The organism is Shewanella sp. c952 (genome assembly GCF_019654975.1).
GTDB lineage: Bacteria > Pseudomonadota > Gammaproteobacteria > Enterobacterales > Shewanellaceae > Shewanella.
Map to the genome: position 1 here is coordinate 1 of NZ_BPEW01000027.1, position 57671 is coordinate 57671.

Annotated in this window: 50 protein-coding genes and 1 other RNA gene (1 of these 51 running past the window's edge); 21 read left to right on the forward strand and 30 right to left on the reverse strand. The window is 42.0% G+C overall.

What is annotated here, in order from left to right; genetic code table 11:
• The 5 genes from K5R16_RS16180 to K5R16_RS16200 all read right to left on the reverse strand — a co-directional run.
• A partial coding sequence (locus K5R16_RS16180) for a hypothetical protein (RefSeq protein WP_220738574.1) occupies nt 1-590 on the reverse strand: 590 nt, incomplete at its 3' end.
• A gap of 12 nt (nt 591-602) precedes the next feature.
• Entirely contained in the window at nt 603-1955 is a 1353-nt protein-coding gene (locus K5R16_RS16185; RefSeq protein WP_220738575.1) for an MvaI/BcnI family restriction endonuclease, read from the reverse strand.
• Between the two features lie 551 nt (nt 1956-2506).
• Nucleotides 2507-3148, reverse strand: a complete 642-nt coding sequence (locus K5R16_RS16190; protein WP_220738576.1) for a hypothetical protein — start codon at nt 3146-3148, stop codon at nt 2507-2509.
• Nucleotide 3149: 1 nt separating this feature from the next.
• Nucleotides 3150-3842 (reverse strand): hypothetical protein, encoded by a 693-nt coding sequence (locus K5R16_RS16195; protein WP_220738577.1) that lies wholly within the window; start codon nt 3840-3842, stop codon nt 3150-3152.
• Complete coding sequence (locus K5R16_RS16200; RefSeq protein ID WP_220738578.1) at nt 3842-6250, reverse strand: ATP-binding protein; 2409 nt, start codon at nt 6248-6250, stop codon at nt 3842-3844. The genes K5R16_RS16195 and K5R16_RS16200 overlap by 1 nt, the downstream gene beginning before the upstream one ends.
• A 420-nt stretch (nt 6251-6670) precedes the next feature.
• Here K5R16_RS16200 and K5R16_RS16205 point away from each other — a divergent pair, with 420 nt between their 5' ends.
• Both K5R16_RS16205 and K5R16_RS16210 read left to right on the forward strand, forming a co-directional pair.
• Nucleotides 6671-7084, forward strand: coding sequence for a DUF6884 domain-containing protein (locus K5R16_RS16205; protein WP_259649908.1), 414 nt, complete (start codon nt 6671-6673; stop codon nt 7082-7084).
• Nucleotides 7081-7734, forward strand: a complete 654-nt coding sequence (locus K5R16_RS16210) for a hypothetical protein (protein ID WP_220738579.1) — start codon at nt 7081-7083, stop codon at nt 7732-7734. Before K5R16_RS16205 ends, K5R16_RS16210 begins: the two co-directional genes overlap by 4 nt.
• 59 nt (nt 7735-7793) lie before the next feature.
• Here the strand turns inward: K5R16_RS16210 and K5R16_RS16215 are convergent, their stop codons facing one another.
• On the reverse strand, nt 7794-8390 hold the full coding sequence (locus tag K5R16_RS16215) for a hypothetical protein (RefSeq protein ID WP_220738580.1): 597 nt from the start codon (nt 8388-8390) through the stop codon (nt 7794-7796).
• 261 nt (nt 8391-8651) lie between these two features.
• On the opposite strand from K5R16_RS16215, the gene K5R16_RS16220 reads away from it, so the two are divergent.
• Nucleotides 8652-10736, forward strand: coding sequence for a DUF3987 domain-containing protein (locus K5R16_RS16220; protein WP_220738581.1), 2085 nt, complete (start codon nt 8652-8654; stop codon nt 10734-10736).
• A 238-nt stretch (nt 10737-10974) separates the two neighbouring features.
• Nucleotides 10975-12414: a hypothetical protein gene (locus tag K5R16_RS16225; protein WP_220738582.1), complete on the forward strand. Its 1440-nt coding sequence runs from the start codon at nt 10975-10977 to the stop codon at nt 12412-12414.
• 202 nt (nt 12415-12616) lie between these two features.
• Here K5R16_RS16225 and K5R16_RS16230 read toward each other — a convergent pair whose 3' ends face one another.
• Nucleotides 12617-13909 (reverse strand): competence protein CoiA family protein, encoded by a 1293-nt coding sequence (locus K5R16_RS16230; protein ID WP_220738583.1) that lies wholly within the window; start codon nt 13907-13909, stop codon nt 12617-12619.
• Nucleotides 13910-14143: 234 nt separating this feature from the next.
• Here K5R16_RS16230 and K5R16_RS16235 point away from each other — a divergent pair, with 234 nt between their 5' ends.
• The 6 genes from K5R16_RS16235 (at nt 14144) to K5R16_RS16260 (ending at nt 20490) form a co-directional block, all read left to right on the forward strand.
• Nucleotides 14144-15073, forward strand: coding sequence for a site-specific integrase (locus K5R16_RS16235; RefSeq protein WP_220738585.1), 930 nt, complete (start codon nt 14144-14146; stop codon nt 15071-15073).
• The gene (locus K5R16_RS16240; RefSeq protein ID WP_220738587.1) at nt 15066-17123 is read left to right on the forward strand and encodes an AAA family ATPase; all 2058 of its coding nucleotides are present in this window, start codon (nt 15066-15068) and stop codon (nt 17121-17123) included. The genes K5R16_RS16235 and K5R16_RS16240 overlap by 8 nt, the downstream gene beginning before the upstream one ends.
• Nucleotides 17124-17219: 96 nt before the next feature.
• The gene (locus K5R16_RS16245) at nt 17220-17678 is read left to right on the forward strand and encodes a DUF6641 family protein (protein WP_220738589.1); all 459 of its coding nucleotides are present in this window, start codon (nt 17220-17222) and stop codon (nt 17676-17678) included.
• 94 nt (nt 17679-17772) lie between these two features.
• Nucleotides 17773-18201: a DUF2787 family protein gene (locus tag K5R16_RS16250; RefSeq protein WP_220738591.1), complete on the forward strand. Its 429-nt coding sequence runs from the start codon at nt 17773-17775 to the stop codon at nt 18199-18201.
• 83 nt (nt 18202-18284) lie between these two features.
• On the forward strand, nt 18285-18641 hold the full coding sequence (locus K5R16_RS16255) for a hypothetical protein (protein WP_220738593.1): 357 nt from the start codon (nt 18285-18287) through the stop codon (nt 18639-18641).
• Between the two features lie 256 nt (nt 18642-18897).
• The gene (locus K5R16_RS16260; RefSeq protein ID WP_220738595.1) at nt 18898-20490 is read left to right on the forward strand and encodes a DNA cytosine methyltransferase; all 1593 of its coding nucleotides are present in this window, start codon (nt 18898-18900) and stop codon (nt 20488-20490) included.
• Between the two features lie 233 nt (nt 20491-20723).
• Here the strand turns inward: K5R16_RS16260 and K5R16_RS16265 are convergent, their stop codons facing one another.
• From K5R16_RS16265 to rsmI, 4 genes are all read right to left on the reverse strand, one after another.
• Nucleotides 20724-21968, reverse strand: coding sequence for an MvaI/BcnI family restriction endonuclease (locus K5R16_RS16265; RefSeq protein WP_220738597.1), 1245 nt, complete (start codon nt 21966-21968; stop codon nt 20724-20726).
• Between the two features lie 339 nt (nt 21969-22307).
• A complete protein-coding gene (locus K5R16_RS16270; protein ID WP_220738599.1) occupies nt 22308-24071 on the reverse strand; it encodes a DUF3258 domain-containing protein in 1764 nt (587 codons plus the stop codon).
• A 191-nt stretch (nt 24072-24262) separates the two neighbouring features.
• Nucleotides 24263-24606: RNase P RNA component class A (gene rnpB, locus K5R16_RS16275), an RNA gene on the reverse strand.
• 73 nt (nt 24607-24679) lie between these two features.
• Nucleotides 24680-25522 (reverse strand): 16S rRNA (cytidine(1402)-2'-O)-methyltransferase, encoded by an 843-nt coding sequence (gene rsmI / locus K5R16_RS16280; RefSeq protein WP_220738601.1) that lies wholly within the window; start codon nt 25520-25522, stop codon nt 24680-24682.
• Nucleotides 25523-25624: 102 nt separating this feature from the next.
• Here rsmI and K5R16_RS16285 point away from each other — a divergent pair, with 102 nt between their 5' ends.
• The 4 genes from K5R16_RS16285 to K5R16_RS16300 all read left to right on the forward strand — a co-directional run bounded on the left by K5R16_RS16285 (nt 25625) and on the right by K5R16_RS16300 (nt 29186).
• Complete coding sequence (locus tag K5R16_RS16285; RefSeq protein WP_220738603.1) at nt 25625-27529, forward strand: penicillin-binding protein activator; 1905 nt, start codon at nt 25625-25627, stop codon at nt 27527-27529.
• 94 nt (nt 27530-27623) lie between these two features.
• Nucleotides 27624-27965 carry a YraN family protein gene (locus K5R16_RS16290; protein WP_220738605.1) on the forward strand — a complete coding sequence of 114 codons (342 nt, stop codon included), beginning with the start codon at nt 27624-27626 and terminating at the stop codon, nt 27963-27965.
• A 61-nt stretch (nt 27966-28026) separates the two neighbouring features.
• The gene (locus K5R16_RS16295; protein ID WP_020912196.1) at nt 28027-28620 is read left to right on the forward strand and encodes a phosphoheptose isomerase; all 594 of its coding nucleotides are present in this window, start codon (nt 28027-28029) and stop codon (nt 28618-28620) included.
• Nucleotides 28617-29186 (forward strand): BON domain-containing protein, encoded by a 570-nt coding sequence (locus K5R16_RS16300; protein WP_220738607.1) that lies wholly within the window; start codon nt 28617-28619, stop codon nt 29184-29186. Before K5R16_RS16295 ends, K5R16_RS16300 begins: the two co-directional genes overlap by 4 nt.
• A 36-nt stretch (nt 29187-29222) precedes the next feature.
• Here the strand turns inward: K5R16_RS16300 and K5R16_RS16305 are convergent, their stop codons facing one another.
• On the reverse strand, nt 29223-30107 hold the full coding sequence (locus K5R16_RS16305; RefSeq protein WP_220738609.1) for a DMT family transporter: 885 nt from the start codon (nt 30105-30107) through the stop codon (nt 29223-29225).
• Nucleotides 30108-30273: 166 nt separating this feature from the next.
• On the opposite strand from K5R16_RS16305, the gene K5R16_RS16310 reads away from it, so the two are divergent.
• Nucleotides 30274-31143, forward strand: a complete 870-nt coding sequence (locus K5R16_RS16310) for a LysR substrate-binding domain-containing protein (protein ID WP_220738611.1) — start codon at nt 30274-30276, stop codon at nt 31141-31143.
• A 55-nt stretch (nt 31144-31198) separates the two neighbouring features.
• Here K5R16_RS16310 and trpS read toward each other — a convergent pair whose 3' ends face one another.
• Genes trpS through rpe form a run of 3 tightly spaced genes read right to left on the reverse strand, consistent with a single transcriptional unit; the run spans nt 31199 to nt 33591 of the window.
• Nucleotides 31199-32209: a tryptophan--tRNA ligase gene (gene trpS / locus K5R16_RS16315; protein WP_220738613.1), complete on the reverse strand. Its 1011-nt coding sequence runs from the start codon at nt 32207-32209 to the stop codon at nt 31199-31201.
• Nucleotides 32210-32238: 29 nt separating this feature from the next.
• Complete coding sequence (locus K5R16_RS16320) at nt 32239-32913, reverse strand: phosphoglycolate phosphatase (RefSeq protein ID WP_220738615.1); 675 nt, start codon at nt 32911-32913, stop codon at nt 32239-32241.
• 3 nt (nt 32914-32916) lie between these two features.
• A complete protein-coding gene (gene rpe, locus K5R16_RS16325; RefSeq protein WP_220738617.1) occupies nt 32917-33591 on the reverse strand; it encodes a ribulose-phosphate 3-epimerase in 675 nt (224 codons plus the stop codon).
• A gap of 202 nt (nt 33592-33793) precedes the next feature.
• Here rpe and K5R16_RS16330 point away from each other — a divergent pair, with 202 nt between their 5' ends.
• The gene (locus K5R16_RS16330) at nt 33794-34135 is read left to right on the forward strand and encodes a hypothetical protein (RefSeq protein ID WP_220738619.1); all 342 of its coding nucleotides are present in this window, start codon (nt 33794-33796) and stop codon (nt 34133-34135) included.
• An 8-nt stretch (nt 34136-34143) separates the two neighbouring features.
• Nucleotides 34144-34329, forward strand: coding sequence for a DUF2970 domain-containing protein (locus K5R16_RS16335; RefSeq protein ID WP_220738621.1), 186 nt, complete (start codon nt 34144-34146; stop codon nt 34327-34329).
• A 31-nt stretch (nt 34330-34360) separates the two neighbouring features.
• Here K5R16_RS16335 and K5R16_RS16340 read toward each other — a convergent pair whose 3' ends face one another.
• From K5R16_RS16340 to K5R16_RS16380, 9 genes are all read right to left on the reverse strand, one after another.
• Entirely contained in the window at nt 34361-35200 is an 840-nt protein-coding gene (locus K5R16_RS16340) for a Dam family site-specific DNA-(adenine-N6)-methyltransferase (RefSeq protein WP_220738623.1), read from the reverse strand.
• Between the two features lie 52 nt (nt 35201-35252).
• Entirely contained in the window at nt 35253-36674 is a 1422-nt protein-coding gene (locus tag K5R16_RS16345) for an AAA family ATPase (RefSeq protein WP_220738625.1), read from the reverse strand.
• A 148-nt stretch (nt 36675-36822) separates the two neighbouring features.
• Nucleotides 36823-37902 carry a 3-dehydroquinate synthase gene (gene aroB, locus K5R16_RS16350; RefSeq protein WP_220738627.1) on the reverse strand — a complete coding sequence of 360 codons (1080 nt, stop codon included), beginning with the start codon at nt 37900-37902 and terminating at the stop codon, nt 36823-36825.
• 3 nt (nt 37903-37905) lie between these two features.
• On the reverse strand, nt 37906-38421 hold the full coding sequence (gene aroK / locus K5R16_RS16355) for a shikimate kinase AroK (protein ID WP_044555803.1): 516 nt from the start codon (nt 38419-38421) through the stop codon (nt 37906-37908).
• Nucleotides 38422-38636: 215 nt separating this feature from the next.
• Entirely contained in the window at nt 38637-40640 is a 2004-nt protein-coding gene (locus tag K5R16_RS16360) for a type IV pilus secretin PilQ (RefSeq protein WP_374758401.1), read from the reverse strand.
• A 68-nt stretch (nt 40641-40708) separates the two neighbouring features.
• Nucleotides 40709-41224 carry a pilus assembly protein PilP gene (locus K5R16_RS16365; RefSeq protein ID WP_220738659.1) on the reverse strand — a complete coding sequence of 172 codons (516 nt, stop codon included), beginning with the start codon at nt 41222-41224 and terminating at the stop codon, nt 40709-40711.
• A complete protein-coding gene (locus K5R16_RS16370; protein ID WP_220738631.1) occupies nt 41224-41838 on the reverse strand; it encodes a type 4a pilus biogenesis protein PilO in 615 nt (204 codons plus the stop codon). Before K5R16_RS16370 ends, K5R16_RS16365 begins: the two co-directional genes overlap by 1 nt.
• Nucleotides 41835-42416 (reverse strand): PilN domain-containing protein, encoded by a 582-nt coding sequence (locus tag K5R16_RS16375; protein ID WP_220738633.1) that lies wholly within the window; start codon nt 42414-42416, stop codon nt 41835-41837. Before K5R16_RS16375 ends, K5R16_RS16370 begins: the two co-directional genes overlap by 4 nt.
• Nucleotides 42404-43483, reverse strand: a complete 1080-nt coding sequence (locus K5R16_RS16380; RefSeq protein ID WP_220738635.1) for a pilus assembly protein PilM — start codon at nt 43481-43483, stop codon at nt 42404-42406. Before K5R16_RS16380 ends, K5R16_RS16375 begins: the two co-directional genes overlap by 13 nt.
• A 560-nt stretch (nt 43484-44043) precedes the next feature.
• Between K5R16_RS16380 and K5R16_RS16385 the strand changes: the two genes are divergently transcribed.
• Nucleotides 44044-46593 (forward strand): penicillin-binding protein 1A, encoded by a 2550-nt coding sequence (locus K5R16_RS16385; protein WP_220738637.1) that lies wholly within the window; start codon nt 44044-44046, stop codon nt 46591-46593.
• 66 nt (nt 46594-46659) lie between these two features.
• Here the strand turns inward: K5R16_RS16385 and argH are convergent, their stop codons facing one another.
• From argH to argC, 5 genes are all read right to left on the reverse strand, one after another.
• A complete protein-coding gene (argH, locus tag K5R16_RS16390) occupies nt 46660-48030 on the reverse strand; it encodes an argininosuccinate lyase (protein ID WP_220738639.1) in 1371 nt (456 codons plus the stop codon).
• A gap of 78 nt (nt 48031-48108) precedes the next feature.
• Complete coding sequence (locus K5R16_RS16395) at nt 48109-49338, reverse strand: argininosuccinate synthase (protein ID WP_220738641.1); 1230 nt, start codon at nt 49336-49338, stop codon at nt 48109-48111.
• Between the two features lie 56 nt (nt 49339-49394).
• Nucleotides 49395-50303 (reverse strand): ornithine carbamoyltransferase, encoded by a 909-nt coding sequence (locus K5R16_RS16400; protein WP_220738643.1) that lies wholly within the window; start codon nt 50301-50303, stop codon nt 49395-49397.
• Between the two features lie 11 nt (nt 50304-50314).
• Entirely contained in the window at nt 50315-51127 is an 813-nt protein-coding gene (gene argB, locus K5R16_RS16405) for an acetylglutamate kinase (protein WP_220738645.1), read from the reverse strand.
• A gap of 17 nt (nt 51128-51144) precedes the next feature.
• Nucleotides 51145-52134: an N-acetyl-gamma-glutamyl-phosphate reductase gene (argC, locus tag K5R16_RS16410; RefSeq protein WP_220738647.1), complete on the reverse strand. Its 990-nt coding sequence runs from the start codon at nt 52132-52134 to the stop codon at nt 51145-51147.
• Nucleotides 52135-52409: 275 nt separating this feature from the next.
• Between argC and argE the strand changes: the two genes are divergently transcribed.
• The 3 genes from argE to K5R16_RS16425 all read left to right on the forward strand — a co-directional run bounded on the left by argE (nt 52410) and on the right by K5R16_RS16425 (nt 56907).
• Nucleotides 52410-53561, forward strand: a complete 1152-nt coding sequence (argE, locus tag K5R16_RS16415) for an acetylornithine deacetylase (RefSeq protein WP_220738649.1) — start codon at nt 52410-52412, stop codon at nt 53559-53561.
• Between the two features lie 167 nt (nt 53562-53728).
• Nucleotides 53729-56365 carry a phosphoenolpyruvate carboxylase gene (gene ppc / locus K5R16_RS16420; protein WP_220738651.1) on the forward strand — a complete coding sequence of 879 codons (2637 nt, stop codon included), beginning with the start codon at nt 53729-53731 and terminating at the stop codon, nt 56363-56365.
• On the forward strand, nt 56365-56907 hold the full coding sequence (locus K5R16_RS16425; protein WP_220738653.1) for a DUF1439 domain-containing protein: 543 nt from the start codon (nt 56365-56367) through the stop codon (nt 56905-56907). Before ppc ends, K5R16_RS16425 begins: the two co-directional genes overlap by 1 nt.
• Before the next feature lie 69 nt (nt 56908-56976).
• Here K5R16_RS16425 and K5R16_RS16430 read toward each other — a convergent pair whose 3' ends face one another.
• Nucleotides 56977-57671: the 3' portion of a CinA family nicotinamide mononucleotide deamidase-related protein gene (locus K5R16_RS16430; RefSeq protein ID WP_220738655.1), read on the reverse strand. Its footprint extends 580 nt past the window's final position; the window shows 695 of its 1275 coding nt (coding positions 581-1275); the start codon falls outside the window, past its right edge — the gene reads right to left on this strand; its stop codon occupies nt 56977-56979.

Here is a 57671-nt window from a genome sequence, read left to right on the forward strand (position 1 = left end):
ATAGTGTCTGTAACAGATATCAACTGATACATCAGTATATTTAAAGCTGATGTCCACATCACTGTTCCGTTCGACCAATCTTGTTCATCTCGAAGATAAGCAATACCTACTTTCTCTAAATCGCCATAAGTCGCAGATCCAACTATAAATGCAAATTCAAATTTTTCTAGACCTCTCAGATCATTACTATTATCAAACGTCAATAAGCTTACAAATAGAAAGAAATCTGGTTTTTGGTATCTGTGATTATAAAAAGGTACTGTACAGTCATATCCTCTCTGAGGTTTAAAGTTTCGATCTTTTGTTTTAACATCAACTGTACAGCCCGAGTTATTCAGTACATAATCATACTCCCTACTATGTAACTTTTCTGTATAGGAAATGTTATTATTGTCCATCCAGTATTCGGTCACCACTTCGCCTAGACAACCTTTTAAATCGGCTTCGTCACCCAACCCTGAATTTTCCTTTTCACTTTGCAGTCTTGCCCGTGCTATGGCTTTTTCACGTAATTTAGGAGAAATCCTAACTCTTGTAATTGTACGATCCTTAGGATGTTGCAAATTCCGATTATAACTTTTAGTATCCATAAAATTCTCCTTCTAGTTACTTTCTAAACAATGCTTCACCGGCTTAGGAAATAAGAGAGAAAGGTCTTTCTTGTTCATTTTAAACAAAGGTCCCTTCTCACTAATTTTTGGCTTATTACCACCTTTACGTTTGATAAGATGATCCATAGTTATCGTACCCTCAGCTATTAATGGCATAAGCTGATTAACCATTGGATTTTTAGTGTGAGTAACGGATTTAAGTTTAAAGTACTCATGCCCATCTATTTCAATGCTTTCAGCATCAATCCAAAATGTTTCTTTGTGCTTTTCTAGTAGCCGACTACGCAATATGTCTGCAGGCCAATAAGCCACGTCACCAAACTCATTCTGAAATTCTATTAAGCAATCATTCTTCTCATCATAAATAAATTGTAATCCTTGGCTGTTAGGCTTTTTTGCTGAAATTGTACAATAGAGTTTAAAATCTTCTCCCCTTTGATAACCAAAGGTATCTAAAATTTCGGCACTACTTTTTAAGCGGCTAATTTTCCAATCCGCGACCTGAGCAAATAAGGTAGTTCTACTTCCTCCCCCCCTCCCGGATTTAAGTTCAATACCTTTATAGTCAGGCAATTTGCTACTATTGGGAGGGATACCTAGAGCATCCTCAATTGCCATCCCGATTGCTGTTGATCCTTTAAGTGTGGCTTTTATTAATCCACTTTTAGCAATATCTCTAAGCTTATTAAAAAGTTCGTTTGACACACTTTCATCTTGAGGTAAAAGTTCTTGTAAGTTAGTTAACTCATTACCATTCTCAGCCAATAAAAGAGTACTTAAATTTACCAGTACTAACTGTTCACCAGCAAATATCAATGCAACTTGATCGCCTGCTTTTGCAAACTTTCCAAGACCGCGAAACCACATTCTTGGATCTCCTTGCTTTGTAACTGGTCGATACAAACTAATTAAGGTGTCTTGGCAGCCCTCACTTCCAATAAATAAAGCTGTTTTCATTACTTTATGCTCTTGTCCTTGAGCTTGAGAGTCATAATCATGAAACCCTTCAATTCGAAAGAAATTCCTAACCGGATGAGTTGCATCTAAAATCGACTTATTTAAACCTGTTACAGTAGGTTCAAAAGTAACAAAATCAATCGAATTTGAAACTAATAACGTCTTGTTTTTTTGTATTTTTAGCTCATTAGCCATCAAATTGAAATCTTCATTTTGTGTAATAGGGACTTTATTTATTAACATCCTTGCTAAATCAGCAAAAGTTAGAGCACCATAGAATTTTGCAACAACTAGCTCAGCATCATAACTATGTAGTCCACAATTCACCTGTAGTAGGTCAGACTTGTCCTTAAAAGGTTTCAGCGGTAGGTATGACGACAACTGCATATTAATATTAACCCCTCATATCCGTTAAGATTAAACCAATAAAAACAAGCTTATATCACAAGGTTACTGTAAGCATGCTAAGACAGTCCAGAAGTAAAACTGATTTAATTGAAGCAATGAAGATCTAGTAACTTGGAATGTCCAACCCAACTTCACGATAATAGTTATTATCACTAAGTTGGCAAGCCATTGGTAAACCGTACATTTTATGACTTAAACTGGCTCAGCTTCAATGATAACCATAAGTTACAACCACTTCACGGCAGGCACAAAACTGGCTCAATAGGGTACTTAGGCTAACGCCACTAAATCGCGGTCAACTAAGAGCATTATGATAAGTGACAGATAAGCGAACGAGTATTAGTCATGATACAATTATAATTATTTAGATACACAAAATATACTAAGAAATCAGAATCAATTTAAAGATGAAAAAGTTCCCTAACTGAACCAAACAATTTATCAAATAGTGATAAATTCTAATCAAACGAATATTAAACCTTTTCATTTAGAATAAACATGAGTGAAAACCTATAAAATCTACCGTAACATCAATTTGAAAAGTAACTCATTTGATAGCACACTTGATATATCAAATTAGCTACAGAGCTATTTTTATTTTTAAGTACAGATTCGTTCATTTCTTTATAAAGCATCAACCTTATTTGTGATGACAAATAATAGAACCCTCTGCCTTTCTTATATGTAAATATCACACTATCACTGACACACTTTACAATAACACGCTTAAACTCCTCAAGATCAGCGTCGCTAACGGGCTTGTTTTTCATATTCCGTATAGCTTTAACTTCTTCATCACTAGTAGGGAGATAGCCAAAACCTATAGAATGTTTAATTCTAGAATATTGAAAAGAAGAACTTAATAACTTCGTAGAATTACATGCAAGGGTAAATAGATTTTTGTCATTAAATATTCGCATCCCCTCAGGAGAAACAAATGGCTCATTCGATTCAGACATTATTCCATATAACCTGTCAGCCCTACCATGCCCTAAGAAATATATATTTGCCCCAGATGGTAGTGAACTTATAATCTTAAGAACATCTTCAGGGCTTTCATTCTCAAACGTATAGACAGTAACCAAATCACAACCTATAGCCTCAATTGTGCGGTTATAAATATCACCTAAAAATTTTGTACTGTCATCTAAAGGATGAATGAAATATAGCATCCTACACATCCTGCAAATCAATCATATGTGCCACAGTTTGCTCGACAAGAGAGCTAACAAATTTCTTACCTGTATCAGTTTCTTTATCTACTTCATTACGAATATAATCTATAGTCTTACCATGAAACTGAGGGTATGTGTTATAAAACAACTTATCGCTATGACGGTCTAATTGGTCTAAAAACATTCTTTCAAAATCAAATTCATTTCCAATAGAGTTGCTCATCCTAACTATTGTTTCTATAAGTTTAGGTCGGTCAACTATCGCATCAACTTTTAATGATAAAAGCCTTTGAATATCAGACACCGCAACCTTAGTCAGTGAAGAGACCTCACCAGTATAGAATAGAATTCTTGCCTTTCTAATATTATTCTTATCCTGTTTGGCATGATTGATTAACTTCACTAGCAATTGATACCCATTCAAGTAATCATCAGAAAAATTAAAATCACAGGCAACAATATCAAACTCATAGTCCATATAACCTTGATTTTTTATGTATTCAATTATTACAGGCTCACTCAAATATTGCTTTCCATCTTTAACATTTTCTTTAAAAAAGTCATCTGAACTTACATCTACGACTACGGGATCAATACGTTTACCGTGTCGTTTTAAAGTTCTGTTAATAGAACTAATTTCATCAGAAACATCATTGTCGTCAATAAATAAAACTTTAAATGTATTCTTCATTATTTAAATTCCAACTGAAATGATGCACCTTTAAGCACTTTATTATTACCTACAAATGAGATATTAGCCTTCATTTGCTCCAAGCTTTGTCTTACATGATAAAGTCCGATTCCTGAGCCACCTGAACCAATATTTATTGGTGTATCTCTAGTTCCCAGCTCAAATAATGAATCAGGATTATTAACAAAGCGTTCTGACACACCAACACCATCATCTGAAAATATAACCCTCAACCTATTATTTAGTGTAGATTCGAAGCTTACATTTATCTTTGAAGCTCCCCATTTATCAGAGTTAGACATTAGGTTATCTAATACGACAGTAAGACCAAGCAAATCAATTCTTTTTATAACTGTGTCATGAAAGGCGCCATACTCTACTAGCATCCTACATGTGTAATCATCTGTTTGATCGTTTAAGTACTCCTCGATAAAGCGTGGAATATTAATATCTTGAACATCAGAATTACTATCAAACTCAGCCTTTGTAGCTAGCTGCGTCATCTTTAATGCTTTTTCTGAATTTGCTAATATTTTTGATAACTCAATAATTAGTTGATCTTTCTCTATATTGTCTTCCATGACATCTTCTATTAAGTTTGAAGATATTGTTTTAATTTTTGAATTTGTAAACTTTATAGTGTGTATCAACCCCTCTGCATCTGGACTAAGGTGCTTACGACTTTCAAGTAGATATTGGTTTTTCTCTCTTTCTATAAATAAATCTTCTCGTGCAAGCTCTACTTTTCGCTCAGCGAAATCTCTTTCTTCAATTGCAGCCTCTTTAGCCGCGGACTCACTATCTAAAATTTTCTTTACTATGCCTTTCTCGCTCGGCGATAAATCAGATAGTGTCTTATTCTCAGTTTTCTTAATAAAGTCTTTCTTATAATTATCAAGCTTTCCCTGATTTGTCCTTTTTATATTCTCAATAGCGGTCTGATTAAATTCATGCTCAACTACTTTGAAATTTGATTTCAATAGTTTTTCAAGTACATCTTTAACATTCTGGCTATCTAAAGAACTAGATTTGTATCTATCAGGGTCTCTTTTAACATCATCTAAAGTTACTACCTTTTTAAGCCCTAAGGAATCTATCAACCTATTCCAATTCAACCCGCCTACAACAAAGTTTTCCAACTGTCTCAAAATAAGTATTACAAAGCCATAGGCTTCTTTACCACTAGTTAAAGTGGTCTTTTCGTACTCATCAGATGTAACTAAATCAAGGTAAGCTTCATTGTGAGAAAGCCCCTCTCTACTTGTGATTACTGAAAATAGTTCTTCTTTATCTGAAATATCAATTCTACCGAAAATCTCTCTAGTACCTAAGTTACGGCTGCTACCTTGAGACTTTCTTTGATCCAGAGCCAACCAATCATTTTTTGGATTACCATATGGAGATATTCTAAAACCATTGTAGAACAAAAAAACAGAACCATAATCCACCGAACTTACACCTGTTTTTCTTTTAAAGTAAGCCTTAGAAACAGTATCAAGGTAATGAACGTCCGCCCTAACTCCTTTAAGGTTTTTATACAAATTTTCGGCTTTGTATGAATAAATGACTTCATCTTGGAAAAATAATTTTGTCGATATATACTTCCCTTCATCGTCAATAACAGAAAGTATACGTGTCGTTTTTAAGTTAAGCTTATCAAGAATACTGTTATTTACTTTGCCGCCATTAGCTTTAGGGAGAGCATCAGCTTCATCGTAAACTTTGTTAGATTTAATATATACTTCGAAATCACTATCTAATGAAGGGGAAAATTTTTCCAACTCACTCAATAATTTTTTTAATTTTTTACTTGACCAATTATTTCTTAAGTTTTGAATTTTAAGTACGGTTCCAGTATCAAAATCTTCTACTCCTAACTCTTCTATAAAAGTAGACTTGTCTAGTCTTTCTCCCTTAAGTCTAATTGTTGAAATCTCATCATCTATACTCTTACCTTCAAATAATGACCAATCGATAGGAAGTTTAATAAAGTTACCATCTTTCGATTTCGTATAAAGCAATAGATATTTACCTAACCTGTCACAGCTAAACCTACCTACCCCTTTATTGCCAGCATAACCTTTATTGGTGCCTTTTTTTTCTGAATACGCGATATTAAGCCACTTAGTATTAATATCACTCTCAGACATTCCTTTTCCGTAATCACTAATAATTAATTCAGAAATAATTTCTTTAGTAACTTTTCTTTCAGAACCTAGACTCTCGTCAGAGCCACTTGTAACTTCTTGAACTTTAGTTTGAAAAGAAATATTTACAGATGGAGAACCTGCATCTTTTGCATTTTTAACAAGTTCAATAATTGCAATACTGTCATCATTGATAAGCCCGCGACCCAATATATCTTTCATACCAGCGTTAGTTATAAATTGAGTATCAAATTTATCCATAATAAATCCATCAGCTAAAAAAATTCGGTTATTTCCCCTAGCTTTCCTAGGGATGTTTTTCAACTCTATCATACATTTACATTTGAAAAATAGGGGGGAAGCGGGTTTTGCAATTACGCCCCCCTTACTGCCTTTAAGCAATCTTTGTTGGAGCAGCTGGGATTGCTACCGTCTAACGCTTCTAACTACAAAAAATGTTTAGATCTTTTTCAGACTAAATATATTGGTCACCAGATTAAAGGCCTTAATACACAGCTCCAAAACCATGATAATTGTCATTACCATTAAGTTGGCGCCAATACATGACTAATCCTGTACCTCAGTGCTTGTGATAAGACCACTTTCAACTAAAATTGATGGTTCACCATCTTTTCCAGCCAAAGGTCTTGCTTAACGCACTACAGATTAGAGGTCATCCCAATGAAAAAAATAGTCTTGATTTCATGTGTGAGCAAAAAGGTCGAATATAGAACTACAGCAAGAGATCTCTACATTAGCACTCTTTTCAAACTAAACCTCCGATATGCTGAACAGCTAAGACCTGATAATATTTTTATTCTGTCAGCTAAGTATGGCCTCCTACCGTTAAGCAAAGAAGTTGAACCTTATGAGTTAACACTTAATACAATGAGTTCAAATGACATAAAAACATGGGCAGGTGGAGTATTACAGCAACTCTCAAACAGGTATAAAATGGATGCATGCCATTTCACTTTTTTAGCTGGAGAGAAATACAGGAAGCATTTGATTCCACACACACCACATGCCGATATTCCCCTTCAAGGGCTTCGTATCGGTGAGCAGCTTCAAAAACTAAAAGGCCTAATAGCATGAGTTGTGAATGTGAAGTGCTTCACCGTATAGCAAACAACCTAGAAAGATATTGCTTCCCATGTGATAGTGACAACATTCCCCGTAATGGAGTTTACTTTTTATTTCAAAGAGGCGAGAAATCTCACCAAGCCGATAGAGTTGTGCGGGTTGGTACTCATACTGGCGATAACCAACTGCAATCTAGACTGAAACAGCACTTCAATCAAGAAAATAAAGATAGAAGCATATTTAGAAAAAATATCGGTAGAGCTCTCCTCAGCAAAAGCAATGATACCTTCCTAAAGCATTGGGAACTTGATCTTACTACAAGGAAGGCAAAAGACGAGTACGGCCCTTTGATTGACTTCAACTACCAAAAAGCCATTGAACACCAAGTGAGTCTCTATATAAGAGAGAATTTTACTTTTTCAACATTTCCAATAGCAAGTAAAGAGGAGAGGCTAAATATAGAGTCAAAACTCATTTCAACACTATCGTGGTGCGAGGAGTGTAAACCCTCCTCCGATTGGCTAGGAAACTGCTCACCTAAAAGTAAGATTGTTCAGAGTGGGCTATGGTTGGTAAACGAACTATACAAAACCCCAATGACACCTAGTGAAATCGATAGCCTGTCTGAAAAAATTAAAGGCTGCTCTGCTCACAAAGGTTAGGACACAGCCTCATGATGCCACGGTAATAACGATTACAGTGAAGTTTGTAGTCCAGCACTTTACCAATCCAACTCATTTAAAGATTTAATATCGGATTTGCTTTTCCAATGCGTCTGCATCTTTCTATTCACAAATAAATTGTTGATATCTATATGTCGAAACTCACTTCTTGATTTACTGTCATCTCCACTAACACCCTTGCCATGCTTCGTTGTTACCGTGATGTAACCACAACTATGGAGCTTTCTCAGAGATTTTATCATCGACTCGTTTGTCATGATTATATGATGCTTCTTCAATTCCTCTCGCAGATTTTTAAAAGGCGCTTTACAATCATAAGAAGCACCATGCTTAATATATTCAAAATCAACTTTAGCTTTAGGCTGCTCTGACTTTGCAGTCCAAAAAAAAGCCCCTCCCAGCAGTTTTGTTGTCTCCCAAAGTATCAAGTGAAGATAACAAGCGATTCCGATATCAACTAGCGTCAAGAACGGATTTGAAACTAGATTTATATGGAAATAATCATTATCTGTTCGACTAACCATTTTAGGACTAAAGTCCTCAAATGGGTTTCCATAATTATCACGACTAATCAATTGAAATAATTTTCTTTTATCAGTAGTTGGATTCAACTCTATTACCATATCACGCTCCATCCCTTCTCCAGCTAATCGACTGCAGTCGATTAATCATTGAAAATAACCTTTAAAATACAACGTGTTATAGATACTTTACCACGAGAAAACACAAAATTAAAAATCACCCTTCAAAAAAAACCACTAACACCTTGATTTAATTATCAATATCCGACTTATAAAAAACAAAAACAGATCGTTTTTATCTCCTATTTGAAATATACAGAACTGACATAATTAGCACAACAAACAAGAAGAGATAACAATGAAATGGAGAGAGTTATGAGTTTAGAAACAATATCATACGAACACCGCGGAGTTAAATCCTACCATCATATACCAGTGGATACAAAAGAGATTCACTGCTTTAACATAGCAACTAAAAAAGCGATCGTTGAGTCTTCTCACATGAAGCGTAGAATTATGAAACGCAACAATGAAAACCAAAACCTACACCACTATCTAGACGTGGATAATTTAGAGGACTGTCAGCGATGGCCCGTGACTATAAGCTATGATGGAACCAAAGCGGAACTTGATGACTTCCTAATAACAGCTCCAGTAAAAGCGACCTTAGTTTTGCAAATGAATGAAGAATTATTCTTGATTTATCACCTACTGAATAATTGTTCTAAAGCGGATGCCCAGCTTCTTGCTGAAGCTCTCTCAAAAACTAACGATAAAGTATCTTCAATCTGTGGTTTCACTATCCCAGTTATTGGTAGCAAGCGTTACATTGGAGATAAAGTATTTGAGGTCACAATTATTCAATCTTCCTCTGAAATTATGAGTGCTTCAAAATTTGCAGATTCACTTTGTTTAGATGTGAACCTAAATCCCGCCGAAATCAAAAATAGCTCTACAAATAGACTACCTCTACCTATCGACTCTCTCCCTGAAATGCTAAAAGAGTTTTCAACCAATGCTTCAAATTCTATTGGTTGCGCTATCGACAATATCGTCATTCCAATTCTAGTAATGGTTGCCTCACTGATACATCATAAGCTGCATATCGCTCCAACGAAAAATAGCAATTTCCTCTTGGCAATCAACCTATGGGGTTTAGTTGTAATGGACTCTGGAGGTAAGAAATCACCGCCAATGCGATATATTTTAGACTTTTTAAGCCCACTTACAGCGATGGCCAATGTAGCCCATGAGAAAGAGATAGTTATAAATAAGTCTGCTCAAATAAAAACAAAATTGATGAATAGCGCAATAAATAAAGAAGCTAATAAGCTTTTATCCGAGATGACTTCATTACCCGCTGATTCAGATGAATACAATCAGCTGGATTTTAAAGTTAATCACATATTAAGCAAGATGAAGGACGAGCCAGAAGCTCCTACACTAAGGCGCTTGTCCGCCTCAACATTCACGCATGCAGCCTTTATACAAATGGTTCAACAGCACCCAAATGGTTTCCTGCTCTATCTAGACGAAATTTACTCTTTGGTTAAGAAAGTAAACCAAACTGGTAATGAAGAATTAAAAGGGCTCTTACTACAATTGTTCGATTCTTTTGGGATTTTCGATAGAGATACTAAAACGGGTAAATACAGCAAAACACATGATCGAACTATTTCAATTTTGGGAACATCCCAACCAGATAAACTAAATCCAATCTTGAAGCCGTTAGTAAGCAAAGGGGTGGACAATGATGGGTGGTTTAACCGTTTTCAACTTTTTGTATATGTACCTAACGAACATTGTAGTACAGCGATGCCATGCAAAATGGATGAATCGTTAGAAAAAATATTTCAAGAATTCATAACTAAACTCGATGACTTTAACTTTGGCTTCAAACCAGAACTACCTATGCGCGACAAGGTAGTTTCATTCAGCAAAAAGGCACAAAAAACATACGACAAATGGCTTTCTGAACATAATGAAAATATCGCAGAATTAGAAACATTATCAGGCAATGCTGTGCTAGTTAGTCAACTAAAAAAATATGATGCATTACTACCAAAGCTGGCTGTTTTATTTGAAATTTTTTCCAACTATGAAGATGATCATCAACATGAACCTTTTGACGCCGTCTATACCCCCTCGCTAGAAGCTGCCATAAAATTTATCGCTTATTTACGATCACATGCTCAATTCATTTTCGGAAAGGAAACACGTAGCACTCAAGTCAATGCTGCCACAATTAGCGAAAAGCTACATTTTTTTCGTGCAAAACGCTTTACGACAAATGACATAACCAACAGAGAGTGGGCAGGAATCGGTCGCGACAAGGTTATAGCTTCTGAGGCGCTGCATTATTTGTGGGAAAAAAAGTGGATCAAAAAACTAACATCTAAAACTAATTCAGAAGCTTGGCTGATAAACCCGAAAGTTTTTCAGGAACACACTGAAAAGTAATCATCAATATTTTGAGAAACAACACGCACTACACGCACTTCTGTTGTGCGTGGTTCTTTACACATGTACACCACCAAGTGAAGTGCGTGGTGATATTAAACACAGAGACACCTTTGTGTTACAGCTGAGCAAACAAGTATTTTTGTACTCATTAGCCATAACGTAGCCTGAACATGTATGGAAGTACCTGCTCTAGCTTCGCATTTGAGTACTTTAGCCACTATTAAGGTAATTACAGATGAAAACTCGAACCTGTTCTTCTAATAGCACTGTCACTAAGCCTATTACCTCTGCTACTAAGCTTAGCAAGGCTATGTATCAATTAAGATCTACTAGTAATAAGTATCCCTATTTTTTGATGCCACTTTCCGAACTACCTGATTTAGGGGACAAAGAACTACTTCTAGAATTATCTAGCAAGTACACCAATTTTTATCACTCATCAGGAAAGTTCACAGAACTAAGTGATGAAAGCATATCTAGTTTTGTACAGAATGATGAATACATTAGACACTCTCACAAGTTACTCAGCACCTTACTTGGAGATCCTTCTCAGCACCTAGAAGTTAGTATTGATGATTGCGCCTTTACCTTAGAGTTAAGTCAAAAGGTATGGGATCAAATGGGCGAGCAGAGCTCCAAGAAGCTTAATGGAAAACATACTGAATTAAAGAGTCTGGTAATGGAGGGGGCAAATGGGGAAGCATTTCTAAAGATCTTCCATAAATCGGGAGGAGAACTTGGCCACCTTTATCAATACCATTGGATATATCGTTTTAGTACTGGAGGAGAAATACGCTTCCATTATATGCCTGTGGATGACAGTTCAAGTAGCTGCAATGGAAAGCACAAAAGTAGCGAAACCATTCGCTCATCTAGAATATCATTCCGTCTATCATCACTCGGCATTAACAACCTTAAAATATTCCTTAGCTGGCTTAGAAGCTTATCCAAAGCAGCGTACGATAAAGCGGTTTTTCATGATGACTCAAAAACAAAAGGAACTACTAACGGGGCATACATAACCAGAATAGATTTTGAAGCGAAGTTTTATGGCCTTCCATTTCCTTTTTTAATGCTGAAAGACACTCATCACTCGGTCGAACACTTTGCCATATGTCCAAAAGATTCGAGTAAATCAATGGCTAGCTCAGGCTACTCTGGAGACCACGCTAACAACTCACACTTTATTTCTTATGATCCAGTACTTAAGTTGATCTATGAAGGAATTATTACGCTTGAAGAGGCTGCGTGCTTTGTCGCACTATGCAAGATTGAGCGGCGCTTGCTCCCTAGTAAAAATGGGAATGGTGGCTTACTCGTTACTGCTCTGGATAAAGTTAGCGCTAACTTTGAACGCCTATACATATACTCCCCAAAGGTGTTCAAGCACTTACCAGAGAAGTTAGCAGCTAAGCTTGCACGCTTTAAGTCTGATGCAGTCTGGGACCATTTAGGGAAACGAGAAACTAAGCAGTTAGAAAAAATGCTCAATGATCCTCAATTCAAAATTCCAATCAATGCCGATGAAATGAATTTGAAATGTTACCTGCTGGCTCAACAACTTCAACAAGTCATAATGAAGCCAACCCTGAATACGCACCAAATAGCTAAGGGGAATTTGAAGCCATCTAGAAAGGAGATTATACAGTCGATTAAATCTTGCCAAGATAGTTAATTTCAGCGTTAACTACTTGTGTGCTCAATCAATGACTTGCAATAAATCCCTCTAACTAACAGCTTAATTCATACTCTAGGGTGTGTTTTAAGCAGCCTTTGGAGGCCTGTTTTCTCGTCGTGTGTAGTGATACTGAAGAGCTCAAATATAACAGTTTTCACCGTAGCGAGGACAAATACAGCCCATTTCCGGTTAGTGTACGTTACCGTGAAGTTGGGGTATCAAGTATTTGGCTTAGTTCATCTAAGAGGCAATCTTTGAATGGCCAAGGTATACCTCCTTTCTTACATATCAATCTAAGATCAGGTTCAATTCTACTAAAGTGTCTTCTTATTGAAGCATTGGCGCTAGAGGCTAACAACCATGCTTGGTCTCTTTCTTTTAAAGATACAGCTTTGCTATGAAGCTTAGATTCTAACTGCAGCAACTCTGCAGATTTTTCATCGAGATCCCCTAATTGCTCCTCAACCGAAGCCAACGTTTCTAACTTACTATCTAGCTTATATTCTGCTTCATGTATCTTACTCAACAGAGATTTATGCTTCTCGTATAAGTCTTGAATAAAATCCTGTTCAAGTCGATCAAATTTCGCTTCATTTTGTTCATCAAGTTGCCTTAAGTGCTGATCTTCAAGTTGGTCCATAGTACTTGAGAAGGAAGAGCGGGCAGCTTCTATATTAGCTTGCTGTTCCGATCTGAATTTATCTACTTGAGTTGACACTTCAACCAGTTCATCCGTTACAGCCTTAACCCTCTTCTTGTAATCTGAATACAGATGCTCAAAAGAATCTACATACTCAGTTCTATGTTTAATCTCCCTATCAAGCTGGTCTTGCTCTCGTTGAAGCTGTTTATTTTTATCTATTAATTTCTTAGTGATTGCTCGCTCATGTCCTTGAAATAACTGAGCTATAGCACCAGCAGGTGCCACAGAGATCCAAAGCAGACAAGTTCTTTTGAGGTGACTCTCAATATGCTTATCAGAAATGACGTCTTCAAATAAAGTAAAATCACTAAAATCTATCTCGATGACCGAAGCATTCGCAGCCTTATATTCTGAGGCTTTCAGCCTATCCACCTCATGGGTGACTTTTACTTCAATTAGAATTCGTTCTCCATCACAATACCCCGTTACATCTGGTATGCGCTTTGTTGGCCTTAAACTTTTTTCGAGCTTAACATCATCAAAATTAATAGTGAGAGAGGTAGGGTTGGAGAAGCCTATTGGGACCGTGAGTTTTCTATGTCGGTCCAAGTACTTCTTAACTCTGAGGTGTATCTCACTTTCGCCACTCCATTGGCAATTCTTCTTATCTGATTCTTGGTGGTGTGCAAAATGCCATTGTTTGACCTTGCCCTGCTTTGCGGATAGTCGACCGTGGCAATCTATACAAACACATTCACAACCTAAACCATTTTCAACATCTTCAACTGAAACAAAGTTTCCTTCGTTGTTCAGTGCATATGTCATTTTTACAGCCTGAAACTGACTCATCTCCACATTTTCCCTAATGCTTTGAACATGAATAAATCAGCCCTAAAATTGAGCTTGTAGAGACTTTACCATTTTCCACTCGCTGAACAATCATTTACACACTAGAACAACTGGTTTAACAATTTTACTTCACGAAAACTAACCGTCCAAAAGCACCACTAAAACCGCTCTCAACAACTTGATATAATAGTGTTATCAGCACGAAGCTCTTCGTGTTCTATCTAGGCTCCCCTTATGAATAATCAAACTCCAACGGCGTTGTTTTTGTCACGCCTTGCGCCCAGTGGGCGTAGACCATTGCGCTGTCAATTAAACACCGTACGCAAGCTGCTTAAGTGGAAAGGTGAAGTAGATTCACAGCCGTTTCACACGTTGAATTACGCTCAAATTGAATACGTGAAACGCCATAAGTTGGATGATGGGAAATCACCTCGGACGATTAACTTAGTACTGTTCGCACTTAAGGCTATCGTCAAGACAGGCTTCCTGATGGGAGTGGTCGAAGATATGCAATGGCGTCAAGTGCAGGCGATTAAGCACCTCCCCATCAACCCAAGCAGCCGAGGTAAGGCGTTATCATCCGACAGTGTTAGCCAATTAATTACCACCTGCTATTTGGATAAACGGTACATAGGTAAACGCGACTGTTGTATCTTGGCGCTGTTCCTAAGTACTGGCTTGAGACGCTTTGAGTTAGCCAACCTAACAGTCAGTGATATTAACCTTGATAAGCACACACTCACCGTTAAGTCCGGCAAGGGTAAAAAACCACGCAAGCAACCCATCCCAATCTGGGCGTTAACCTATATCGACAACTGGCTAAGGGTTAGGACGCATCAACAGGGTGACCTGTTTAATCCCATCTGGAACAATGTAATAAAACATGACCGCGGCCTTAGTAGTGCAGCCCTATACCAGATAGTAAAAGCACGTACCTTAGCCAACACAGGCATCGATATTTCACCACACGATTTACGCCGCACGTTCATTACCGAACTACTCAACCAGAAAGTCGATTTAAGCACCGCCAGTAAACTTGCAGGTCACGCCAATGTTACCACCACTCAGATTTATGATAAGCGCGATGAATCCGTAATGAGAGAGGCGATAGACCAACTGAACTATCAACTTAATGATCCGCAAGCCGGAGGTGAAGATGACTAGGCTTCATACACCGTTGGCCGAAGATAATTTGATATTAGAAGTATCACAAATACAGTCCCACCAAAGCAGTGCAACCGCCTATGCCTATAGCGCCCTCGCCTCTGGTTATGTCGATGATACTGACCTTCAGGAACTCAACAGCCGCATGATAAAAGTAGTGTGCGGCAAAGGTATCAGGTTAGGCGCAGGCAACAATCTCAACAATCTAAAGCAGCACCTCAAACAACAATGTCTTCAGGAAAATACCATTAACCTAGACCACAACTGCAAGTTACTTTCCCAAGGGTTAGGCTTGCCAAGTGACGGTTGGAAGGTAGTGAAATTTATTGCGGTGATGAATGTTAACCGTGGCCTATTTGACCTCATCAACAAGATATTACCGGAGGACAATTACGCCAATGCTATGTTCGCCTACACGTTAGATATATCAGAGGTTAAGCTGGTTGAAGTCCTAAAGGTGCTGGTGTCTACTGGGCTGTTTGACCAGTTCTTCGATAGTAGCCTCATTGATTTCATGAACCTACCGCAGGCTATCACTAGCTTACTGCTCGGTAACAAGGTGGATGAGTACATCAATCTTATTAAACCGTTCATACAATCCAAACCTAAATCAGAACTGAAGTTACGCCACTTTAGCCACCTTGAGTGTGACACCTTGCTGCAGTTCTTGGACAACAGTATCAACCAGTCCATGCAGGGGATTAACATCCTTCTCTACGGTTTGCCCGGCACAGGAAAGACCGAACTAGCCAAAGTACTGGCTGGTAAAACACACTCGCACCTTTTCGCCATTAAACCCATAGGCGATGAAGTGCCAGAAGAACGTGCTAGGTTCAAGAAGCAAGCCTTCAGCTCTAACCTAAGGCTGCAATACCTCACGCTGGTGCAACGGTTGGTCTCCGCTGATGAAAAGACCTTACTGCTCATTGATGAGTGTGAAGATATCTTTGAGCAAAGCCTTTCTCACCGAGGTTACGGCAAGGATATGTTGCATGAGCTGATGGAACAAAACACGATACCAACCCTTTGGATCACCAACCACATAGATGTTATTCCTCATAGCTGCATACGCCGCTTCACCTACGTTCTCAATGTCACTATTCCTGACAACCGCGTTATGGAAAGCTTGATGGACAACAGCTTCAAGGGGCTAAGGGTATCCAAGGTATTTAAACGCCAACTGGCTACGCAACCAGAACTAACACCAGCTCACATTACTAACGCGGCTTTCGTGACTCACAACACCATGCTGACAGGTAAGGCTGCCGAGCATAATATTGAAACAATGATAAAAAGTAGCTTAACGGCTTGCGGCCATAACACTCACACTCAGGGTTATAAGCCACAGTTACCCTTCTCTACCGAGTACCTCAACATCAAAGGGGGCAACCAATCAATTACCCAGCTAGAACAAACCTTAGGTAAAACATGTGATATCCGCACTCTGCTGCTGGGCCCTCCAGGCACAGGAAAAACAGCGGTCGTTGAGTACTTGGCTAGCACCTGTAACCGCGAGCTAGTAACGATTAGGTGCTCAGACGTACTCGGCAAGTACGTAGGCGAAAGTGAGAAAAATATCGCTCGAATTTTTCAAGAGGCCAAAGATAACAACTGCATCTTATTCTTTGATGAGGTAGACAGTTTACTCCTAGACCGTGGCGGCTTAGACGCAAGCTGGGAGATACAGCAAGTGAATGAACTGCTAACTCAGATGGAGTGTTTCAATCAGCCATTCTTTGCTGCTACGAATTACTCAGAACGTCTAGACAGAGCTGTGATGCGTCGATTTGATTTCAAGTTGTCATTTGATTATCTAGCAGAAAAACAAGCTCAGGAACTCTTCCAAAACGTTACAGCTAGCCATACGCTTTCGACTCAAACACTACACTCGCTAGACTCACTTAAACTGTTGACCCCCGGTGATTTTTCAATCTTAAAGCGTCGCCAAAAACTTCAAGACGTAAAACTTACAACAGAGGAGTGCTTAGCAATCCTAACCACCGAGAACAATAGTAAACCCAGCAACAGAACCATCGGCTTCAAGTACTAACGCACAAAGTAAGTAGCACCCGATTCAATACCATTATGCCTAACCCTGAATAGGGCTAGGCACCTATTCGTACACCTACAATTAAAGGTAATCATCATGCCAACATCATTATTGAGCTCACTCAAGGTCACCGCTCGCCCTGAAGACGGTAGCAGTAACCCGCTCGTCCAGCGTAGAGAAAAACTCCTCACCAAATTAGGTCAACAAAAGATATTGGCCACGGCTCTTATCGAACAAGAAGTGCATACCTTCTACCGCGAGAAATGGGTAAAAAATGAAGAGACAGGCGAGAAGGAAAAAGTAAAAGTACCGAAGAAAGTTAGCCCTTGGTTCTACAAGCGTAACAACCGCTACTACCTAGAAGTTCGTAGTAGCAACAGGCCACTGGAACTACAAAAAGGGATGCATGCCATTGAGGTAGGTGAAGAAGATGCGTTAGTGACAACAATTGAGACAATTATCCAAGCCGTGGTCGCTGGCGAACTAGACCCTTTGCTCACGAAAGGTAAAAAGCCGGGCGCTGCAAAGGAGAAAAATAACAGTAAAAACCAATAAGCAAACAGCCCCTCCCCTTAATCCCTAATGTTCAAAGCTTGAGCCTGATATGAGTCAGGCCAAGCTTTCACTTGCCTAACTAACGGACGTCACAATGACTATCAAAATAAAACACCAAGACCTTTGCTTACCTATTTCGCCAATGTTCGCCATGCACCTAGCTGAGCTAATCAGTAACCATCAAGCAGCCTCAGCCATTACCGTTAACTTCAGAGATCCAAACTACACAGCCGAACGCGGAGGTTTCCATCCGGTGGAGGTAAGGTTAGAGAAAGAAACGAATGCGGAGCATGGCGAGCAGTGGCGGATCTGCTACATCACCGACTTTAGCTATGTCGGTATTGGTTACATGGCTGAACTGACCAAAGAGCTAGACTTTGATTTTGATAGCGGTATTTTTCAAAACGCCTTGGGCATTCAACCAATAGAACAAGCAAGTGAAATACACCCAATATGGGAGCAAAACTTTCTTGCCTATAGCCTTGGGATTAAAGCTTATCAAGTTGAAGTTACGCCGGAGTAACGGTTACCTGTCAGATGATCTAGATAACTTCAATAAAATTGGTATTCTAGGCGTGTAATCTAACGCCTAGCTAAGGAACAACAATGGATCTATACAAACAAGAGTTTGGCCAACAATTTGAGCTTGGCTTCGACTTAACCCAGTACCCTTGGTTAGTAGACAAAAGTTGGCACAATGATGTATCACCAAGCTTTTACTTGAAAACTCCAACTGGCTTTATGGTTCTTTGGGTTGATTATGAAGATCCTAAGCAGAGAGAAGACAGTGAACAAGATAGGTATGTTGTGATGACAGCCGTTAACAGCGGTACAGATGAATCGCCAGAGGTTTATCATGATGAAGATAGCGAGAAAATATATTCATCAGAAGAGTTCATATCATTAAATACTTTGCTCTCAAGGCTAATAACCTCTAACACTAAAAACTCTTCGCATAATTGATAGTTCCTTGAAAGTAAGAGGCACTCCATGCCACTAGATATATATGCAAACTAACTAGTTGTACCATTTCGAAACTCAGTTTTTAATTTGCCCTGAATATAGCTAAATATTGAGGGGCATATTTGTATTGTGTGGCCGCAATTTGAGCAGTTAATCAAGCATCACAACATTAATTCTGCTGCAAGCGTGAAACACCTGGACAATCGCAATGTTGTTCAGTACTATGGCACTATTATAGATACTAGGTAGGTTAAAATTGAACCATATAGAACTCTTTTCAGGATGTGGCGGCCTTTCTCTAGGCCTAGAACAAAGCGGCTTTGAGCTGACTATGGCTAACGAACTTTCCCCTATGGCCGCAGAGTCATTTGCCTATAATTTTTTTAAAGAAAATCTTAAAACATTAGGCGAAGACGGCAAGCATGCTAAGAAGACACTTTGGCTAAACAGCAATCATGCTGAACTTAAGCCTCGTTTACGAGAGAACCCATTTACCTTTCCAGCATTCGATGAAGCCGGAACAAGTGATATCCCTAAAAATATATCAGACCTTAAAGGCAAGCTGGTAATTGGTAGCATTGTCGAACTCAATCGCCTACTAGATTCCAACGAAGAATTAACTAAGCAACTCAGAACCGCTTTTGGCTCTAAAGGTGGTTTAGATTTGGTATCTGGTGGCCCACCTTGTCAAAGTTTCAGCATGGCAGGTCTTCGTAAACAGGATTGTGATAAAAATACACTTCCATGGGAGTTTGCCAAGTTTGTTAAGCATACACAGCCTAAAATTGCGATGCTTGAGAATGTAACAGGAATTCTAAGAGCTTTTAATGATGATGAAGGCAACAGCTTTCATGCTTGGTATGAAGTAGCTAAGGTATTTGCTTCTATCGGTTACGTGCCATTATGCCTACATATAAATGCCCGGTTAGCAGGAATAGCTCAGAATAGACCTCGTTTCATTATGATTGCTATTAGATTTGATCATTATGAAATGATCGCAGATAACTTTGAAATTGACGATGCCAATACCCAGCTATTCTCGCCATCATTAGAGTTTTATCAATTGGTTCAACAATCAGGCAGTGAGTTACCATTCGGCCATTTAGATTACTTCGATGCAACTAAACCGATCCACCGTAGTTTATTTGAAAGCTCATTTCTAGCAGGATTAGTTAATGGTGAGATGGTTACCGTTCGTGAAGCACTGGATGATTTAAAGCAAAAACACCCTTCAAAGCCTTCTGGCTTTATAACTTCACTAAACGCAACTTTCAAGCATTTACCTAAGTGGTTAAAATCACCAAAAGGGTCTAAATGGCCAAACCATGAATACAGAAATAATGGTGAAGTGGTACAGCGCCGCTTTCGATTATACCAAGTAATTCAGACTATTAATGAACGTTGGGTCACTAAATCTATTTTTTCAGTGCTAAAAGGTGATGCTACTGAACTGGACGATGACGCATGGGCAGCATGTCGTGAATATAAGTACTTGCAGATAGATCATCAGCTACGAGCTTTTACTTCAAAGCAAGATTTTATTCAGTACCTCCGCGCACACCCGACTAAGAAGCAAACACAAAAAGCCTTAGTGGCAAACGCACCTGCTCCTGCAGCTCTATCTATACCTGATGATGCTTGCCATTATGATGAGCATGAGCTTAGAGTTCTAACAGTCCGAGAAATGGCACGAATACAATCATTCCCAGATAACTTTGTGTTCAGATCTAAAGTTACTACCGGAGGGCATTATCGTAAATTTGAGGTACCGCAATACACACAAGTTGGTAATGCTGTTCCGCCATTACTAGGCTTAAAGCTAGGGAATTGTATCTCACAGTTATTATAAAATAACTACAGACCGAATAGGGAAATAATATGTATATATCCAATATATTACGTGGTTAATTTATAGGTTTTATTAACAGTTATTACCGACAGGCAAACCCTATATCCAACAGCCTATCACCTTTGTCTCCCTATCATATCCCCACAGTGGGGATATGATAGGGGATCACTTAAACGGTCATAGCAGCTAATTAACAAGAGCAATCATTAAGCATTGGGTGTATACAGTAAAGCTTAGGCACTACAGATCAACGGGACATTCTCACTCTCACCAAACAGCTCATCTCGAAACTTTGGAGACCTCAACCTAAACGCATGTCCTTTATCAGCTCTGCCCTTTCCATCTATTTCATGACCACCACGCCAATCATAACGAACTATTCCTTGTTCTATAAGAGAAAGGAATTGTGTGAATATTGGGTTCCTAGTTAATTCTAGTTTGTTATAGTTAAAGTGATATTCTCCATCAATCAACATTTCATCAGCAATAACCCAAGCAGTATTCGGGTGTTTTTCAATTAATCTTGCTTGTAGCTTTTCAAACAACCAAATAGCTGTAATTTCTTTTTTGCTATCAACCACATGATATTGAACAACTTGCTCGGCATCATGATCAACCTCAAGGAATAGCCCCTGTGGATTAGGTGTATTGGAAACCGTAACAAAAAGATCTTTATATCCCTGTCGTTTTTCATGTTTACTTGGATATCCATATGTCAGCATCATATCCCGCACAGACTTTATAGGGCTTAAATCCCAATCAGGCACTTGGGAAAACAAAGTGTCGGCAGTTTTACTTCCGCTTCTTTTCGCCTTTAGTTCAACAATATTTTTGTAGTCTGCGCCCCCCCGGTTATTAATATCTAGTCCAAGCAAAAGCTCCAACGTATCTCCAACATCCTTCGGAGATTTCTTACTTGGACTACAACTTTTTTCCCACCTTCCACTAAACACTTTTATTTTATTTACAAGTTCTTGGACAATATCCACATTACTTGCAATAGGGCCGAATACGCTTTCTAAATAAGAATCTGTACAAACAGATTGAGTAAGAGGAATGATTACAGCAGTGTTTTCAAAGGTTGTTATATAGATTAGCGTATCCTGCTCTACACTTTTTTTAAAACCCCGAGGCCAGAATCTAGGGTCTCCCTTTTTATGAGGCTTTGCTTTAGGTCTATAAAAACTTGTCTTGACTAAATCATGACCATCATTATTGAGAACGATAACATCCTTATAATTTTTATCACCATCAACTGCCGTGTCATAATTAAAAATATTGTTATCATACAACATCTTACATATTGGCTTTGAAGCATCTATTGTGGACTTGTCCAACATCGTAAAAGTCAATCTAATCAAGTGATGACTGTTGCGTATATACTTCTGGATTTTTTTAATAAGTTCTTTTTCATTATCCTTAGGCAAGAAATTTTTATTAGAAACTTGTTCCTGATTACTGATAGTCATTTCACTCATATTATTATCGCTTTTATGTTTATTATTAAATAAAGTAAAGTCGTTGTAGCCTTGTAATGATGTGTGCTTCTCAACAACTCGCTTAATATTAGAGTCCGACGGTAAAGAATAGGAGGTGACACTTAATACTACTCTCCATAAATCTGCCCATGTTAGGGCATTGCTACTTGAGCAACGACTAATTCTGCTTGATAGCCATAGAGTCCAAAGTCACGGGCGACAATCTTTGCTTTTTTCTTAAAATCATTAAGGGGGTCCATCACGACTCCAAAGCTTTATATGTCATGAATATACATTAAGGTGTATTGCAGTGTTAGGTAACGACACAAATAAACACTTCTATACCACTAGCCCATCCACCACTGGCAACACATGCTTAAGCTCGGTCGATTTGTGGGTGTAATTACCCGTGATTCCAAGCGAGCTTATTTCATGTCCTACCACCTGTTGCACTAAGTTTACTTGTACACCAGCGTTCATCACCTTAGTAATAAATGTATGGCGGAAACTATGAAACGATCGGATATGACCTAACTCATTAGTTGAGTCGATCTCAAGGTTATGCAATTGCCTCGCAAACCACGCGGTCACTACCTCACTATTATTCACACTATCAAATACTCGCTCCTTACAGGACTCCACATAATCGATGAAGCCAGCATTGATTAGATCCATATGTAACGGTATTTTACGTTTAGCGTTGCCTGTTTTTAGCTTTTGGCTTTCGTGTACATCAGTGATTAGTAGGTAATGACGCTTAGTCGCAGTATCGAACTTCACGTCCTCTTTGCGAAGCTGAACTAACTCCCCACGCCTAGCACCGGTGTAGATGCCAAGATAAACAATCCACTTACGCCAAAGTTGTTTCTCATTATCAGCCGCTTTGAGGAATACTTGCAGTTCTAAATCATCAAACACGCCACGAGTTCTAGACTTAAACTCTCGCTTTATCGAGCAAGGAGAAGCATTGATATAGCCAATGGTGTCACCTTTAGCGTAAGCAAAAACACCCTGTAACCACTTGTAATAGTGGTGTACCGACTTAGTTGATGCTAAGTCCTTTTCAGGAACATCAACTTCTAGGCGCTCAGACCAAGACATTTTGCTGTATGGGCCGATATTCATCTTTGGCAATTCGAAGCAACGATCTATAAATCGACCAATGTCTTTTGGAGTATAAAGATCGATAGGCTTATCTTTGACCAATGCTTCCCAAACCACATATTTTCTCGTGTAGTCCGATTGCATTTTGTCTGATAGATTTTTTTTAGCTATTTTGTGTTGTAGGAATTCGGTGTAAACCTCAGAGAAAAGGGGTGCATCACTGATGGTCTCGGCACTCGGTGTCGGTGTATTGGCTTGTGGCTGGGCAGTTTGGACTAACGACGCTAATTCTCGCTCTCGCACACCATCTTCATTCGCAACGCTTTCGATTAGTGAGTTTTGGATCTGTGTAGAGGATTTGAGCTTACTCATTAGCACCTGAAACTCTATCGAATTTTCATTTACCGCAAAACCATGAGTAGCTAATGTATTTCTTGCCGTTGAGGCTAACCCTTGGTTATTAACCTCTTGTTCTTCTTCGGTGAAACGAACCAGCACGCTTGCCAAAAACTGTATAAAAGCAGATTTTTCAACACTAGATAAACCACCTACATATTCCACCAGTTTTTGATCTGACGAAATACTGCATCCATCTTCATATATTGACTTATAAGCATGGTGAAAGCTGTCAGGGAAACCTAATGGGCAATTATTGCCTAGTACCTTAAGTAGGTGGGCATTGTCATTATAAGACTGTTCTAACTCTGCAACGATAGAGTCAATGTGGTGCATCTTGAGCTGTTTTTGCATACTGACTTTAAATCCATTTACTAATCGACCAATCTCTTCAGTTTCATGCTTTTGGAAAGCCAGTACAAGCTTTTTCAGTTTAGCGGTCTCATTGCTTATTTTCTTCCATGAAACAATGGCTTCACTAAAGTCAGTTGATTGTAAACTCAAGGTGAATTGGAACTTCACTCGATGTCTTCGCAAGATAAAGCGGAAGTAATAAGTGTTGTTGCGCAGATATAGATGATTGAATCCATAAACGGCTTTCATGACAAGCACCTCACGATCTGAATCAGATTATGGAGTCGACTTTGAATAGATATATGTCTGAGATAGTAAGTAAGATTTTGACTTAGAAATGGAAAAGCGTGTAACAAGTGGTGTAACACACCGTGTAACAAGGGGGGGAGTTTGAGATAAGAAATCAGACAACTGCTTGCAGAACAAGCAGTTGTCTTCATCCAAAGAGTTTGCCGATAAGCCGGGTCCTGTCGTGGACAGTTATTCATCTAGGCCTGCAATCGCTCACAGGCTCAAGCGACCTACCCGGTCCCAACGCGAGCAGCGCCATACGGGACCCTATTTGGTCTTGCTTCGGGTAGAGTTTACCTTGCTACGGACTATTACTAGCCGCACGGTGCGCTCTTACCGCACCCTTTCACCCTTACCAACCGAAGTTGGCGGTCTTCTCTCTGCTGCACTTGTCGTCGGTTCACACCGCCCAGGCGTTACCTGGTACCCTGCTCTTTGAAGCCCGGACTTTCCTCCCCGTTCTTGCGAACGCGGCAACTGTCTAGCCAACTCGGCGCGGATTATAGCCTAAGCGAAAGCAACAAACCAAGGACTTTCACAAATAGCCTTACAACTAAAGCTTCCTATTAGAGACCGATCGCTAATCCGTGCTTATAAAGTGCATTCTTCTTGATGCCATAGATCTGCCCAGCAATGGCTGAAGCTTTCTTCAATGGTAGCTCTTCACACAGTAATTTTAAGGTGTCGATAACCACCGCTGAAAACTCTGATTCTTCATCACTACGGTATCCATGGCACATCAACACAATTTCACCGCGCTGTTGATTCGCATCATCTTTTACCGTTTGCAGCACTTCGGCAACAGAGCCTGACAGGAAGGTCTCAAAGGTTTTAGTCACTTCGCGTGCCATCACAATTTCGCGATCATCACCAAGTGCTGCGGCAATAGACTCTAAGCTGTGCACAATACGATGAGGAGATTCGTAAAAAATTAAAGTCCGAGGGTCTTCTTTAAGCGCTGCGAGCTTATCTAAACGGCCTTTTTCTTTTGAAGGTAAAAAACCTTCAAAAGAGAAGCGGTCTGACGGCAAACCTGAGGCGCTCAACGCTGTAATCGCTGCACAAGGACCAGGTAAAGGAACAACATCGAAACCTGCTTCACGTACCTGCTTTACCAAATGGTAACCGGGATCTGAAATAAGTGGCGTGCCAGCATCAGAAATAAGCGCGACCGCTTCACCATTACCCAACTTCTGAATGATCCACTGCGCTCTATCACGCTCGTTATGATCATGCAGTGCGGTTTTACGCGTCTCAATTCCAAAGTGGCTTAACAACTTACCACTGTGACGCGTATCCTCACAGGCGATGAGTGATACTTGATTAAGTACCTCAATTGCACGGCTACTAATATCTCCTAAATTCCCAATTGGCGTGGGAACAATATAAAGCGCGACCGACAGGTCCATATCTACCTCTGTATTGACTAATGGCAAGAGTTTTTAACAAGACTTTCGCCAAGCGTAAGAGCAGGTTAAACTAATGACAGCATCTTACCAGAGTGAAGACCTGTGTTAAAAAGACTGAATTCAACTAAATTTATCTCAATCGCGATTTTATCTGCCGTTTTGTTCGGTTGTGGTACCCCGACAACGCCAGTAAAGACTGAAAAAACAGAGGTTTCGTTGTCTGCAGTGACGCAGGCTTCATCGCAGTACTTAGCATTAGCTGCCAATGAAAAAAACCGCGAAACCCGCGATAAGTATGTTTTATTGGCTGCCCACGCACTGCTAAACGAAGGCAATGCCAACGCTGCAGATAAGACTTTGAAGTCAATTGCACAAGATATAACCCAAAAACCTGAGCTATTAGCAGAGCATAAATATCTATCTGCGCGGGTTTTAGAAGTTATTTCGACTTACAATCACGCTCTTGAAGTTCTCAATTACCCAAGCAATTGGCAGCTACCAAACTGGCAATGGGTCAGCTATTACCAATTCAAGGCGCGCTTATACCAGCAGATCAATCAGCCTATTGAACAGGTTCGCCAGCTAAGTTTGCTCAGTCAGTATTTACCTGCAACACAAGCTTTTGAAGTCAATGACGAAATCTGGCGCTCACTGCAGCCTATTAATGAGCAAACATTGCTAAGCTTTCGAGATGACCGCAGTAATCCTATTTTTGCAGGCTGGGTACAGTTAGCTTACATTGCCAAACACTATGCCATTAACCCTAATGATTTAGTCCGTCAATTGGGCAGCTGGCAGCAGTTAAACCCAACCCATCCTGCTGCAGCTAAACTGCCGACAGATCTTGAAAAAGCCCTCAACACTAAGCCCTATCAGCCTAAGAATATCGCCGTTCTATTACCACTAACAGGCTCTAGAGCCGTCGTGGCAAATGTGGTTAAACAAGGCATTATTGCCAACTATATGGCAACGGCAGATGACAGTGTTTCAGTAAAATTTTTTGATACTGCTCCAGGTGCTCAAGCAGCCTATCAGCAAGCTGTAACTGCTGGTGCTGAGTTTATTATTGGTCCACTGCTGCAATCTGAAGTAGAACAGTTACAGGATATGGCCGTAACCGCCACAACCACTGAGTCAGTAGAATTAAGTCCAACCGCAAGCAGGGGTATTACGCCTGCTACAACCCCAAACACTCAGGTTGCTAAAAGTATTCCACAGCTTTATTTAAACCATATTGATAACTTCACTCCGCAAGATGACAAGTTTTTCTTCGCACTGTCACCCACGGATGAAGCCATTGATGCCGCTCAGAGACTTTATAATGATGGTATTGAGCAGCCTCTACTGCTAGTCAGCAATGATGCTGTCGGCCACCGCATGGCTGAAAGCTTTAGCGAGGCTTGGCAACTGCTCACTCAAAAGCCTGCTGAAATCCATTACTATGATGCTGGTGACAAAATGAAAGTCACAGTACAAAAAGCATTAGGTGTTATCGACAGCAAAGAGCGTATAGCACGAATTAAGGCAATTTTGACACCTAAGATTGAGGCTGACTTTCGCTCTCGTCGCGACATTGATGCCATTTATATGATCTCGGCAAGTCGCGATCTGCTGCTATTAAAGCCATTTATCGACGTTAACTTCAGTGTCTTTGCCGAGCCAGTACCGCTATATACTACCAGCCGTAGCCGAGTTGGAAGCAACAGTCGTGAAACTGCCAGTGAGTTGAATAACCTTACAATTAGTGACATTCCATGGTTAATTAGCCCTAACACAGAAACACGTATGGTGAATGAGTTATGGCCGAAGTGGAGTAACAGTCGTAAACGGCTATACATTATGGGCTATGACGCATTAGATTTAGTCGGTAAACTTGCACAAATGCGAGCGCTACCGGGTTACCAGTTTTCTGGCCGAAGTGGTGTATTGTCAGTACAACCGGATGGCACAATTAACCGCCAACTGAGCTGGGGACGTTATCAGAGAGGTAACCTTCGTCCGCTATAATAGGCTTTTTAGCAAAATGTAAATTTGGCTTGAGCCTTAGCTATTAAAAGGCTTTTTGCGTTATATTCAAATACCGCCACAGGGAAGAGCGAATTTGAAAGAAAAAACAGCGGTTAAAGGACAAGCAGCTGAAGTCGCCGCGCGACAGTATTTGGAACAACATGGACTAAAGTTTGTCGAACAAAACGTACGCTATCGTTTTGGCGAAATAGACTTAGTGATGCGCGATGGCAAAGATTGGGTATTCGTTGAGGTAAAATATCGCACTCATACTCAATTTGGCGGTGCGTTGAATGCATTAAGCTCGGCGCAAACTAACCGTATCAGAAAGGCAGCTAGTCATTACATACAATTAAACCAAATCGATGCAATTTGTCGGTTTGATGTTATCGCAGCCGATCCCAGTGGTATAAATTGGATCCGCAGCGCGTTTTGACCCAAATTCATTTTAAATTGTGCGTAGATAGAAACGCGCAGGACTATAAAAAGGTAATCCCATGTTAGAGCGTATAAAAGACAGCTTTACAGAGTCTATCCAAACTAAAATTGATGCTTCAGAAGCATTACCAGAGTCGATTGCCAAAGCGGCAGAGATGATGGTGCAATGTTTGTTAGGTGGTAATAAGATTTTAGCCTGTGGTAATGGTGGTAGTGCTGGTGATGCACAACACTTTTCGGCTGAGCTGTTAAATCGTTATGAAATAGAGCGCCCACCTTTACCCGCTATTGCATTGAGCTGTGACACCTCAACGATTACCGCTATTGCTAACGATTATAGCTACGATGAAATCTACTCAAAACAGATTATGGCGTTAGGTCAGCCTGGTGATATTTTGCTAGCCATCTCAACCAGTGGTAACTCTGGTAACGTCATTAAGGCAATGGAAGCTGCACTGAGCCGTGATATGACGATCGTATCATTAACCGGCAAAGACGGTGGTGCAATGGCCGGCTTACTAAGCGTTAATGACGTTGAAATTCGTGTCCCTTCAAATGTGACAGCTCGCATTCAAGAAGTACACTTATTGGCTATTCATTGCCTATGTGACAACATCGATCGCACTCTGTTTCCTCAGGACGAACAAGCATGAGAAAGCTGCTTTCATTAGTTACTATCTTGTTGATGCTTCAGGGCTGCGCAGGAGCCGTAATGGTCGGCGCAGTTGGAGGCGCTATGATGGTCAACGATGAACGCAGCTTTCAAACACAGCTTGATGATACCAACGCAGATTTTAATATCTCTAGCGCGCTTTCGGCACATGAAGACTTGAAAAACCAAGCGAATGTGACCGGCGTGGTGATGAACTCTAACGTATTGATGATCGGGCAAGCGCCTAATTCAATGTTAAGGGACAAAGCCGTACGCACAGTGCAAGAGCTTAAAATCGGCGGTAAGATCCACAATCAAATTAGGATCGGTAACCCGACTTCATTTACCACCCGCAGCAACGATACTTGGATAACGACCAAGGTCAAAAGCCGCATGCTGAGTGAAGATGGACTGGATGTCACTAATATTAAAGTAGTGACCGAAAACGGCGAAGTATTCTTAATCGGCTTAGTTGCACGCCAACAAGCTGATCTTGCCGTTGACGTTACCCGCAATACCGCCGGTGTACGAAAAGTGATCAAGGTATTTGAGTACACAGATTCATAACCTTAAGTACACCCGTTAGCAGATCAAATCATAAAATCATCGCGCATTGTGCTCGATGATTTTTTTTGGGTTGCTGTTAACCATTATATGACTTAGCCATGGCAAGATAAGCGACGGCAATACAATAAATGCGGCACCGACCCAACTTAATGTATCTAACCATTCCTCGAACAACAACCAGCCAAAGAAGACACAAAAAAGCAGTCCACTATACTCAGCAATTGCGACCTGGCTTGCTTGTGCTCGGCGATATGCCAATACACAAAACCAATGATAAGCCAGTAAAAAGCTATTGCTCAGCGCTGCAATGGCCACCAGTTGCCAGCTAACGCCCTCTAATCCTTGCACTGCAACCATAACGGCCACCAGCGGAATACCCAGTGCGTTATACAGCATAAGTGTCACTGTTGGGTTCTCTGTGGTTGGTAGCTTGCGCAGTGCGAGTTGATTAATAGCAAAGGTTATTGCTGCGATAAGCACTGCGATACCAAACCAATTTATCTCACTTGGTCTTAACAAGATTAAGATCCCAATAAAGCCGAGAATAGTGGCGAGCCATTGCGATGGAGTGACTTTCTCCTTAAGCAGCACGCAGCCAAGCAAAACAATGATTAACGGCGCCGAGAAAAACAGTGAACTCACGGTTGCCATCGGTAATGCCATCAAGCCCATTATTAAGCACACAGCTCCTAAAGCCCCGGTGTTAGCCCTAAATAAGTGCAGTTTTAAGTACTTGGAAGTTGGGCATCGAGCTGCAAACCATAATGGTAGTAGCATCAAAACAGACAATACCTGACGAATGAGCAGAAACGTTGCAGCATTACTGCCCTCTGGCATCCATTTAATCGATACATCATACAGCGCACTAAATAGATTACCGAATATCAGTAATCCAATACCAATCATCACATTTGACTTCATTTTTAATTTCTAACCACTTAACTCAATATATGCGGATGATATAGCGCGCAAATCAGCACTAGAAATGATGTTTTTTATCAATACATGAATTAAATTAATACTATGAGCAATATCACTCATTAAGCTCATGTGAAAATCTATTCGTTTGCGACAATAAGGATCATCGATGAGAAAACTTCCGCCGTTGCGCGCGCTGCAAGTCTTTGAGGCTGCAGCAAGGCAGAGCCACTTCTCCAAGGCCGCCAACGAGCTGTGCATTACCCAGAGTGCTGTATCGCATCAAGTTAGGCTGCTCGAAGAACACTTTGGTGAGCGCTTATTTAAACGAGAAGGACGTCAATTAAGGCTAACGACCAAAGGCCAGCACCTTTATGAATCGCTAGAGCGGATTTTTAATGATCTAAGTGATTTGAGTAAACAAATAAGCGGTGATAGTAATGACCAATTGCGACTCGCGGTCTACAGCTCTTTTGCCATAAAGTGGTTAATTCCAAGACTTAATGAGTTCAGAAGGCAGCATCCAGAAATTAAGGTCCGTCTTGATATGATCACTGATGACCCTGAACTCAGTGACAACGTGGCTGATATGTTTATCACCGGGCAAAGTGGTCAACCTGGTTATTATCATCAATCGCTACATAAAGAGCGCTTGGTACCGGTGATCAGCCCCAGTTTATTATCCTCAGATGACCCAATATATGAACTCAGCTCACATCCACTGCTTACCGTCGATGAAGGGCCGCTAGGGCTCGACTGGGACCGCTGGTTTATTGCAAACGATATGATTTTACCGCCAGAACAACAGCAGCATATTTTTAGCCACGTATTACTGGCGATTGAAGCGTCAATTGCAGGTCAAGGGATCGCACTAGCATCAGACTTTATGGTGCAAGCGGATATAGAGAAAGGTGTACTCGTTGAGCTTGCATTGCCGGATATTTTAACTGGGTTTGAGTTCTACTTCAGTTGTAAGCTGCGACGTTTGAAAGAGCCTGCGATTAAAGCCTTTGCTGACTGGCTAACTAAGCAGTCTTAAGCCATAAAAAAAGCCAGCGTACAAGCTGGCTTTTATCTATTGTGGCTCTTTAACTTTAAACGATAAGGCCAATCTTTTCGTACACTTGCTTGATTGTCACTTCAGCTCTAGCTTGTGCTTTCTCTGCACCATCTTGCATCACTTGATTCAAGAATGTTTGATCAGCGCGGTACTCTTTAAAGCGTTGTTGAATTGGCTCAAGCATGCTCACAACGGCTTCACCGGTAGCAACTTTTAGATGACCATACATCTTGCCTTCAAACTCAGCCTCTAGTGCTGCGATTGATTGACCAGTACAGCCAGACATTAGGCTCAGAAGGTTGGAGACACCAGGCTTCTCTACGGTGTCGAATCGCACCATTGGTGGCTCTTGGCCATCCGTCATCGCCTTTTTGATCTTCTTCATAATCGCTTTTGGATCTTCCAACAACTCGATAACGTTATTACGGTTGTCATCAGACTTAGACATCTTCTTCAGCGGATCTTGCAGCGACATCACCTTAGCGCCATGCTCTGGGATAAACGGCTCCGGTACCACAAAGGTTTCGCCGTAAGCATTGTTAAAGCGAGTCGCGATATCACGAGTCAGCTCCAAATGCTGCTTCTGATCTTGACCTACTGGGATCTCATTTGCTTGATACAGTAAAATATCAGCAGCCATTAGCACTGGGTAACCAAACAAACCAACGTTAATGTTGTTGGCATGCTTTTGTGATTTGTCTTTAAACTGCGTCATGCGGTTTAGTTCACCCATCTGGGTGTAACAGTTCAATGCCCAACCTAACTGTGTATGCTGCGGCACTTGCGACTGAATAAATACCGTGCTCTTTTTAGGGTCGACACCACAGGCCAAATATAGCGCTAGAGTATCAAGACAAGCTTCACGTAATTTAACTGGATCTTGTCTCACGGTGATTGCATGCAGGTCAACGACGCAATAAAGGCAATCATGACTATCTTGCATGGCAACCCATTGACGTAACGCGCCCATATAGTTACCAATGGTAAGTGCACCTGAGGGCTGAGCACCACTTAGGACTACAGGTTTCGTTAGAGGGGTCGTCATTTTATTTATTGCTCCATTGCTTGTCGCGCTTATTTTAGTAACGCGGAAATTTCACTAAATTGTTCACATACGGCGGTCGGGCCGCTTAGGCCAATATCTTCACCGTAGTTGTAGCCATAGGTCAAGCCTATTGAACCGATAGCTGCAGCTTTTGCCGCTATTATGTCATTTTTTGAGTCGCCAACCATTAATAGCTGCTCAGGCTCAAGCTGCCACTGTTGCATAATATGCATTAACGGTAGCGGATCGGGTTTCATTTTGGCTAATGAATCACCGCCTAGTACTATCGAAAAATAGCTGTCTAGGTTAAACGCTTTAAGCAGTGGCACCGTAAATTCGAAAGGCTTATTGGTGACGATAGCCAGCTGATAACCCGCTGAGTGCAGCGCATTAAGTACTTGTTCGACGTTGTCGTATAAGCGACTATGCTGCTGCAAGTTTTGCTGATAAAAGTGCATAAACCTTGGCATACATGCAGTAAGCTTCGCGTCACTAACCTCGGTATTAAGCGCAAAGTTGAGTGCTCGGCGCATCAACATCTCAGCACCATTACCGACCCAGCTGCGTACTTGTGACTCGGTACTCAGCGGCAACTCTAGCTCTTGCAAAGTTGCATTGGTCGCAGCAGCAAGATCAGGAACGCTATCAATTAGCGTTCCATCTAAGTCAAATGCAACGGCTTTTATTTGACTAAAATCTTTCATTAGCTATGCCTCAACGCTAGCAAGTTCAGCACGCATTTCGTCGATAACCGCTTTGTAGTCTGGCTTATTGAAAATAGCAGAACCAGCAACAAACATATCTGCGCCTGCAGCAGCAATTTCAGCGATATTATCCACTTTAACGCCACCATCAACTTCAAGACGGATATCAAAACCACTGTCGTCAATCAGCTTACGTACCTGACGCAATTTGTCTAACGTTGACGGGATAAACGACTGTCCACCAAAACCAGGGTTTACTGACATCAACAAAATGACATCCAGTTTGTCCATCACGTGATCTAAATAATGTAATGGCGTACCAGGATTAAACACTAAGCCCGCTTTACAACCTGACTCTTTAATGAGTTGCAAACTACGATCTAGATGTTCGCTCGCTTCCGGATGGAAAGTGATGATTGAGGCGCCAGCTGCGGCAAAATCAGGGATTAAGCGATCAACAGGTTTAACCATTAAATGCACGTCAATATCTGCGGTTACACCGTAATCACGCAATGCTTTGCATACCATAGGACCTATGGTCAAATTTGGTACATAGTGGTTATCCATTACATCAAAATGGACAACATCGGCACCCGCGTTCAATACAGCATCAACGTCTTCACCTAGACGAGCGAAATCTGCAGACAAAATAGAGGGAGCAATCAAAAATGGACGCATATTAAAACCACCAGTATGTTTAAGAAGTGCACTATTCTACCTGCTGCAGTCCACGCTCTCTATAGCTGGGAGCCCATTTAGCTAAATTGGTAGGCTAAAATTTTTCATTGCAACAGTAAAAATGAATTTAAGTGTAAAAAATGTTTAAAATATGACCTTGTTTGCTATAATGTTGCGACTGCATGATAAATAGGAGGACGACATGAAAGGATTATTCAAGAAAACAGCGACTTTTAGAGCTGCTGCTACTCTTGCTGTCGTGACTGCAGCTTTAGGAACGATTAGCTTAACATCTCAATCAACTGAAACGGCCTCTAGTGCTGCTTGCGTCTGCGATACAGCAAACAGCAGTTATAACCCTGGCCTACCTGCAAGTCACCCAAGCAACCGCTGCGCTTCTCAGTCACACGACTTGAGCTGGAAGAGCTGGTTAACAGGTAAAAGCCAAACTAATCAGTTACATTTCATCGATCTTTTTGAGCTGTTATATGGCCATCAGAGTTCGCCAATCACTAGCGATAATTCTCCGATGAAGGGCGAATAACAACTCTTATGCTATATCGATGGTGGCAAGTACTCTTAAGTACCCTAGCTGCCTTTATTGGTGTGCAAACAGAGCAAAATCGGCTTAGAGACTTTCAAACTTCTTCTCCAATTCCCTACATAGTGATGGGTATTTTGCTCGCAGTGGTATTTGTATTAGGACTGATTTTTATTGTTAATCAGGTACTCGCCTAGACGTTAACGATTTAGTCTAGCAGACCCAAAATCAATCATTTTCACTATGATATGAATCATCATATAGCGCCATCAATTCATCGACCTTCTTGCGACTACTGCCCTTTTGGCTAATATTGCGCTGCACTTGAATAGAGTCAAATGTCGCGCCATGGTAAAGCTCTCTGGTCAGTGGGATATCATGATTACTGATCAAAACAGGAATACCACGTTCAATAGCAGTGTGGCGTGATTTTCTTGCCAGTAGTGCCTGATCGTCCAATGAGAAGCCAGCACCTACATAGGTGGTAAAGCTCGCCGTTGATGACAATGGTGCGTAAGGCGGATCGCAATAAACTACATCACCATCTTTAGTCATATCGATTGCCTGTTCGTAACCAATACAACGAAATTCGGCACGCTGCGCCTTTTCCGAAAAAGCACGGATTTCATTTTCTGGGAAGTAGGGTTTTTTATAGGAGCCAAAAGGTACGTTAAAGCCACCTTTACGGTTATAACGACACAAGCCATTAAAGCCATGACGGTTCATATAGAGAAAGTACACCGAACGCTTAAAGGGATCTTTCGTCTCATTAAAGCTGCTACGAACTTTATAGTAAGCATCTTTTTGATTCATCTCAGGGACGAACAATGCTTTAGCGGCTTTGATGTACTTTTCAGGTTCTGACTGCACTATCTTATACAAGTTAATCAGGTCTTGATTAATATCGCACAGCAGATAACGCTCAAAGTCAGTATTAAGAAAAACAGAACCCGCGCCTACAAATGGTTCAACGAGTCTATCGCCTTGAGGGAGGTGCTCTTTTAGAGCTTCAATCAGTTTAAATTTTCCGCCAGCCCACTTTAAGAAGGCCCTTTGTTTTTTAATCATTTAAATTGATTGAATACTAAGAAAAAGAGAGCTGATGATTGTACTCTGTTTATTAATTAATTTCACGAGTTGGAACACTATCTTGTAACTCATATTCAGTAAGATCTTGCCATTTTCGGATCCAAGGAGCAGAAATATTGCTGTTTGCCGTTAATTTCAACGATTGCTCTCTCGCTTGCTTTACCGTGGCGAACTCACCCAGCAGCACCACCCAACGGCTCTTATATCTAGCAACCTTAATCCCGTCCTGCTGTGCTACATTTTCTAACGTTCTCACTAAAGAGTCTAAGCGCTTTACACTGGCTAACTGCAATGTGTAACCCTGCCGGGGTCTTTGCAGCACCTTAACGCTATCAACAACATCCTTCTTCAAGTCCTTTGCCGCTGGAGTTTCAATTTCTTTGATTGAGAAGGTTTCAATATTTTGACTGGTAACAGAGTCAATAATCTCAGCCGCGTTATCAGCAGCCTCCACTGTAGGTTCATCGACATCGACCGCATCGGCATGAAGATCTTTGGTGGCTTGTTCAGCCGCTAGATCGCTAATAAGTGCTTCATCATTTTCGAATTCGTCATCTATCTGACGATGTTTTCCTAGCACGGTAAAATGTTCAGCTAGCAATTGCTCACCATAGTCGGCTAAAAAAGACGAAGTCAAAACGGGTTTACCCGCAAACACCACCTTCGTTGTTGGTTCGACTTCCGGCTCTGTCCTCATAAATAACCAGATAAGAAAAAACATAGCTAATGCAATAGCCACCGCTATCAGAGGACGTTTAAACTTGGATGAAGACTGCGCGTCCTCAGCATCCCCGTTTAATGCAAGTTCAAGTAGCAGAACAACTTCTTTCGGGGTGCCAGCTTGCATCTCTAATCTATTTTTGACGATATCTCTAGGAGTAAACGGCTGCGCTTCGCTGCGACTCAATAGCGTATAGTACAGACCTTCTCTTTCGACACTATCTATTGGCTCGATATCTAATGGTAATAACAGTTGCCTCTGATCCACTGGGAGTTGTTGCAAAACATCATTGAGAAACTCAACCGGCGAAGTCATCGTCACATTGACAGTCTTGCCCGCAAATGACATTTGGCTCAACACAATACACTCAGCCCAGATCTCAAGCGGTATGTAATGCGCATCATCCAATACGATACAACTCGCAGAAGGTAGTGCAGAGCTAGCCCTTAGCATTGTTTCAGGCAAGGGTAACTCATCATCAAATACTGGATCGGCTAACAATTGAACCAGTATCTTTCGACGAATTTCAGCACTGTCGCAATATTCAGGGCAAATAACCAGAGCGGAACTAAATTCTTCTAACTCAGTTAATAACGCAGTAACAAGCGTTGTTTTACCCGCTCCCTCTTCACCCGTTAATACAATGAGCTGCTGACCATAGAGACTAATATGCTGTAAGCGGTTTAAAAGAGCTTCTTGGCTAGGCAGTAATGTAGAACCCGTTAAAGACATTTAAGCTAATACTCCCACACTTGAATGCATAGAGCATGGCTGATAATGACACAGCAGAAATTGCCTATGCTGGATAAACATAGGGGCTTTAGCCATTAAAGAATTTGTAAAACTGAATTTAGCTTTCACCGAATACCTGCAGCATAGTTTATGCGCAGTCGATAACCTCTTGAAGTTGCTCATCAGTGACATTGCTGTAGATCCCCGCCTGACCTAAGCCTTCGGGTAATACTAAACGTAACTGTCCTTTAAGCACTTTTTTATCGCGGCGCATATGTTTAATGAACTGTTCAAAATTCATCGTTTCGGGTGCTGAAGTTGGTAGGTCGAATGCAGCGAATAACGCTGTAATACGACAAACAATTGACTCTTCAACTAGCCCAAGCTTGTTTGAGGTAATTGCAGCAAGGACTGTGCCAGCAGAAACAGCTTCGCCATGCAACCAAACGCCATAACCCATCTCAGCTTCAATGGCATGCCCAAAAGTATGCCCCAGGTTTAGCAGCGCTCTGACCGCTTGCTCTGTTTCATCCTTCTCGACGACATCTGCTTTAATTTCACAACAACGACCAATAGCATATTCAAGAGCTTGAATATCAAGCGCCTTTAATGCTTCAACATTGTCTTCCAACCAGCTGAAAAACTCTGCATCCCACATAATGCCGTATTTGATCACTTCTGCCATACCAGCAGCAAACTCTCTTTTAGGCAAAGTGCTTAAACAATCAGTATCTATCAGAACATATTTCGGCTGATAAAACGCGCCGATCATATTCTTACCCAGAGGGTGATTGACTGCCGTTTTGCCACCGACGGAGGAGTCAACTTGAGAGAGCAGCGTAGTCGGGAACTGAATAAAATCGATACCGCGTTGGTAACTCGCTGCAGCAAAGCCAGTCATGTCACCAATAACACCACCGCCCAACGCAATCAGTACCGTGTCGCGGCCCAAATTTTGTTGCAGCAAAGAGGTGAAAATTGAATCCATCTGGCTCAGCGTTTTGTATTGCTCGCCATCAGGTAAAATCACGGGTGTCACGCAGCTGAAATCGGACAGCATGGCTTGTACTTTTTCAAGATACAGTGGCGCTATCGTTTCATTGGTGACAATGAGGATATTCTTATTTTTAAGATAGCGAGCCAAAGGCTCGCCATTACTTAACAATTTCTGGCCAATTACGATTGGGTAACTACGTTCACCGAGTTCAACCAGAACTTGTTTAGTCATATCTTAAAAACCTAATTGCTCAATTATTTGGTTTGCAACAACTTTAGCGCTTTGCTCATCGGTTTTAACGATAACATCAGCGATCTCTTCGTAAAGAGGGTTGCGAACCTCTGCTAGGTTTTCTAGCACTTCTCTTGGATCATCTACTTGAAGTAGTGGACGTCGCTTATCTCTCTGCGTACGCGCTACTTGCTTGTCGATTGTGGTCTCTAGGTAGACAACAATCCCACGAGCAGAAAGGTTATTACGGATCTCTTTGCTCTGAATTGAACCACCACCAGTTGCTAACACGATACCTTGCTTTTCGGTTAAATCAGCAACAACTTGTGTCTCGCGAACGCGGAAACCTTCTTCGCCTTCGACATCAAAAACCCACGCAATGTCAGCGCCTGTACGGCTTTCAATTTCTTGATCTGAATCGTGGAACTCTAAGTGCAGCATCTGTGCCAGATGACGGCCTATAGTGCTTTTACCAGCCCCCATAGGGCCTACTAGGAAAATATTACGTTTTTCGGCCATTGGTATATATGTCTGAATCTTATTTGAAGTTTGCCTACGCCAACTCGAAAACGATGAGTTGACCTTAAATGTTACCTTGCTCTATTGAGACTTGACCGCTGATTATCTCAGCTAACCGCTATTGATGGCAAGCGAAGTAGCACATTTCTATCAAAAATCTATTTCACATTGCTAAAAGCCAGCGCTAAGCGCTGGCTTTTATTTACTTATTACGGTTAAAGCGCTTCGGAAACTATTTTAGGAGTGACAAAGATAAGCAGCTCTTGTCGCTCATTCTTATCTGATGTACTTCTAAACATAAATCCAAGGTAGGGAATATCACCTAAAAGCGGAACTTTACTTACACGACTAATTAATTGCTGCTGGTAAATACCACCCAATACGATGGTTTCACCATGATCCACCAGCACTTGAGTACCAATACGTTGGGTATCAATAGAGACTGCCTCACCCGTTGGCGTGGCAACCACTTTACCCTGTGAATCTTGAGTAATTTCTAAATCAAGAATAACTCGGTTATCAGGCGTTATTTGTGGGGTCACCCGTAGTGATAATACCGCTTTCTTAAATGTGACTGTCGTAGCACCACTTGAACTGGCCTCGACATAAGGGATCTCGACACCCTGTTCGATATAAGCCGCTTTTTGATTCGACGTCATGATACGCGGGCTGGCAATAATCTCACCTTTGTTTTCTTGCTCAAGCGCACTTAATTCAAGATCCAGCACAGTGCCATCAGCAAGCTTAGCAACAGAAAAAGCAATACTGGTTGCATTAACATGCGCTGCCGGCAAGTTAACGTTTAGCCTATCGCTAAGGCTAGGCAAAATACCAGCAGCAATATCATTAGCGCCTTCTAAACTGCCTGAAGTACCTTTGGTTCCTTGCTGGTCTGTTACCCCCCAACGCACACCGAGGTCTTCCGCTACGTCATCTTTAACCGTGACCATACGAGCTTCAATGAGTACCTGCTTAATTGGAATATCGAGCACCTCGATTAAACGATAGATGCTCTCAAGTGTTTCTTCAGTATCTTTGACCAACAGAGTATTGGTTCGTTCGTCGACAGCAACACTACCGCGACTCGACAATAAGCTAGAGTCCTCACCCTTTAGCAGAATGGCAATATCAGTGGCTTTCGCATAATTGATCTGCAAATATTCCGAGTAAAGCGGTGCAAGCTCTTTCACTTCCTGGCGATTTTTAAGCTCTTGGCTCTCTCTTATGGCAATCTCTTCACTTGGAGCAATCATCAAGATGTTACCCTCAATGCGCTTATCTAAACCTTTAGTTTGTAATATAAGATCAAGCGCTTGATCCCAAGGCACATCGTCGAGCCTTAAGGTAATGTCGCCTTCAACAGTATCACTAACAACCAAGTTGAAATTGTTGTAGTCAGCAATGATCTGCAATACCGTTCTAACCGCCATATTTTGAAAATTCAGTGACAGTGAGCGGCCATCATAGGTCTTCTCTTCTTTGGCAATATCAAGACGTTCAGCCTTTTCCATGCTCAAGATAAAAACGCGACCATCTTGTTGATAGTCATATTCGTAGCTGCCGTCAATATCGATAAGAAAACGACTGGTAAGATCTTCTTTAAACGTTTCAAAGCTGTTAACTGGAGTAGCAAAGTCATGTACATCCATGACGTAAAGCAGGTCAGAACGAATATCAGTATTATACAATTTAAGCTCAAGTTTAGAGCCTACCTGCTCTACGTTTGCAGCCACAGTGCTATTGTCTAATTTAACTAACAACTGACCACCACCATTCGCAGTGCGCTTAAAATCAATACTTTCAATGCCATTTACAAACGGATTATTGCCACCAGCATTACTATTAATGACTTCGTCATTGATAGTCAGTCGATATGTATTGCCAACAATCCGGCCTTGATAGGCCTTAACGTCTTCTAAACCTACAAATACTTGAAGACTGGCACCACTTTGCACCGTACTGACAGTTTCAACACCAACCGTTTCAATCGGCAATGTTTGTTTTTCTAGCCCTGAAATACTATCCGTAAACCCCAAAATGATCTGTGCCGGATCGGCATTTAAGTCTATTTCAGGTTCTTCAATCGGCTGTTCAAAAACCAACTGCAACTCTAGCTGATGATCAACTACCGCATGATATTTAACATCGATAAGCTTATTGGCTGCATTAGCAAGCGGAGCCATCCCTAATAGGAGCGCAAGGCTAAAAGTAACCTTCATAAAAGACGCGGCCATGTTGCAGGCGCGGTGCGTGATAGACAATCTCATGATTCCCTCTGTCATCCTTATCATTCTCCTGTAAGTTCCATGCTGCTAGAGCGTTCTGTCCAGCAACCAGAACCATCTGGGATCAACTCTATAATTTCGATTGTTTGCGGCGTTACTTTGGCTATTTTGCCATGATAAAGGCCCACATATTGGCCAGTTCCTAGGCGGTAAACACTGCCGTCACTCGTCTCGAGTAGGGCCCAAATAGTATCGACTTCACTTAATGTTCCACGCATCTTTAAGTTATCGAGTGCGTAAGTTTCTAAACGACCTTTTCGACGTTTTAAATCCGGTTGCAAACAATCCTTAGTGGTATCAATTACCTCCTCTGTCAACTCTCTTGACGGCGGCATGTAAGGGCTACGCATCAGGTCTGCTTGGTAATCAAAGTGCTCGAATTTGGGTGTCGCTTTAAGTGGCTTGATATGTGCTATATGTTGCGCTTTAGTTGTAGTGACAAATAGCTCAAGATCACTACGATCTCCAACACAACCGGTGAGCATAATAGCGAGGATTATGACAGAACAAGCTCTCATCATTTTGATGTCCCCTTTTCCGCTGGCAGCTCCGCACCCTCTTTAAAACGATAAGTCTTCGCAAGAATATCCATAGCGAGACCGCCACTGTCATCTCGATTAATCACAAAATCATGCAGGCTTACAATTCGAGGTAACTTTGCAACCCCACTGACAAGGTGTCCAAGTTGATGATAATCACCACTTACAGCAATTTTTATCGGAAATTCGATGTAAAACTCCCTGACTATTTCAGAGTCCCAATCTAGGCTATTGATTTTAAGGCCTGCATCGGTAGCCACAAATGTGATGTCATCGAGTAAGCCTGGCATCTCATTTTGAGAGGGTAACATTTTTAACAGTTCAGCAAACTGCACTTCCATTACCGCCAGCTGCTCACGATACAATTTCAGATTAGCGGCGAGTTGGTATTTTGACTTGAAGTCACTCTTTAACTGTTGCTCTTTTTGCTGCTCAGCATTGAGCGCATCAATCGCATCAGAGACAAACAGAAAATAACTACCAACGAATACACAAATGGCAAGCAGCGCTGCAAACACCACTTTGACCAATTTTGGCCAAGCACCTATGTTTTCAAAATCGATATCGTTAAATTGACTCAGATCGAGATTCATTTACTCGCCCCTTTAACCGCGCTCAAATCCGCGCTATCGCCATCGGTAATAGTGACCCTTAGCGTGAATCGTTGTAACTGCCTCAGCTCTTCGTTCTGCGCTACAATCGATTGCATATTGGGATCTTGTAGCCAATCAGATGTCTTAACTTTACGCATCATATTAGCGACATTATTATTTGATTCACTGCGACCTTCTATCCACAACATACTGCCTTTCTTTTCAATACTGGAAAGATAGATCCCTGCGGGTACGATTCGTACCAATTCATCTAGAACATGTGTCGGCAGATTTCTAGATTGCTGTAGCCCTAAAATAATCTCGGTACGGCGTTCAATATCTTTTTTGCGGGTTCTAATTTTGGTGATTTCTGCAATTTGTGCTTCAAGTAATTGAATTTCTGATTGTAAGTAGGCATTGCGGCTCTTTTGATCATCAGAAACAACATCTATTGCCATCAAAGAGAGATAAACAGCGAGACCTGAAACTAAGAAAACCAGTGCGAGTACACCGGTGTAGTCTCTTTTTTGCTTTTCGCGCGCTTCTTCGCGCCAAGGTAAGAGGTTTATGTTCGCCATTCAGCATAACTCCTTAGTGCTAATCCACATGCCAACATATATTTACCAATGTCAGGTTGGAGCTGTTGCTTAACGGCATCATCGGCGTGTAAGCAACCTTTAAACGGATCACCTATCACAGTATTCACACCCAATTCGTTAATCATCAGGTTTGTCATACCTTCAAGCTTGGCAGTTCCACCACACAATACGATATGGTCAACTCTGTCTTTGCCGCTAGAGGTACAATAGATTTGTAACGTGCGCTTTATCTGCTGAAGCAACTGAGTTTGAAAAGGCGATAACACTTCAAACATATAATTACGTGGCAAATCACCCGCAAGCTTAGCTTGTTCAGCTTGCTCATAAGTCATGCCATAAAAAGAGAGTATCGACTGAGTGAATTGCTCGCCGCCGAATGCCTGCTCTCGAACAAAAGTTGTTTCAGCATTTTCTACAATAGAAAAAGTCGTTATATTTGCACCAATATCGACGAGAGCAACCACTTTATTCTGCGCATCTTTTGGTAATTGCGCCGATATCATTTCAAAGGCTCGGCCTAACGCATAACCTTCAACATCGACAACTTTGACTTCAAGGTTTATTTCCTCAAGAGCATCTGTTCGGCTATCAATATTTTCAGAGCGACAAGCACTAAGTAGTACATCGACTTTACTTGGGTCCGTTTTATTGGCACTAAGCGTTTCAAAATCGATATTAACTTCGTCTAGGGAATAAGGAATAAGGTTATCAGCTTCGATTTCTATTTGAGCTTCCATCTCTTCTTCACTCAAAGAGGAATCCATATAGATAACTTTGGTCATAACAGCAGAACCAGATACGGCAACCGCTGCGAATTTTGTAGTTTTAGGAAGTGAGCGCTTAACCTGCTTCAGGGCCTCAGAAACGGCTTCCGTATCACGAATTTCATGATCGTTTACCGCCCCCTTTTTAAGCGGGATAGCAGCATGACTTAGTATTTTATATCCATCAGCAGTCTTACTCAGCAGAATAGCTTTGACTTCATGGGAACCAATATCAATCCCAACCATCTGCGGAGCCTGACGCTTCCATATATTTGAAAGCATAGTCCAACGTCACTTTATTATTATTTTCAAAAATAGATTAGCATACTAATCTACGCGTTATAGTTATTTGTACAAAATGTTTCTGGATTTTACAATTGCCATTTTATTGACTTTAAATAACTACTTATATCGCCCTATACTGTGTCAGACTAAAAACCTATATCATTTTTACTATCCACACTGATTTATAACAATACACAGACATAAATACTACCAACAGTTAAAATTTCAGTTTTTATAACTAACGTCACAGTTCTGACGGAGGTTGATTTTCAGCCGTATTTATTTTCAATAAGATCGCATTAAGCATAATTTAGCGTTGTAATTTCTATTTCACTCCTAGCGTGCATCGCTTTGTAATCAGTTACACCTTAAATACTCTCGTTTTCATAACTAAGTTTTGATAAGCAGAACGCACGTCTATTTACGCTTTTCTAGGTAATTTTGCAGCCAATCAAGCTAATTTGGTTAATCTAAACATTAATCCTTAGGCTTTTACTTCACCATTTCTTCAACGGCTTATATACTACTGGTCTTATTTACATTCATGGAATCTTCCTTTGAAGTGGTTAAAACGTTTAGTTATTGCTTTCTTTAGCCTTGGGCTACTTGGCATTGGTGCTATTGTGGCAGCATATTTTTACGTGCTTCCTGAGCTACCCGATGTCACTACGCTTAAGACGGTAAAACTGCAAACACCACTGAGAATTTATAGTAGTGACGGTAAACTGATCTCCCAATTTGGTGAGAAGCGTCGAATTCCAGTCCAATATGAAGATGTACCCGAACAACTCATCAATGCGGTACTCGATACCGAAGATGCGCGCTTTTTCGAGCACAAAGGTATCGACCCTATCGGTATTATCCGCGCAGCCGTTATTTTGGTTACGACAGGCAAAAAGAGTCAGGGCGCAAGTACCATCACCCAGCAAGTTGCCCGAGGTTTCTTTTTAACCCGAGACAAAACCTATATCCGTAAGACAAAAGAGATCTTTCTCGCCTTAAAAATTGAGAAAGCTCTCAATAAAGAGGAGATCTTAACTCTTTACCTTAACCGTTCTTTCCTTGGCAACCGTGCTTACGGTGTTGGCGCAGCGGCTCAAGTTTATTACGGTAAAGAGCTAAACGAACTGTCTCTTCCTGAAATGGCTATGATTGCAGGCTTACCGCAATCGCCCTCTGCGGCGAACCCCATTAGAAACTCAACCCGTGCCCTTAATCGTCGAAACTGGGTACTGAGCCGTATGCTTGAAAAACGCAACATCACTCAAGCGCAATATGATGAAGCCATTCAAGCACCGATTACTGCAAAGTACCATGGTGCTGTCATCGATTTATATGCCCCGTATATTTCTGAGATGGCACGCGATTACTTAGTTGAAAAGTACGGTGAAGAGCAAGCATATACTGGCGGCTACGACATCTACACTACCGTAGACTCTAAACTACAAATGGATGCGCAAAAAGCGTTACGCCATAACGTTTACGCTTATGACGAACGCCATGGCTACCGTGGACGCACCAAGGTACTTTGGACCGATGTTCAGCCTGATAGTGAAGATATCAAAGCCAAATTAAAGCAAACGGGTTCATTTCAAGGAATGCATCCGGCGGCAGTGCTTAGCGTTGAAGAGCAAACAGCCAAGGTGATGACTGCTAAAGGCGATATATACGAACTTCCTTGGGATGGCATTAAGTGGGCACGTAAATTCATCACTAATAAGCGACAGGGTAAAGCGCCTAAACTGGCTACTGAGGTATTAACTGCTGGCCAGCAAGTTTGGATCCGTAATAATGGCGAGATCTGGCAACTTAGCCAAGTTCCTTTGGTTGCCAGTGCGATTGTGTCGATAGATCCTCAAGATGGCGCAATTAGAAACCTTGTCGGCGGCTTTAGCTTTTATACCAGCCAATATAACCGTGTAACACAGGCAAAACGTCAGCTAGGCTCTAACATCAAGCCGTTTATCTATAGCGCGGCATTAGAGAAAGGCTACACCCTATCAACGCTGATCAACAACGCCCCAATTAATAAACCTGATACACGGCAAGGCACCGCTTGGCGCCCTAAAAACTCGCCAGATATCTATGGTGGCCCAACAAGGCTGCGTGTTGGCTTAGCTCAATCAATTAACGTCATGTCGGTTCGTGCCATGCGTTATAGCGGATTAGATGCAACCATCGCCCAACTAGTTAAGTTTGGCTTCGATCCAGCAGACCTACCTCGTAATGAATCTATCGCGCTGGGCTCACCATCGGTCACCCCATTGCAAGTGGTCACCGCCTTTTCAACCTTCGCTAACGGTGGCTACTTGGTCGAACCCTACTTTATCGAAAGAGTCGAGTCAGCCAATGGCGATCTAATTGAAACAGCCAATCCAACACTTGCTTGCACACCTACCGAACCGGAGCAGCCGTTAGTCGATGACCCTTTTGCGGCTATGGCTAACGAGTTACAAAGTGATGCAACAGCAGCGATAGATGTCACGGTATCGACCGCAGAACAATGTGGCAATGAGGATTCACGTTTTGCGCCGAAAATTATTTCAGAGCAAACCGCATTCCTTATTACCGAGTCACTCAAAAGTGTTATTTGGGGGGGTGGCGATTGGAGTAAAGGTACCGGTTGGAATGGTACTGCATGGCGCGCAGCACGAGTAGTAAAACGCCGTGATATTGCCGGTAAAACCGGTACCACTAACGAATCTCGTGATACTTGGTTCAGTGGCTTTAACCCTAAACTTGCCACTACAGTTTGGGTTGGTTTCGATGACCATGGCCAAGAGCTCGGCCGCACTAGCTGGAATGCTAACGGCGCCAAAGATCAGATATCACTTGCTGAAGCTGGCGCAAAAACAGCAGGACCTGCTTGGAATGAGTTTATGAAGGATGCACTGGAAGGCACGCCAGTAGAACCGACCAAAACACCTGAGGGAATAGTATCTGCACGTATCGATTTAGCCACCGGCAAGTTGAGCCGTAAAACGGACTATACCACTCGATTTGAGTACTTCATTGCGGGTACTGAGCCGACAGAATATGCGACTGAGCAAGAGGAAGACAACAGCGATATCTTTATCGATAAGTCTGAAGAAGATCTGTTTCAGTAATCAAGTCAATTAAAAAGGCGGCTATTTCTTTAGGAAATAGCCGCCTTTTTGTTATATCACAATCAATTAGTTATTGGCTTGTTTTCCCGCTAGTGCGGATTTAACTTGTGGTAACGATGTACCACCTAATGCTTCACGTTTAGCCAAGCAAGACTCAATAGTAAGACACTCATACACATCCGCTTCAATCATTGCGCTAAAGCTCTGCAGCTCTTCTAAAGGCAAATCTTCCAGTGGTGTTTGTTTCGCAATAGCGACAACAACGGCCTCTCCTACTACATGATGCGCTTCTCTAAACGGCATACCTTTAGCCACTAAGTAGTCAGCCAATTCAGTTGAGTTAGCATAGCCTTGCTGCGCAGCGCTTAATGTTCTTTCACGATTAACCTGCAAACCACTTAGCACTAATGCAGCCATTTCTAGACAGATAGCCCAGCTATCCATGACATCGAACAGCCCCTCTTTATCCTCTTGCATATCTTTATTGTAAGCCAGAGGCAGTGCTTTCATTGTGGTTAGAATACCGATTAAGCTGCCATAAACCCGACCAGTCTTGCCCCTAATCAGCTCAAGTGCATCAGGATTCTTCTTTTGTGGCATCAGTGATGAACCCGATGTCACTTCATCATCTAACTCGATGAAGCCCGCTTCACCACTATTAAAGAAGATAAGATCTTCAGCCATACGGCTTAAATGCATCATGCTAATCGAAGCGTCACTACAGATCTCAACCACATGATCTCTGTCTGATACGGTATCTAAGCTGTTAAGCGTTGGCGATGCGAAGCCGAGCGAATGTGCAAGTTTTACTCTGTCCATTGGATAAGCGGTACCCGCTAGCGCACCGGTCCCTAAAGGACAAGTATCTGCACGTTTCAAGGCATCCTCTAAACGGCTGATATCACGTTCAAACATCTCCACATATGCAAGACACCAATGGCCGAATAAAACCGGCTGCGCTCTTTGCAAATGAGTATAACCAGGCATAACAGCATCGATTTCGCGCTCAGCAAGCTCGATAAGTGCAGCTCTTAGTTTAGCCAATAGTTCGAGTTGCTCTTGCCCCTCTTTTTTACACCAAAGTTTAAGATCGGTCGCCACCTGATCGTTACGCGAACGACCGGTATGTAGTTTCTTACCTAAATCACCCACTTTAGCGATAAGAGATTGCTCAACAAAGCTATGAATATCTTCTGCACCTGAAGCGATAATCAACTCTGGGTTTTCTGCGGTTTCCGCTAACAGCTCGTTTAACGCAGCATGTAATTGGGTACACTCGTCAGTGGTTAATACCCCAACTTGAGTAATAGCAGTTGCCCACGCAATCGAGCCGACAATATCTTGCTCAATGAGTCGGTAATCTACAGGCAATGAGTCGTTAAAAAGTTTGAACAGTGCGCTGCTCTCTTGGCTAAATCTGCCGCCCCATAATGCCATGCTGGCTTCCTCTTAAATGCTGGGCGGACTAGTCGTCCGCCGTATAAATACTGAAATTAATGAGCTACTTTATTAACGTTACTTGTTGTGACCGTGTAATGCTCTGATGCGACTAGAAAGCGAATACAAACGGATAAAGCCTTCTGCATCTTTCTGGTTATAAACATCATCAGCGCCGAAAGTGGCAAACTCTTCAGAATATAAGCTGTTAGGTGAACGTTTTTTCACCGCGTTCGCTTGGCCTTTATAAAGCTTAATGACGACTTCACCATTAACCAGATCAGCAAGTGGTTTTGAAGCGCCTAGTAGTGACTCACAAAGCGGCGTGAACCAACGGCCATCATAAACAAGGTGTGCCATTTGAGCGCCAACTTGCTCACGCCAATCTCGGCTAGTTTTATCAAGTACCAACTCTTCAATTGCCCGCAGTGCAGCAAACATCACAGTGCCACCAGGGGTCTCGTAGCAGCCACGCGACTTCATGCCTACCAGTCTGTTTTCAGTGATATCAATTCTGCCGACGCCATGTGCGCCAGCAATCTCATTGAGTAACATCAGCGCCTTGTATGGCGATAGCGCTTCACCATTTACTTTGGTGATCTTGCCTTGCTCTAGCTCTAGTGCCACGTACTCAGGTGCATTCGGCGCATCTTCTGGTGCAACGGTCATGGTCCACACGCCTTGAGTCGGCTCGTTCCATGGATCTTCTAGCTCACCACCTTCATGGGAGATATGCCAAGCATTGGCATCACGGCTATAAATCTTAGTTGCTGAAGCGGTAGTTTCAATATTACGCACAGCAAGGTAATCAAGCAGATCTTCACGGCTGACCATTTCCCATTCACGCCAAGGTGCTATCACCTTAAGATCGGGGGCTAACGCCGCAAAACAACCTTCGAAACGCACTTGGTCATTCCCTTTACCTGTACAGCCATGACACACGGCATCTGCGCCAACTTTACGGGCAACTTCTACTTGAGCTTTAGCGATTATAGGTCTCGCCATTGAGGTTCCTAGCAGGTATGTGCCCTCATATATTGCGCCAGTTGCTATCGTTGGGTAGATATAGTCAGCCACCAGCTCTTCTTTCAAGTCGACGATGTAACACTCTGATGCACCGGATGCGATAGCCTTTTCATGCAGCCCTTCTAGTTCTTCAGCACCTTGACCAACATCGGCACAAAAAGCGACGATTTCACAATCATCGTAGGTTTCTTTAAGCCAAGGGATAATGGCTGATGTATCAAGGCCGCCGGAGTAAGCAAGCACTACCTTTTTCACATCTGTTTTCTTTAATTCTGCTGACATTTTTAATTCCTACTACATTATTTCTGGTTCAGTTCGTCTGCACGAACCAATACAAATTATTGACTAAATAGAGTGACAAGCACGGCGTTTTGCGCATGCATGCGATTCTCTGCTTGCTGCAGAATAAGTGAGCCTTCGCCATCTACAATCTCTGCTGTTGCTTCAACTTCTCTATAGGCTGGCAAGCAATGCATAAAGTGCTTAGCACCTGCACTTGCCATCAGTTCTGCATTGACTTGATAAGGCTTGAACTTGGCTTCAATCTCTTCCATTGATGCGCTATCACCCATCGAAATCCAGGTATCTGTATAGATAGCATCATGATCGGCTATCGCGCCGATATCGGAACTAAGTACTAATGTACCGCCATGTTTTGCTGCTAATGCTTGGGCTTCACACACAACGTTACCATCAGGGAAATGACCAGGAGGGCACAACACGGTGAGATGTGCACCTAAAATTGCCGCGCCGAACATCAATGAGTGGGTCACGTTATTGCCATCGCCCACGTAGGCAAGCTTTACCTTACTCACGTCATCATACTGCTCAGACAGAGTTAAGAAATCAGCTAAGCCCTGACAAGGATGATAAAGATCAGACAATGCATTTATCACAGGTACTGAGCCATGCTCTGCTAACTGCTCAATGGTTGAATGCAAGAAAGTCCGCGCTACGATGGCATCAGCCCAACAAGAGATATTGGCGGCAAAATCAGATACAGGTTCACGCTTGCCTAATGCCCCATTTTGCTGATCAAGATATAAACAGTGTCCACCCAACTTATTGATACCAATATCAAAGCTAACACGAGTTCTTAGTGAAGGCTTTTCAAATAGCATCACTACACTTTTACCATCGAGTGCTTTTCTGTAATCCGCCGGATTTGCTTTGATATTTTTTGCTAGCGCTAGCAAGTCTAAAAGCTGCTGTTGCGATAGATCTTTAATTGATAATAGATGCTTCATGAAACCGCTCCCTAAGGTTGAATCTGAGTACCAACGGCTTCACCGTTGCTTAATGCAATAAGTTGTTCAGCATGGCGCCAAGATGCGATTTGAACGGCTTGCCCCATCGATTCCGCAACTTCAAGAGCAGCTTCGACCTTAACTTTCATGCCTTTTTCAATCACACCAATCTTAGTCAATTCGTTAATTTCGGCACGATTCAAGCTGCTGATCAGTTGTCCTTTACCATCCAGCACACCTGAAACATCAGACAACAACACAAGATTACCGCCAACAAGCTTTGCAAGTGCGGTAGCGGCTTGATCCGCATTAACATTCAGCATTTCGCCTTGGATACTGATGGCTATGGAGCTCACAATAGGCATCCAACCTTTAGCTAATACAAACTCTAGGTAACTGGCATCATTTGGCTCAACCTCTCCCACAAATCCAAGCTGAGGGTCTTTAATGTTTGCTGTCATCATATCGGCATCAGCAAGACTCATACCTAAACAGGTGATACCGGCTTTGATTGCAGCAGCCTGCAGAATTTTATTCGAGGTACCAGCGAGTGCGCCGACGATGACAGGTACCTGCTCTGCTGGTGTCACTCTTAGCCCATCTAGTTTCTGCGTGACCATGTTATTTGCTTTTAGCTGCTCATCCACCAAACAGCCACCACCATGCACCATAATGAGTGGCTGACCATTGGCGATAATTTTTGCCGCAGTTTCCATTAAACGCGCCATGCCCATTTCACACTGTAACAGTGCTCCACCGACTTTCAGTACCATGACAGGTTTAGTATTAGACTTGGTATTCAGTTCTGTATTTAATGTTGCCATTTTAGTATCCAAAGCCGTTATTTTAACAATTCGTTAAAATGAATCTTTATGCATTGCAAGGCTTGACTCGCAGCGCCCTTCATTAAGTTGTCAATTGCGCTTGTGACCACGAGATAATTTGTTTCTGGGTCAAACTTCCAACCGATAAGACAGTTAGGGGTTTGCACCACATCATCAACTTTAGGAAATTGATTCTGTTTTACTGTTACAAGTGGCGCATTGTCATAACACTGATAAGCCGCTTCAATATCTTTAGCCGTGGTACCTTGAGCTAATTGCACCGTAATAGTGGCAAGTATGCCGCGTTTAAAATTGCCCAAATGAGGAGTAAAGATAACTTCTTGGCCTAGCTGGGTAGCAATTTCAGGTTGATGCCTATGCCCAAGTACGCCGTATGGCGTTAAGCTCACCTCACAAAAACTAGTATGCAGTTGCGCTTTTCTACCCGCCCCTGTCACACCGCTCACGGCGTTTATTACCGGCATGACATCAGTCAGCATATTAGCGAGCGGCTTAAGTGCTGTTAGTGATGCAGTTGGGTAGCAACCAGGTACCGCGATCATCTTACTGGTTGCTATTTTGTCTGCATTCCATTCCGCTAGGCCATAGACAGCATCAGCAAGCACTTGCGGATATTCATGAGTAAAACCATACCACTTAGGATATTTATCTAATGCTTCAAAGCGATAAGCGCCACTTAAGTCAAACACCGCTAGACCTTGCTGATAAAACCAAGCTGCTAGGTGTAAGCTCACTACATGGTCAGTCGCTAACACGACTGCGTCAGCCTGCTCAACAATTGCTGCTTTAGCATCATCGTTTAGTGGGCTTAAACAAAGATTAATATGGCTGTATGTAGGGTACAGCTCAGCAAGTGCTTTCCCTTTATCTAGGCTATTTTCAGAAACATAAAGGCCTTGAATGGTTAAGTCCATTTCAGCATTTATGAGAGAAGTGATCTGCGCACCGGTATAACCGCTAGCGCCAATAATGGCTATATTTTTCATAGTCTATGACTTTAAAACCTTTATCTTGAATTTAGATGACAAAACGAAAAAAAGAATGGGCACAACTTAAGCCCTGGCTGAACACCATTAAAGACAAGTTTATCGTCGCAGGAATTGGGTAGGATTGACCTTAATATTTAATAATTGAACTAGGTTAAACATATATACTCTCATTTAAAGGCCATCAAAATATGGTACTTATCTTAGCTGTTTGATAGACTAACACACAAAATTAATTATGCAATATATTTGAATATATATTTAGGTGTTTTTTAATGACTACACTACCGACTTTAAAAAGCAGCTTCACCCAGCTAATCGGCTCACCATCGATCAGCGCTTTAGAAGCTCAGCACGACATGAGTAATAAGGCCGTTATTGCACTACTGCATAATTGGTTTACAGATCTAGGCATGAACTGCCAAACACATGTTGTCGCGAACACCCGTGATAAACACAACTTTGTCGCCTCATATGGTAGCGGCCAAGGGGGACTGTTATTGGCAGGTCATACCGACACGGTGCCATTTGATGAGGGGCGTTGGAGTCAAGACCCTTTTCAACTGGTTGAGAAAAATGACCGCTGGTATGGTTTAGGCACCTGTGACATGAAAGGTTTTTTTGCTTTAGTGCTAGAAGCATTAAAAGAGCTGCCAATGGACAAGTTCAAGCGACCTTTGCATATATTGGCCAGCGCAGATGAAGAAACCACCATGAATGGTGCAAAAGCATTTGCTGCTGCCAAATCAATCAGCCCTGATTACGCCATTATTGGTGAGCCCACCAGCCTAAAGCCCGTTTATATGCATAAAGGACATTTTACTCAAGGCATAAGGGTAACAGGTCGAAGTGGTCACTCGTCAGATCCCGCTAAAGGGCTCAATGCCATTGAGATAATGCATATAGTCACCAGTCAGCTGCTTAAGCTTAAGCAGCATTTAGCCGAAAACTACCGTGAAGATGCTTTTAGTGTGCCATACCCTACCATGAACTTTGGCCATATCCACGGTGGCGATGCGGCTAATAGGATATGTGGTTGCTGCGATCTACATATCGACCTTAGGCCAATCCCAGGTCTAGGCCTAGAAGAGTTAGAGCTGATGGTGGCAAATTACCTAGAACCGGTTTCTAGCCAATATCCCGGCTGTATCAGTGTCGCACCTTTGTACCCAGGCTCGGAGCCCTTTGCCGATGATAAAGACAGTAGTTGGAGCAGGTTAGTGGCACAGCTTTCACAGAGTGAACCACAAGTGGTCAACTACGCCACTGAAGCTCCCTATATTAGTCAGCTAGGTTGTCAAACATTGGTGCTGGGGCCTGGAAGCATTGAACAAGCTCACCAACCCGATGAGTTTCTCGATCTGCACTACCTAGACAAAACAAAGAAGCTATTAAAAGAACTGATTTATCATGCTTGTATAAAATAATTCACCTTGTCAGATTAGATATTCAGTGCAAAGTCATTCTAAGCGCCATAATTAGTATGGTTAAAGTGAGGTAGAGCACATTCAGACACGGTAATCCGAACTAGATCATTGCCTAGAGTGCTGTCGCTAGGTATTGTGATCGATTAGCTTACAGATATGGAGCACGTATGGTTGATATGTATGCGTCGTTAAGGTCAAACGTTGGCACCTTAGGACAGATTTTAGGTGACACAATTCGTACCGATCTCGATGACACTTTTTTAGATAAAATCGAGCAGATCCGCCACCTCTCAAAAAGTTCACGCCAAGGCAACGATGCTGCCCGCGAAGAGATGCTGACTCTGCTATCGGCATTAAGCGATGATGAACTCGTGCCATTTGCCAAAGCCTTTAACCAGTTCCTAAACTTGGCAAACATTGCCGAGCAGTTCCACACAATCAGCCGCAATTGCGATGAGCTTGTATGTGTACCCGATCCAGTAGAGCAGCTTTTGGGCAGAATGCTCGGCGGTAATATCGATCAAGAAAAAATGCTTGAGTGTTTAAAGAGCCTCGATATTGACCTAGTACTCACAGCCCATCCAACAGAGATCTCAAGACGAACCTTGATTCAGAAGTATTCTGCCGTCGTCGACTCACTAGCCGCACTGGAAAATCCTCAGTTAACAGAACAAGAGAAAAAGCAACATCACCTACGTTTACGCCAGCTTATCGCGCAGATTTGGCATACCAATGAGATCCGTAATGAGCGGCCGACTCCAGTAGATGAAGCCCGTTGGGGATTAAGCACCATTGAAGTGTCATTGTGGCAAGCGATTCCTGACTTCTTGCGTCAACTCAACCAGCAAGTAGAAGAGCGTACCAATACTCAACTGCCCATTGATATCGCTCCAGTAAGATTCTCTAGCTGGATGGGCGGCGATCGCGACGGCAACCCTTTTGTGACTTCAGTCGTCACTCAAGAGGTGCTCGACCGTAATCGCCACTCCGCAGCCAGACTCTATCTTAAAGACGTTGTTCTTCTCGTTAACGACCTGTCTATGGAAAGCGCGAATGATGAGCTACTTGCCTATACCAACAACAGCAACGAGCCTTATCGTGATGTACTAAGAGACCTACGCGGCAAACTAAGAAATACCATCGATTACCTCAATGCCAGACTTGAAGGCCATAAGCCTGAGGTAGATTTAGCTGACATTATTTGGGATGAAAGAGATCTCAAAGAGCCGCTAATGATGCTCTATAGAAGCTTAAGTGATTGTGGCATGAGCCTTATTGCCAATGGTCTATTACTTGATATGCTGCGCCGAATAGCCTGTTTTGGTATCCATATGCTTAGGCTTGATGTTCGCCAGGATGCTCAGCGCCACGCAGATGTTATTGCGGAGCTGACACGATACTTGGGCATGGGCGACTATGCACATTGGGGTGAAGCAGAGAAGCAATCTTTCCTACTTAGAGAACTCACCAGTAAGCGACCGCTGATCCCGTCTACATGGCAGGGCAGTGATGAGGTTGCAGAAGTGCTGAGAACTTGCCGCCTCATTGCGACTCAGCCAGCGCGAGCTATGGGTTCCTACGTTATTTCGATGGCCAGCCAGCCCTCTGATGTTTTAACAGTATTGCTGTTACTCAAAGAAACGGGCTGCCCTCATCCAATGCGAGTCGTACCACTGTTTGAAACATTGGACGATCTTAATAATGCGTCTCAGTGTATGTCGTCGCTCTTTAGTATCGATTGGTATCGTGGCTATACCAAAGGCATACAGGAGGTGATGATCGGTTATTCCGATTCAGCTAAAGATGCAGGCGTGATGGCAGCGGCTTGGGCGCAGTACAGTGCACAAGAAAAACTGGTCGCTGTCAGCCAAGATGCCGATATCAAGCTCACCCTCTTCCATGGACGTGGCGGCACAATCGGCCGAGGAGGCGGGCCAGCGCATGAAGCGATTCTATCGCAACCACCGAGATCTGTAGATGGACGCATTCGTGTTACAGAACAAGGTGAGATGATCCGCTTTAAGTTTGGTTTGCCTAAGCTCGCGGTTCAAAGTCTTGCTCTATATACCTCAGCGGTGATGGAAGCAACACTGCTGCCACCACCAGAGCCTAAACCAGAGTGGCGCAGATGCATGGAGCAACTTGCCGATGAGTCAGTACTCGCTTACCGCGCTATCGTAAGAGAAGAAGCTGATTTCGTTTCCTACTTTAGAGCAGCAACGCCAGAAGTAGAACTCGGTAAACTGCCTTTAGGTAGCCGTCCAGCAAAACGCCGTATCGATGGCGGTATTGAAAGTCTGCGTGCTATTCCATGGATCTTTGCATGGTCACAAAACCGCTTAATGTTACCTGCATGGCTCGGAGCTGGTGAAGCGCTACAAGCTGCATCTTTGAGAGGCGATCTGCCCTTACTGCAAGAGATGGAGCAAGATTGGCCGTTCTTTAAAACCCGTATATCTATGCTTGAGATGGTATACGCAAAGGCGGAGCCTAATTTAGCCAAATACTACGAAACCAGCTTAGTCCCCAAAGAACTACATCACTTAGGCGTACAACTGCGTGAGCGGCTAGCGATTGGAGTCGATGCAGTACTTGAGCTCACTCAAGCGGAAAGCTTAATGTCTCACACTCCTTGGAATAGAGAATCTGTCGAGTTGAGAAACCCCTATATTGATCCGCTTAACTTTCTGCAAGCTGAGCTATTAGCGCGTACCCGCAGAGAAGAAGAGACCTCAAAGAATGTGGAGCTTGCTTTAATGCTCACTATTGCAGGTGTGGCCGCTGGAATGAGAAACACAGGCTAATGAAGATACTTAAAATTACACTTTGTGCACTATCGCTGCTACTCACGGGCTGTGTCAGTCAGTACAGCATTACTGAGAGTGAGCTGGAAGGCTACTTAAGTGATGAAATGCACTTTGAGATCAACCAAGGTAACCAGATCTTTGGTATTGAACTCAAAGTGAATGACATTGATGTTACTTTAGGTGCTAAGCCAAATACCATGTCCGTTATGGCGTCGACTCTTGTAAAGGTGCGTAATCCGATGCTGCCTATTAGTGCCGATTTGACTGCAGAGTTCGAAGCCGAGCCTTGGTATGATGCCAGTAATCAAAGTGTCTATCTGCGTAACCTTAATCTGGTAAAAGTAGAGTCTAAGCCAAAAGATATCGAGAAAGCGATTGGCTCTATTGCACCGCAGCTTATGGGATTTCTAACACAGTTCCTAGAAACTCAACCTGTGTATGTGCTTGATACAAAGGAATCCAATCAAGCGTTAATAGCAGAAATGACCAAGCGCATTGAAGTGAAGCCAGGAAAATTGGTTTTAGTATTTGACGAGTAAAGCTGAGCTAAACCGCTAAACATAAGGCAGTAATGATAAATTCATTACTGCCTTTTTTATTGAAGGTCGTTATTTTGAGAAGCGTTTAATCGATCCATAATCAACTATAACGGCTTCATCGAGTAGTTCTCGGCGCAGCATATCAAATGCTACCGCTGTACTTAAGCTACGCACTAAATCCCGAGAGCGTCGTGGCAATTTAATCATCTGGCTATAAACCCCGCTCTTAGTTGCTAATGCTATGGCGACAGTGCCTACAGGTTTATCCTCGGTACCGCCAGTAGGGCCAGCAATACCACTTGTCGCTAATGCATAATCACTATCTAAAATAGCTCTAGCGCCTGATGCCATCTCCTCGACAGTCGCTATAGATACCGCACCATGATCATCTAAGGTTTCCGGTTTTACCCCCAACAATTTAACCTTTGATTCATTACTGTAAGTAACCAGTCCTTGATCTAAGTAAGCTGAGCTTCCAGCATGTGAAATCAACTGACTTGCAATCATGCCGCCCGTACAGGACTCTGCAGCACTAAGGGTCTTCCCTGAATCAATCAACAAAGCATGGATCTCTTCAGCTAGGCTCTTTTTATTATTTGCTACTATCGCTGTACCTAATAGGAAACGGATCTGTGCTTCAATCTTATCCATCTCACTGATTGCTGCTTTACCACGTGCAAATAACTTAATTTCGATATGTGGCATAGAGCTTCGGTAGCCAATGGTGATCCCCTCAGGCAATACAATGGTTTCTAATGCATCTG

Bases quoted from the DNA above. Each gene is read 5' to 3' on its own strand.
- K5R16_RS16320 (WP_220738615.1), bottom strand. From the start codon at position 32,913: ATGAAAGATTTTAGTCAAATAAAAGCCGTTGCATTTGACTTAGATGGA.
- K5R16_RS16255 (WP_220738593.1), top strand. From the start codon at position 18,285: ATGGATCTATACAAACAAGAGTTTGGCCAACAATTTGAGCTTGGCTTC.
- K5R16_RS16345 (WP_220738625.1), bottom strand. From the start codon at position 36,674: ATGTCTTTAACGGGTTCTACATTACTGCCTAGCCAAGAAGCTCTTTTA.
- K5R16_RS16215 (WP_220738580.1), bottom strand. From the start codon at position 8,390: ATGGAGCGTGATATGGTAATAGAGTTGAATCCAACTACTGATAAAAGA.
- K5R16_RS16360 (WP_374758401.1), bottom strand. From the start codon at position 40,640: ATGAAGGTTACTTTTAGCCTTGCGCTCCTATTAGGGATGGCTCCGCTT.
- ppc (WP_220738651.1), top strand. From the start codon at position 53,729: ATGGTTGATATGTATGCGTCGTTAAGGTCAAACGTTGGCACCTTAGGA.
- K5R16_RS16375 (WP_220738633.1), bottom strand. From the start codon at position 42,416: ATGGCGAACATAAACCTCTTACCTTGGCGCGAAGAAGCGCGCGAAAAG.
- trpS (WP_220738613.1), bottom strand. From the start codon at position 32,209: ATGACGACCCCTCTAACGAAACCTGTAGTCCTAAGTGGTGCTCAGCCC.
- K5R16_RS16310 (WP_220738611.1), top strand. From the start codon at position 30,274: ATGAGAAAACTTCCGCCGTTGCGCGCGCTGCAAGTCTTTGAGGCTGCA.
- K5R16_RS16220 (WP_220738581.1), top strand. From the start codon at position 8,652: ATGAGTTTAGAAACAATATCATACGAACACCGCGGAGTTAAATCCTAC.
- aroK (WP_044555803.1), bottom strand. From the start codon at position 38,421: ATGGCCGAAAAACGTAATATTTTCCTAGTAGGCCCTATGGGGGCTGGT.
- argE (WP_220738649.1), top strand. From the start codon at position 52,410: ATGACTACACTACCGACTTTAAAAAGCAGCTTCACCCAGCTAATCGGC.
- K5R16_RS16370 (WP_220738631.1), bottom strand. From the start codon at position 41,838: ATGAATCTCGATCTGAGTCAATTTAACGATATCGATTTTGAAAACATA.
- K5R16_RS16395 (WP_220738641.1), bottom strand. From the start codon at position 49,338: ATGTCAGCAGAATTAAAGAAAACAGATGTGAAAAAGGTAGTGCTTGCT.
- rpe (WP_220738617.1), bottom strand. From the start codon at position 33,591: ATGCGTCCATTTTTGATTGCTCCCTCTATTTTGTCTGCAGATTTCGCT.
- K5R16_RS16300 (WP_220738607.1), top strand. From the start codon at position 28,617: ATGAGAAAGCTGCTTTCATTAGTTACTATCTTGTTGATGCTTCAGGGC.
- K5R16_RS16235 (WP_220738585.1), top strand. From the start codon at position 14,144: ATGAATAATCAAACTCCAACGGCGTTGTTTTTGTCACGCCTTGCGCCC.
- K5R16_RS16230 (WP_220738583.1), bottom strand. From the start codon at position 13,909: ATGAGTCAGTTTCAGGCTGTAAAAATGACATATGCACTGAACAACGAA.
- argB (WP_220738645.1), bottom strand. From the start codon at position 51,127: ATGGCAACATTAAATACAGAACTGAATACCAAGTCTAATACTAAACCT.
- K5R16_RS16185 (WP_220738575.1), bottom strand. From the start codon at position 1,955: ATGCAGTTGTCGTCATACCTACCGCTGAAACCTTTTAAGGACAAGTCT.
- K5R16_RS16195 (WP_220738577.1), bottom strand. From the start codon at position 3,842: ATGAAGAATACATTTAAAGTTTTATTTATTGACGACAATGATGTTTCT.
- K5R16_RS16295 (WP_020912196.1), top strand. From the start codon at position 28,027: ATGTTAGAGCGTATAAAAGACAGCTTTACAGAGTCTATCCAAACTAAA.
- K5R16_RS16335 (WP_220738621.1), top strand. From the start codon at position 34,144: ATGCTATATCGATGGTGGCAAGTACTCTTAAGTACCCTAGCTGCCTTT.
- K5R16_RS16245 (WP_220738589.1), top strand. From the start codon at position 17,220: ATGCCAACATCATTATTGAGCTCACTCAAGGTCACCGCTCGCCCTGAA.
- K5R16_RS16425 (WP_220738653.1), top strand. From the start codon at position 56,365: ATGAAGATACTTAAAATTACACTTTGTGCACTATCGCTGCTACTCACG.
- K5R16_RS16305 (WP_220738609.1), bottom strand. From the start codon at position 30,107: ATGAAGTCAAATGTGATGATTGGTATTGGATTACTGATATTCGGTAAT.
- K5R16_RS16240 (WP_220738587.1), top strand. From the start codon at position 15,066: ATGACTAGGCTTCATACACCGTTGGCCGAAGATAATTTGATATTAGAA.
- K5R16_RS16340 (WP_220738623.1), bottom strand. From the start codon at position 35,200: ATGATTAAAAAACAAAGGGCCTTCTTAAAGTGGGCTGGCGGAAAATTT.
- K5R16_RS16200 (WP_220738578.1), bottom strand. From the start codon at position 6,250: ATGGATAAATTTGATACTCAATTTATAACTAACGCTGGTATGAAAGAT.
- K5R16_RS16380 (WP_220738635.1), bottom strand. From the start codon at position 43,483: ATGCTTTCAAATATATGGAAGCGTCAGGCTCCGCAGATGGTTGGGATT.
- K5R16_RS16250 (WP_220738591.1), top strand. From the start codon at position 17,773: ATGACTATCAAAATAAAACACCAAGACCTTTGCTTACCTATTTCGCCA.
- rsmI (WP_220738601.1), bottom strand. From the start codon at position 25,522: ATGGACCTGTCGGTCGCGCTTTATATTGTTCCCACGCCAATTGGGAAT.
- K5R16_RS16190 (WP_220738576.1), bottom strand. From the start codon at position 3,148: ATGCTATATTTCATTCATCCTTTAGATGACAGTACAAAATTTTTAGGT.
- K5R16_RS16330 (WP_220738619.1), top strand. From the start codon at position 33,794: ATGAAAGGATTATTCAAGAAAACAGCGACTTTTAGAGCTGCTGCTACT.
- K5R16_RS16365 (WP_220738659.1), bottom strand. From the start codon at position 41,224: ATGAGAGCTTGTTCTGTCATAATCCTCGCTATTATGCTCACCGGTTGT.
- K5R16_RS16225 (WP_220738582.1), top strand. From the start codon at position 10,975: ATGAAAACTCGAACCTGTTCTTCTAATAGCACTGTCACTAAGCCTATT.
- aroB (WP_220738627.1), bottom strand. From the start codon at position 37,902: ATGACTAAACAAGTTCTGGTTGAACTCGGTGAACGTAGTTACCCAATC.
- K5R16_RS16210 (WP_220738579.1), top strand. From the start codon at position 7,081: ATGAGTTGTGAATGTGAAGTGCTTCACCGTATAGCAAACAACCTAGAA.
- K5R16_RS16265 (WP_220738597.1), bottom strand. From the start codon at position 21,968: ATGAGTGAAATGACTATCAGTAATCAGGAACAAGTTTCTAATAAAAAT.
- argH (WP_220738639.1), bottom strand. From the start codon at position 48,030: ATGGCATTATGGGGCGGCAGATTTAGCCAAGAGAGCAGCGCACTGTTC.
- K5R16_RS16270 (WP_220738599.1), bottom strand. From the start codon at position 24,071: ATGAAAGCCGTTTATGGATTCAATCATCTATATCTGCGCAACAACACT.
- K5R16_RS16205 (WP_259649908.1), top strand. From the start codon at position 6,671: ATGAAAAAAATAGTCTTGATTTCATGTGTGAGCAAAAAGGTCGAATAT.
- argC (WP_220738647.1), bottom strand. From the start codon at position 52,134: ATGAAAAATATAGCCATTATTGGCGCTAGCGGTTATACCGGTGCGCAG.
- K5R16_RS16400 (WP_220738643.1), bottom strand. From the start codon at position 50,303: ATGAAGCATCTATTATCAATTAAAGATCTATCGCAACAGCAGCTTTTA.